The following is a 51,209-nucleotide window of genomic DNA, read 5'->3' on the forward strand; positions in this document are numbered from 1 at the left end:
TTGCAACTGGGCGCTGAAGATCACGTGCTGATCCTGACCCAGCACCACATCGTGTCGGATGCCTGGTCGATGCGGGTCATGATCGATGAGCTGATGCAGTTATACCGCGGCTTCAGTCAAGGCCAACCGGCGGCGTTGGCGGCACTGCCGATCCAGTATGCCGATTACGCACAGTGGCAGCGTCAGTGGCTGGCGGCGGGTGAGCAGCAACGTCAGCTCAGCTACTGGACAGAACAGTTGGGCGGCGAGCAACCGGTCCTTGAACTGCCAACCGACCATCCACGTCCGGTTCAGCAAAGCTATCGTGGGGCCCGGCTGCCGATCACCCTCGAGCCGTCCCTGGCCGAGAGTCTCAAGCGCCTGGCGCAGCAGCAAAACACCACACTGTTCATGCTGCTGCTGGCCGGCTTCCAGACCTTGTTGCACCGCTACAGCGGGCAGCAGGATATTCGTGTCGGGGTACCGATTGCCAACCGCAATCGCCTGGAAACCGAAGGGATGCTGGGTTTCTTCGTCAACACCCAGGTACTCCGGGCCGACATTGAGGGGCACCTGCGCTTTGACCAATTGCTTCATCAGGTCAAGCAGCGGGTACTGGGAGCACAGGCCCATCAGGACCTGCCGTTCGAGCAACTGGTGGAGCTGCTTGCACCTGCACGCAACCTGAGCCATACGCCGTTGTTCCAGGCCATGTTCAACCATGCCAGTGATGCTCGTCGCGAGGCGATTGAACTGCCGGGGTTGAGCCTGGAGCAATTGACCTGGGATTCGGGCAGCGTGCAGTTCGACCTCTCCCTGGATACGTTCGAGTACAGCGAAGGCATCAGTGCCGCACTGTCCTATGCCTCTGACTTGTTTGAGCCAGCCACCGTCGCACGCCTGGGCGAACACTGGCTGAACCTGCTGCGCGCGATTGTGGCCAACCCCACCCAGCGCATCGCCGAATTACCGATGCTCGATGCGGTGCAGCGCCGGATGATGGTTGAGGACTGGAACCGCACGTTCGCCCACTACCCGAACCACCAGCCGGTGCACCACTTGATCGAAGCCCAGGTGGAGCGGGCCCCGCATGCCGTGGCGTTGGTGTTCGAGGGGCAGTCGTTGACCTATGCCCAGCTCAACGCGCGGGCCAACCGATTGGCTCATGCCTTGATCGCGCGTGGCGTAGGCCCCGATGTGCTGGTGGGCATTGCACTGCACCGCAGCCTGGAAATGGTGGTGGGCCTGTTGGCGATCCTGAAGGCCGGCGGCGCCTATGTACCGCTGGACCCGGAATACCCGCCGGAACGCCTGTCCTACATGATCGACGACAGCGGCATCGAATGGTTGCTGACCCAGCAAGCGCTGGTCGCAACCTTGCCGCTGCCGGAACGGGTGCGCACGCTGATACTCGATGGTGACGATGCCTGGCTGGCCGGTGAGGCGCAAGGCAACCCCGAGTCGCGGGCCGTCGCGCAAAACCTCGCCTATGTGATTTACACCTCCGGATCCACTGGCAAACCCAAAGGGGCTGGCAACAGCCACGGTGCCCTGACCAACCGGTTGTGCTGGATGCAACAGGCCTACGGGTTGCACGCCGACGACCGCGTGCTGCAAAAAACGCCGTTCAGCTTCGATGTGTCCGTCTGGGAGTTTTTCTGGCCGCTTATGACCGGCATCCGCTTGGTCGTGGCGTCGCCTGGGGATCATCGCGATCCACAGAAGCTGGTCCAATTGATCGAGCGCGAGGGCATTACTACCCTGCATTTCGTCCCGTCGATGCTGCAAGCGTTCGTGCTGGATGCCAATGTCAGCCGCTGCACCAGCCTCACCCGTATCGTTTGCAGTGGCGAAGCGTTGCCGATCGATGCGCAGCAGCAGGTCTTCGCCAAGCTGCCGGGCGCGGGGCTGTTCAATCTCTACGGCCCTACCGAAGCCGCAATTGACGTCACCCACTGGACCTGTCGTGACGAGGGCCGTGACGCAGTGCCCATCGGCGAGCCGATTGCGAACTTGATGACCTACATTCTCGACGCCGAGCTCAACCCGGTGCCCTGCGGCGTCAATGGCGAACTGTACCTCAGCGGCCAGGGACTGGCGCGTGGGTACCACCGTCGCCCGGAGCTGACGGCCGAACGATTCGTGGCAAGCCCGTTTGTCGCGGGTGCACGGCTGTACCGCACGGGCGACTTGGCCCGTTACCGCGTTGACGGGGTGATTGATTACATTGGCCGTATCGACCATCAGGTGAAAATCCGCGGTTTTCGTATCGAGCTGGGTGAAATCGAGGCCCGTTTGCTGGAGCACGGGGCCGTGCGCGAAGCCGTGGTGGTGGCGCAGGACAGCCGCAACGGCAAAGCCCTGAGTGGCTACGTCGTTACCCAGCCTGGCGCCGCCAGCGACTGGCCGGCACTGCGCGAGGCGCTGACAGCGCATCTGCGCCAGACCCTGCCGGAACACATGGTGCCGACGCACCTGACGCCGCTGGAAAAAATGCCCCTGAGCCCCAACGGCAAACTCGACCGCAAGGCTCTCCCGGTGCCAGACATGGCTGAGGTACAGCAGGACTTCGTGGCTCCCGCCAATGCAGTCGAAAGTGTCCTGGTCGAGATCTGGCAAGCCGTGCTCGGCGTGGCCCGGGTGGGCACTGCCGATAACTTCTTCGCCTTGGGCGGTGACTCGATCAATTCGATTCAAGTGGTCAGCCGTGCACGTCAGCTGGGAATCGGCCTGGCCCCCAAGGACCTGTTCCTGCACCAGAACATCCAGGCGCTGGCCCGGGCTGCGAGCGCCGATCAAGCCGCAACGATCGATCAGGGGCCGGTCAGCGGTGACAGCCATCTGGTACCGATGCAGCACTGGTTCTTCGCCAATGACATGGCGCACCGTGACCACTGGAACCAGTCGCTGATGCTGACCCCGCGCGAGCCATTGGACGGCGCATGTCTGCAGCAGGCCCTTGAGCACGTGGTGGCCCATCATGACGCCTTGCGCTTGCGCTTCGTGCAATCGGGCGATGGTACCTGGCAGGCCAGCCATGAGGCCGTCGGCGCGCAACCGGTAGGCCTCTGGCAGCGCCAGGCAGAGAACGCCGATGAGATCATCGCCATTGCCAACCAGGCGCAACGCAGCCTCGACCTGCAACACGGCCCGCTGCTGCGTTGCAGCCTGATCGCAGTGCAGGACGGCAGTTCGCGCCTGCATCTGGCGATTCACCATCTGGTGATGGACGGTGTGTCGTGGCGCGTGCTGCTGGAAGACTTGCAAACGGCCTACCGGCAGCTGGCGGTAAACCAGCCTGTGGTGTTGCCACCCAAGTCCACCGCGTTCAAGGCGTGGGCCGAGCAGTTGCAGGGCTACGCCCACAGCGAAGGGCTGGCTCGGGAGTTGAGTTACTGGACCGGGCAACAGGCCCATGCGTTGCCGGAACTGCCACGGGCGCGGCCTGAGGGCAGCCAGGCTTCGGTGCATGGCCATTCGGTCAACACGCGTCTGGATACAGAACAGACTCGGCGCCTGCTCAAGCAGGCACCGTCGGCCTATCGCACCCAGGTCAACGACCTTTTGCTCAGTGCCCTGGCGCAGGTGATTTGCCAGTGGACTGCGCAACCTGCGTGCCTGGTGCAACTGGAAGGCCATGGCCGTGAGGAACTGTTCGGCGACGTCGACCTGAGCCGCACGTTGGGCTGGTTCACCAGCCTGTTCCCGGTGGTATTGACCCCATCGGTGCACGCGGCAGACACCATCAAGGGCATCAAGGAACAGCTGCGCGCGGTGCCGAACAAGGGCCTGGGTTATGGCGTGCTGCGTTACCTCGGTGCAGAGGATGTCCGCTCGCGTCTGGCGAAACTCGCGCAGGCCCGGATTACCTTCAACTACCTCGGCCAGTTCGACCAGAGCTTTGATGAGCAGGCGTTATTCGCGCCGAGCGAGGAGGGCAGCGGGGCTGGGCACGCTGATGACGTGGCGCTGGGCAACTGGCTGACCATCGATGGCCGGGTGTACAACGGCCAGTTGTCCCTGGACTGGACCTTCAGCCGCGAAGTTTTTGATGAGGCCACCGTCCAGCAATTGGCCGATGCCTACGGCGTCGCGTTGCAGGCACTGATCGAGCATTGCTGCGGCGAAGAGCATCAGGGCCTGACGCCGTCTGACTTCCCGCTGGCCCGTTTGACCCAGGCGCACCTTGACGGCTTGCCGGTGCCCGTGGCGCAGGTGCAAGACGTCTATGCGTTGTCACCGATGCAAGAAGGCATGCTGTTCCACACCCTGGCCGACGACAGCAGCGGTTTGTACATCAACCAGATCAGCCTGCCGGTACACGGGCTGGATACCGAACGCTTCGCCGCAGCCTGGCAATCGGTGATTGAGCGTGAGGACATTCTGCGGACCAGCTTTCACTGGCAGGATGGCTTGAGCGCCCCGGTGCAAATTGTCCACCGCCAGGCCGAATTGCCGCTGCTGATCGAAGACTGGCGCGGCCGGGACATCAGCGAACAGGCGATCGGCGAGCGCGCAACGGCTGATTACCTGCAAGGGTTCGATCTGGCCCGTGCGCCGTTGCAGCGTGTGCTGTTGCTGCGGCTTGAGGACGACCGCTACCAGATGATCTGGACCTGCCATCACATCCTGATGGACGGCTGGAGCAGTTCGCGACTGTTTGGCGAGGTAATGCAGTTTTATGCCCAGGGCCACGTGCCGACACGCAACGGTCGTTACCGCGAGTTCATCGAATGGCTGCAACGCCAGGATCAACGGGCGCTGGAGGGCTTCTGGAGAAGCCGTCTTGCAACGCTGGAGCAGGCCACTTCGCTGAACCAGGCGATGTTCCCGCGGCATGTCGAGGATTTGCCCGGGCACCAAGCGCTTTACTCACGTTGGGATGCGGTGCAAACCGCACGCCTGCAACAGGCTTGCCGCGCCTTGCAAATCACCCCCAACACGCTGATCCAGGGCGCGTGGCTGTTGTTGCTGCAACGCTTTACCGGGCAGAACACTGTGGTGTTCGGTGCCACCGTGGCTGGCCGTCCTGCGGGGTTGGCCAATGCCGACAACATCCTGGGGCTGTTCATCAATACGCTACCGGTGATCCAGACCCTGGAACCCGCGCAGCCGCTGGATCAGTGGCTGCAAGCGTTGCAGGCCTGCAACATGGACATCCGTGAGCACGCACACGCGCCGCTGGCGGATATCCAGCGCTGGTCGGGGCTGGGTGGGCAAGGGCTGTTCGACAGCATCATCGTGTTTGAAAACTACCCGATCGATGAGCGCCTGGGTGAGCAACAGGACACCGGCCTGAGTTTCGGCGAGTCGCGTAACCATGACGTGACCAACTTTGCGATGGACCTGGCGGTCAATCTCGGCGAACAGTTGTCGATCGAATATCTGTTCCTGCGCAATGCCTTCAGTGTCGAGGCGGTAGAGCAGATTCGCCGCTGCATGGAAGACACCCTCGAGGCCATGATCGTTACGCCGACGGCGCGCCTGGGCAACCTTCAGCGCCTTGGGGCCGAGCAGTGGCGAGCCTTTGAGCAGTGGAGTGCGGCGCCGAATGCCAGCTATCACGCGCAGCTCTTGCCGGAACTGATCGCACGCCATGCCGATTCGCGTGGCGAGGCGACGGCACTGGTGTGTGGGGGCGATTCGCTGAGCTACGGTGAGCTGGAACGTCGAGCCAATGGCCTGGCCCATCGCTTGATCGAGCTGGGGGCTGGGCCGGAAGTGGTGGTCGGGGTGGCCCTGGAGCGCTCCGTCGAGATGATCGTGGCGTTACTGGCGGTGATGAAAAGCGGCGCGGCTTATGTGCCGTTGGACATCGACTATCCGCCCGAACGCCTGGCGTTCATGATGCAAGACTCGGCGATGGCGCTGTTGCTGACCCATAGCCAGGTGCAGGCGCGCCTTCCGGCGGTGGAAGGCCTGGCGCAGCTGGCCATCGACACGTTTGACCGCGCCGGCTACAGCGACACGCCGCCCGCCAGCAGTTTGCTGGGCGCCAATCTGGCCTACTTGATTTATACCTCGGGCTCCACCGGTCGGCCGAAAGGCGTGGCAGTGGCGCATGGGCCGATGAGCATGCATTGCCAGGCCATCGCCGGGCTGTATGACATGGATGAGCGCACCCGCGAGCTGCATTTCATGTCATTTGCCTTCGACGGCGCTCATGAGCGCTGGCTCAGTACGCTATTGAGCGGGGGCACGCTGGTGATCCGCGATGCCAGCCTGTGGACACCGGAGCAGACCTTCGACGCCTTGCATCAACACGGCATCACGATTGCCTGTTTCCCGCCGGCCTACCTCAAGCAGTTGGCCGAGTACGCGGCCCATAGCCAACAGGAACCACCCGCGGTACGGGTGTATTGCTTCGGTGGCGATGCGGTGCCGGACCAGACCTTCGAACAAGTGAAAGCGGCACTGCGTCCACAGTTCTTTACCAACGGCTATGGCCCCACCGAAACCGTGGTCACGCCGATGCTCTGGAAGGTCCCGGTCGACACCCGGTGCGAGGCCGCCTATGCGCCGATCGGGCGTGCTGTCGGCGAGCGCGCGCTGTACGTGCTGGACGAAGACCTCAACCCGCTGCCGCCGGGGATTGCCGGTGAGCTCTACATCGGCGGACAGGGCATTGCCCGCGGCTATTACCGTCGTCCGGACCTGAGTGCCGAGCGCTTTGTGCCGGACCCGTTCGGGTCGCCGGGCGATCGCCTCTACCGCAGCGGCGACCTGGTACGCCAGCGTGTTGATGGTGTGCTTGATTACGTCGGGCGTATTGACCACCAGATCAAGGTCCGGGGCTTTCGCATTGAACTGGGGGAAATCGAGGCGAGCCTGCGGCAACTGGACGATGTCAGTGACGCGTTGGTGATCGCCCGTGACAGTGCGTCGGGCAAGCAACTGATCGGTTATGTGGTGACGCCCGATGGCATGGCCATCGGTGATCGCCTCAAGGCGGACTTGCGCGCGCAATTGCCGGATTACATGGTGCCCACCCAGGTCATCTGCATGGCGGCGCTGCCTGTCACGCCCAACGGCAAGCTGGATCGCCAGGCCTTGCCGGAGCCTGAATTCAAGGGCGGCGAGTATGTTCCCGGCCGTACTCGTGACGAGCAACTGCTGGCACAGGTCTGGGCTGATGTGTTGCAAGTGGAGCGCGTGGGCATCACCGACAACTTCTTCGAGTTGGGCGGTGACTCGATCCTCAGCCTGCAAGTCGTCTCGCGGGTACGCAACCACCCTGAACTGAAGATGGACCTCAAGCTGCGGGACCTGATGCGCGGGCAGACCATCGAGGCGATTTTCGAGCAGCGTTCAAGCACCGTCGCCACGCTGATCGAGGATGTTTCGCAGGTGGCCGCCGAGGGCCAGTTCAACCTGATTCCGATCCAGCAGTGGCTGTTCGACCAGCGTATGAGCGAGCCGCACCATTACAACCAGGCATTGATGCTGCGTGCACGCCAGGCGCTGAATCTGCCGGCGCTGGAGCTGGCATTGCGCTGCATGTTGAAGCAGCACGACGCCCTGCGCCTGCGCTTTCGTGAGGTGGGCGCACGCTATTACCAGCATTACCAGCCGCTGGAGGACATGCAGGCGCAATGGGCCACTGAGCCCTTGTTATGGCAACACACCGTGGCCGATGAAGCGGAGCTTGAGCTGTACGCCGAACAGGTACAGCGCAGCCTGGACCTGCAAGACGGGCCGGTGTGGCGTACCGCTCATGTGACGTTGGGCGATGGCCAGGTGCGGGTATTGATGGTGATCCATCATTTGGTGATCGACACCGTTTCCTGGCGTTTGCTGCTGCAGGATTTGCAGGTCGCTTATGAGGCTTACCGCAATGGCCAGGCGCCGGCCCTGCCGATTCGTACCAGCAGCTACCGGGCCTGGGCCGAGGGGCTGCAAGCGTACGCGGCGAATTATCCGGCGCAGGAGCAAGCCTGGTGGCTTGAGCAGATCGACCAGCCGGGCAGTGAGCTACCGTGCGATAACCCGCGTGGCAAGAACCAGGTGCAGTACCAGTCGGTCGCGCTGATGGGCCTGTCGCAGGAACATACCCAGCAGTTGCTCAAGCAAGTGCCTGCGGTCTACCAGACGCAGATCAACGATGTGTTGCTCGCCGCGCTGAGCCGGGTGTTGTGCCGCTGGAGCGGGCAGCCTTCGGTATTGATCCAGCTCGAAGGCCATGGCCGCGAAGACCTGGTCAAGGACATCGACCTGAGCCGCAGCCTGGGCTGGTTCACCAGCATGTTCCCGGTGCGCCTGGCACCCGGTGCCGGGGCTGATATCGGGAGCTCGGTGCGTGCGGTGCAGCGGCAATTGGCGGCCGTACCGAACAAGGGCCTGGGCTACGGCATCCTGCGTCACATGAGCGGTGTGTCGATGGCCGATACCTTGCGCCTGGCACCCCAGGCGCGTGTCACCTTCAACTACCTGGGGCAGTTCGACCAGAGCTTCGATGACAAGGCGATGCTGGTGCCGGCTCAGGAGAGCTATGGCAGTTGCTACAGCCCGCAGGCGGCCCTGGGCAATTGGCTGGAAGTGGTGGGGCAGGTGTATGACGGACGCCTGGCGATGCGCTGTATTTTCAGCACGCGCCGCTACCGTGCCGAAACCGTCGAACAGTTGATGCGAGAGTACCAGGCCGAACTGGAGGCGCTGATCGAGCATTGCGTGGCACAAGCGGCTTAAGGATTGAGGCCGATCCATCGTTATACAAAGAGGGGCCCTTGTGGCTCCTCTTTCGTCTGTGGCTTTTTCATAAGGAAACCTGCGATGTCCTTGCATCCGGAACTCAATGCCTTCCTCGACCTGGCGCAAGAAAGCCAGGCGGACGGTCCTGGGCCGTTTCACCTGTCAACGCCCGCCCAAGCTCGTGAGGCGTTCGAGCGCACCACCGCGCAACTGCGCTGGCAGGCGCCTGCGCAGGTGCGCTGCAGCCACATCGAATTCACGGCACGCGATGGCGCGACGCTGGCGTTGCGTGTGTACCGTCCCGCTGACGTTTCGGCGCAGAGCCTGCCGGTGCTGGTGTACTTCCATGGCGGTGGCTACGTGGTCGGCAGCCTGGAATCCCATGACGGGGTGTGCCGCGAATTCTGCGCCAGAACTCCGTGTGCGGTGGTTTCAGTGGGTTATCGACTGGCGCCGGAGCACAGGTTCCCGACGCCGCTGAACGATGGCGCCGATGCCCTGGCCTGGCTGGCCGATAACGCTGCAGCCGAAGGCCTGGACCTCACCCGCGTGGCTTTCGGTGGCGACAGTGTGGGGGCCACGCTGGCGACGGTGCTGGCGTTGCAGTCGGTGCTCGAGCCCGCGACGCTGGCAATTAAACCCTGCTGGCAACTGCTGTGCTATCCGGTGACGGACGCTTCTACCAATAGCCCGTCGACCGAGCTGTTCGGCGAGGGCTATCTGCTGGAGACCGAGACACTGGAATGGTTCTACCGGCATTACGCCCGGGAGGCGGCGGATCGTCTTGACTGGCGCTTCTCGCCATTGCTGGCGCCGGGGTACCCGGGCATGCCACCGGCGCTGATTGCGTTGGCCGGTCATGACCCGCTGCTGGATGAAGGGCGTGCCTATGCCCGACGGTTGCAGGAACAGGGGGTAGCGGTGGAAGTGATCGAGTACGCCGGGTTGATTCACGATTTCCTGCGCCTGCAGAGCGTGGTGCCGGATATCGACGAGGTGTACGGTCAATTGACCCTGGCATTGCGAGCCGCGCTGGCAGCTTGAGAACAGGCACAAAAAAACCGGGCCAGGCCCGGTTTTTTTGTGGGTGTTGCCTAGAAGTTGTACGTCACGTCAACCGAGGCGACGCGTTCCTGGCCGTAGTAGCAGCCGAACGAGTAGTTGCAGTGGGACACGTACTCGCGGTTGAACACGTTCTGCACGTTCAGGCTGGTCTCCACGCCACGCAGGCTTGGCGATACCTTGCTCAGGTCGTAGCTGACGGTGGTGTCATAGACCACAAAGCCCGGGACCTCGAACGAGTTGGCAGCATCACCGGGTTTGGGGCCGGTGTAGCGGGCGCCGGCACCGAAGGTCAGGCCATTGAGCACCGCCTGGGTGAAGTGGTAGTCAACCCACAGCGATGCCGAAACCGGTGCCTGTTGCTCGGTGCGGTTACCGGTGTTGCCGTAGTTGTTCTTGATGTAGAACGCGTCGAGGTAGGACGCAGCAGCCAGTACGTCGACGTTGGCAATCGACGATTTGACTTCCAGTTCGACACCGCGGGAGCGAACCTGGCCTTGCTGGACCGAGTACTGGGTGTACTCGTTATCCTGGCTCAACACGTTTTTCTGCTTGATCTGGTACACGGAAGCCGTGATCAGCGTCTTCTCGAACGGCTGGTACTTCACACCCACTTCGTACTGTTCGCCTTCGGTCGGCGCGAAGGCCTTGCCGCCACGTTCGGGCGCGGTAGTGCCAACGGTCGGCAGGAAGGATTCGGAGTAGCTGACGTACGGCGCCAGCCCGAAGTCGGTGACATAGGTCAGGCCGACACGGCCGGTGAACTTGTTGTCACGCTGTTCGGTGATGGAGTTTGCAATCAGGTCCTTGTTTTCAACTTCGGCCCAGTCCTGACGGCCACCAATGGTCAGGATCCACTTGTCCAGTTTGATCTGGTCCTGCAGGTAGACGCCGGTCTGGCGCACGGTGTTGTCCCACTTGGTGGTTTTTTCCGGGGTCACGCTGCTGGTGTCGTAGTTGTTGTTTTCGCCGTAGAGGTTGATCGGCAGTACGTTGTAGGCGTTGTAGCCGGTGTATTTGCGGTTGAAGTTGCGATAGTCCAGGCCGACCAGGGTGGTGTGCTCCAGCGCGCCGGTGTTGAATTTGTATTCCAGGTTGTTATCGATGGTGTAGGCGGTGTTGTGCTGGCGCCAGTCGAGTTTGACACGGTTGGCCCGGGTCTGGTCGACCGCGCCGGTGACTGCATCGGTGACGAAGCTGCGCAGGTAGAAGCCTTTGTAGTCGTCGCGTACGTCGGTGTAGCGGGCGGTGGAGCGACCTTTCAGGTTTTCGCTGAAGCTGTGGGTCAAGTCGTAGCCCAGGATGAACTGGTCACGTTTGTAGTCGTTGTATTTCGAGTCGCCGGAGAAGAAGTTGCGGTCGATGCGTTTGCCGTTGGGGCCGCGCTCGAGAGAGCCGATCATTGGCAACGCCTGATAGTCTTCCAGGCCTCGGTCCCGCTGGATCTGCGCCAGTACGGTCAGGGATGTGTCGTCGTTCGGGGCCCAGGTCAGGCTGGGTGCCAGCAGCATGCGTTCGCTGTGGGTATGATCGACCTGCTGGTTGCCTTTCTTCGCGACGCCGACGATGCGATAGCTGAACTCTTTCTGATCGTCGAGCGGGCCGCTGGTGTCGAATGCGCCGTTGACCCGGTTGTAGCTGCCGGCACCGATCTTGACCTCGCTGCGTTGTTCGGTGGTCGGTCGCTTGGAGACCATGTTGATCAGGCCGCCCGGCTGGTTCTGGCCAAAGAGCACCGACGATGGGCCCTTGAGCACTTCGATGCGCTCCAGGGTATACGGATCGATTTGCGGGGCGCCGCCGAGGCTGCCGGCATAGGGCAAGTAAGCGCCGTCCAGGTACAGCTGGGTAGGGGCGAAGCCACGGCTGGTGATTTCGTCGGCGATCGCATTGCGGTCGGTGAAGCCGCCGGTGTTCAGGCCTGGCGTGTAGCGCAAGGCCTGGGTCAGGTTGAGTGCGCCCTGGGTTTCGATCTGTTTAGCGGTGACCACGTTGACGGTTTGCGGGATTTCCAGGAGGGGCGTATCGGTCTTGGTGCCGGTGGCGCTGCGGGTGGCAACGTAGCCGTCCACGGGGCCGTAGGCCGATTCGACAGCCTGGCCACTGATGGTGGTGGCACCCAGCTCCAGTGAATCACCCGTTGCCCGGGCACGTACGGTGACGGTGTTGGCTTGAACGGTGAACACAGCGCCGGTCCCCACCAGCATCTGCGACAACGCCTGTTCAGGCGACAACCGGCCGCTCACCGGCTGGCTGTGCTGGCCCTTTACATCATCGGCGCTGTACAGCACTTGCATGTTCGACTGGGTGCCCAGCGCCTGCAGGGCGCTTGCCAGTGATTGTGCCGGGATATTGAAGTTGATCTCCTGGGCCTGAACCTGCGCACTGAACGGCAACGCCAGCGCCATGCTGAACGCGGTGGCGCTGAAGCCCGGCTGCAGCATACGGCGCATGAACAAGGCTTTGGTAAAACGTGGAATCCCCGCAATTGCTGACATTGTGCTCACTCTTACTGGTTTTAATGGTTGCGTAGTTGTTAGCGATTCTTAATTAGACGCACGAGGCCGAAAAAACCAGAATGAGAATCTAACTTATTCATGCCGGTTGCAGTTCGGTGGCTACTTTCCCGGCTTCCATGCGCACCAGTTGGTCGGCAATGTCGAAGTAACGATCGTCGTGGGAAATCACGATGATGGTTTTGCCCAGGCGCTTGAGATCCGGCAGCAGCTCGGTGTAGAAAATCCGCCGGAAGGTCGGGTCCTGGTCTGCGGCCCATTCGTCAAACACCAGCACCGGGCGTTCCTCCAGCCATGCATTGACCAGCGCCAGGCGCTTGCGCTGGCCGGTGGACAGGTCGGTGGTGGTGAACGAACCGTCACGCACGCTGACCTTGTGGCCGATTTCCAGGCGCTGCAGGTATTGGTTGGCATCTTCGGGAATATGGGTATCGCCCTGCACCACGTCGTCGAACAGGTAGTAGTCAGCGAAGATCGTGGTGAACAACTGGCGATAGTCGTCACGTGTCACTGCCGTCACGGGCTGCCCGTTGAGGCGGATTTCCCCCTGCTGCGGGGCGTACAGGCCTAGCAGCAGCTTGATCAGGGTGGTCTTGCCGCAACCGTTTTCGCCGACAATGAAGATGATGTCGCCTTGCTCGATCTTCAGGTTGACCGGGCCCAGGCGAAACGGTGCGCTGCCTTCGGTGGCGGGGAAACTGTAGGACACGTCCGTCAATTCCAGGCTCTGCACCGGCGTACTCTGGTTGCCTTGGTCGCTGAGCAGCAGGTGGGGTTCGGGCGAGGAAAACTGCTCCGACAGCGCGGCGATACGGCGGAATGCGATCTGCGCGCGGCTGACGATTGGCAGGGTGCCGATCAGATGCTCCAGCGGCCCTTTCATGTACAGCAGCACCAGCACAAAGCCGCTCATCACTGATTTGTCGGCACTCGGCCACAGTGATTGCAGGGCGAGTGCCAGCCCGATGACCACGAAAAACAGCATGGAGCCGAGGGTCTTGGCGACGACGAAAATATTCACCGAACGAATTTGTGTGTCGCAGATTTTGTCGGCGGTACTTTCTATCCCCGACACAAACATGCGGTGCCTGCGCGGACGATGGATGCGCAACTCCTTGGCGCCCTCGGCGATGGAATTGTAGTGTTTCTGCAGTTCGTCTTCGGCGTCGCGGGCCTCCATGAAGCCTTTGATTCCCCGGCCCCGGGCGATGTACTGGACGACCGTGCCGATGATGATCGCGACCACCATGATCAAGAACATCGGCCATGACAGCATCGCCAGGTAACCCATGCAGCCAAGTGTGACGGTCAGCGAAATGGCCAGCGGGGCGAAGGCGAACGCGAAATCGCTGATGGTGTCGACGTCGTGGGTGAGCACCGGGATCAGGCGGTGGCTGCGGTAGCGCTCAATCTGTTCGATGGGCGCCGACAGGACTTTTTCCCCAAGCTCCTTGCGCAGCCGGGCGATGATCTTTTGCCCCACATAATTGGTGCCGATATCGGAAAAGATCGAACTGACCAGTGCCAGCAGGCAGAGGCCGGCAAAGGCGCCGACCACGGTGTTGGTCAGGCCGTTGTCGGCGTGCAGCACGGTATTGATGGTCGCCAGCAATACCGTGACGCTGAGGCCGCCGACCATGCCGAGCAGAATGGAGCCGACAACGATCATCCGAAAGGGTTTGAGCAGGGTGAACAATTCATTGATCACCCCACGTGTTGGTTTGCTCATGGAGGTTCCCTGCTTGAAGATCGGCCGGGCCCGGCTTCGGTCGCGGGCTCGGCCTGGGTGGCATAGAGGGCGGTGGTGCGCCGCAATGCGTTGCATGACGGGTCACACACACCTGTAAAACGACTGGGGGGAGGGTTAATTTAGAGGGCTGGCTGCCTTACAGGTCCCGCACGACGCGAAAGCCGATCCAGTCGCCGCGGTTGTCCGGTACCAACGCATTGCGGTTGCCGGAGCGGGAGAACACGGGGGCTTCACCCCAGTCGTTGCCGCGGATGCGTCTGAACTGGCATTTACCGGTCAGCCAGGCGCTGCCGTCGCTTGGGGCGCCGACGTAATCATCGTTGTAGCAATCGGCTGTCCACTCGTAGACGTTGCCGTGCATGTCGTACATGCCGAACGCGTTGGGCGGGTAGCTGCCCACCGGGGACGAGTAGCTGTAGCCATCCGCCGGGCCGTAGGTGTTGGCATGCTGGGCAATGCTGTAGCCCTTGCCCTCGTCGAACGGGAAGGGGAACGGGCCGGTGGAGCCGGCGCGGGCGGCGTATTCACGTTGGGCTTCACTGACCATCTGGTAGTGATGGCCGGTTTTCTTCGATAGCCAGGCGACGTAGTTCTGCACATCCTCGAAGTCCATGCACACGGCAGGTTGGCGCGGCCCTTGGGGGTAGCGTGGCTTGCTGGCGACGCACTCGCGGCCGGGTCGTTCATCGCCATTGGCAATCTTGACCCCGGACTGGCGTACATAGCTGTCCCACTCGCCGGCGGTGACCTGGAAGCGGCTCATGGCGAAGGGCCTGGCAAAGGTGACCGGGTGCATCGGGCCTTCATCAGGCTCGCGGCCCACTTCGTCTTCCGGGGTGCCCATGGTGAACGTACCGGCGGGCAACACGACCATTTCCGGGCAGTCCTTGCAGTCCTTGAACACTTTACCGGGTGTCGGCGTGGCCGCCTGGGCCAGCCCCGGTAGCAGGGCACTGCACAGTGTTGTCAGAATCACTGCGGCCAGCGGTTTCAGGTGCGGGTGATGGTTCATGGGAGCATCTCGCTGAAATGGAAAAGAGGCGTCACAACCGTTGTCTCAGCAACGTCATGAAGCGCTGGATCTCGGCCGATGTGTTGAGCAGGCCCGGGGAAGTGCGAATCACCGGGCCGGCGTCCCGATATACCGAGTCGATCACTACCCGGTTTTTCATCATGTGGGCGGCCACGTCGCGGCTGTCCTGGCCGTTGACCCGGAAGAAGGTGAAGCCTGCCGACAACTCGCTGCTGCGGGGTGTCACCAGCTCTATCTTCGAGTGCGCCAGCAGTTGGGTCTTCAGTTCGTCGTTGAGCTGATGAATGCGTGCCTGTACCTGCGGCTTGCCCAACTGCAAGTGCAGTTTGAAGGCTTCATCCGCAGCCCAGCGATGTTCAAAGGCGTGGTAGCCGCCGGGTGTCATGGTGGTGGCGAAGTTGGTGTCTTCGGAGAAGGTCGGCACCATCGGTGTCACGTCGGTGTTCTGCTCCGAGCGGGCGCAAATGATCCCGGTGCCCCGCGGGCCGAACATCCACTTGTGGGTGCCGGCAATGAAAAAGTCGCAATGCATGTCCGGGAAGTCGAGGTTCTCGACGCCAAAGCCATGCACACCATCGACCACGTAGAGGATGCGGTCCTTGTCGTCACGGTTGCGGTTGTGTTCATCCACCAGCTTGCCGATCGCGCCGATCGGCAGCTTGACGCCGCTGCCGGATTGCACCCAGGTCATGCCGAGCACACGGGTATTGGGGCGGATATTGCGCTCGATAGAACCGAGCACTTCATCGACGGACACCGAATGGGCGCTCTCGAACAATTTGATCTTGCGTACCTGGGTGCCTTCCTTGCGTACCCGGAAATCGAGGCTGTAGGCGGTGGCGTAATGTTCGTGAACAGTGGTGAGGATTTCCTGGTCGGGGCGTACCTGGATCCCGCCGTAAATCATCGCCAGGCCTTCGGAGGTGCTGCCGGTCAGGGCTATCTGGCCGGGCCTGGCATTCAGGTAGCGGCCGGCCCATTCGCGCACCTGGCCTTCACGCTTCCATGTCTCTTGCAGGTCCCAATCCATGGCCAGGCCGGGGTTGCGGTCGATCTGCGCGCGGTAGCGCTCGATGGCCTCACGCACCGGCTTGGGGTGCGAGGCCACCAGGAAATTCGAAAAGTGCAGGTAGTCCGGGTCCTGGGTAAACAGTTGGCGAAAGCCTGCCCAAGGGTCGCCAGGTGGTGCCGCATTGCCTGCCAGTGCCTGGGGGATGATGGCAGTGCCCAGCGGCAGGCTCGCGGCGAGAAGCCCGGCCTGCTTGAGAAACGTACGGCGGTCGGTCATGAATTCACTTCATTCATTGAGGGTGGTTCAGCGGTTGGCCAATGGCTTGGCAGCTTTTTGTACCTGGTCCCAGACCCGCAGGAAGTTGCCTCCCCAGAGCTTGGCGATATCGGCTTCGGAGTAGCCGCGCTGGATCAGTTCCGCAGTCACGTTGCGCACTTCGCCGACGTTCTCCCAGCCCTTGAGGCCGCCGCCGTCGTTGAAGTCCGAGGCGATGCCGACGTGGTCGATGCCAACCTTGCGCACGGTGTAATCGATGGCATCGCCCAAGTCCTTGAGGGTGGCCTTGGGTTCTTCTTCGAGGATGGCGTACAGCGCACTGGCGTATTGGCCAAACTTTTGTTCTGGCCAGGCCGAGATGATCGGGTCGCCGGGCATCAGGGCTACGGCCAGGTTGGGCAGTGGCGGCAGGTCGAAGCGCGCGCGCAACGCGTTGAGTTTGTCCTGGGTGGGCTGGCTGAGGGGGCGCAGGTAAGCTGGGAAGCCCACCACCTGAACGACACCGCCGCTGTTCTTGATCAGTTGCAGTTCCTTGTCGCTGAGGTTGCGTGGTATGTCCACCGACGCCCGTGGCGCCGAGTGGGAGGCCACCATCGGTGTGCGGCTCAGTTGCGCAACTTGCTCCAGGGCCTTGGTGGACATCTGCGAGACATCAATGATTACCCCCAGGTCATTGAGGCGATGCACGGCTTGCTTGCCGATATCCGAGAGGCCGTCGAGGGCATCGGGTGAGTCATTGAAAAACGGCAGTGGGCGTGACGAGTCCGACCAGGCGTTGTTGCCGATGTAGCTGAAGCCGAACATGCGCATGCCGCGCGCGGTCCACAGGTTCAACTGATTAAGGTCATCACCCAGCGGGTAGGCGTTGAGCATGCTGATAAAGATCGCAAACTTGCCTTCGCCATGCAGACGCCGGAAATCATCCGGGGTGTAGGCAATGCCCACTTGGTTGGGGAAGTCGCGAACCATGCCGGAGATGATCTTGTAGCGAGTCTCCTGCTGGTGGCGGGCTTCTTCGACAAAACCCGCGGTGGGCTTGTGGGGCGCATTGGGGCCGTTCCACATTTCCGGCCAGCCGAAAATCGTCAGGGCTGCACCCGACAGGCGCCCCCGGCTGGCCTTGGCCAGGTCGAACTGGCCGCTGCCGTCCTTGTCGGCTTCGTTGCCGGCGGTACCAAAGTTGAGCGGCACGGTGATGTGACTGTCGAACGACAGCAGGCGGTCCTGCATCTCATTGGCCTGCTTGATTACCGCCAACGGGTACCCGGCATTGCCCCTGAACCAATGGTCCCAAGCCAGGAACCCGGCCCCGGCGCCAATGGCCAGGACCAGCGGCAGGCCGAAGTACAACGCCTTTTTCGAACGTGGTTTTGTCATTGCCATCTCAGTCAGTTGAGGCCTTTGCTATCTGGGATGAACGAGCGATGGCCGGGAAAATTTAAGCCTGGGAGGCGCGGTGCTAAATTTCCCCTGTCAGCGAACGTTCTAGCTTGGATAAAGCCTGCTTGATGGCTGACACAGGTAAAGCAATGACGATTTCTCGACGAGGGTTCATCGCCGGCCTGGCGCTGACTGGCGCTGCAGTGCCTGCGGCCTTTTATGCCCATCGCGAGCTGACGCGTGAAGAGTTTCCGATTACCCCGGGCGAAGCCACGGTGGATCTGGCAGACACCGCCGGCCAGCATTTGGCGGACAGCCTGCGTGGCGTTTGGCATGTGCAGTTGGCAGGCCGCGATGCCGGCCTGAAAGGCCTGCCCCTGGAGGGCCTGGAATTGCTCCTCGACGTTGCCCCGCGTGGGCGTGGCCTGCGGGGCTACCTCGACACTGGCGAACAACTGCGTGCCGACGGCGAGCCGCGCTATCGTGTGTTGGGTGACCTGACTCCCGGAGACGGGGCGCATCTGTACTGGCGCCTGATCGACCGCGATGCCGTGGACGGGGCTCCAGCCTACGAGTTCAAAATGACCCTTGATGAAGTCTGGGCCGAATTCGGTAACGCCGGCAGCGGCACCCTGAGTGGGCAGATCCTCAGCCTGGACCGCCCATTGGCCCTGCTCGAACGGGACAATCATTTTGTCGCCACCAAGCGGCTGTTTCCCGAGGCGCGTGAGCGCATCGGTCTCAACCCGGTTCTATTGGCCTGGTTGATTGCTCCCGAACATCGCCTGTTTCACCAGCTCTGGCACGCTTCCCGTGACCAGTGGCACAAACTCTCCGAAGACAAGCGTAATGCCTTGCGGGGGATCGGCTGGCAGCCTGGTCCGCGTGACCGGGAGCGCGATGCACGGGGGCCGCGCAAGGATCGCAACGGTTCGGGCATCGACTTCTTTTTCATGCATCGGCACATGCTGGGCGCCGCACGTTCGATGCAGGACTTGCCATCGTGGACGTACTTCCCTCAGCCACAGCCGGGGCTGGAGCGTGATCGCCAGGGGTTTGTGCGTTATTTCGACAATCATGACGGTTTCGCGTTGCCGCCTACCTGGATGGCGGCGAATGACAGTGCGTATACCCAGTGGGTCAGCGATATCAAGGCGGCCGAGACTTACCACAGTAACTTTGAGGTCTGGGAGTCGCAGTACCGCGACCCGCGCTACCTGGCGAAACTCACATTGGGGCAGTTCGGCTCTGAGGTGGAGCTGGGCCTGCACGATTGGCTGCATATGCGCTGGGCCTCGGTGCCGCGGGACCCGTCCAACGGCGCGCCGGTGCCTTTTGCACGGGACCCGGCTGACTTTGCCGCGCGTTGGTACGTGGCAGAGAATGACTTCCTTGGAGATCCGTTTTCTTCTCACGTGAATCCGGTGTTCTGGCGTTTTCATGGTTGGATCGATGACCGCATCGAGGATTGGTTTCGTGCCCACGAGCGTTTTCATCCGGGTGAAGTGAGCCGGCTGGAAGTCAACGGCGTGCCCTGGTTTGCGCCGGGGCGCTGGGTGGAGGTGGATGACCCGTGGCTGGGGCCGGACACCCATGGTTGCAGCACCACGCCGGGGTTGCAGATGGGCAAGTCGATGGAGATGGACCCGGAAACCATGAAGCTGGCGCTGCGGATTACCTTCGGGGCGGATGAGGACAAGCTGGCCGAGCTGTTTCGCAAGGTGCCGAAGCGTCCCTGGTATGCGCGGCATTTGAAGGTCAAGGAGCGGGTGCTCTAAAGGGCGCCGCTCAACGGTGGGAGCCGGGCAAGCCCGGCTTTCATTCAGTTGATCGTGCTTGCTGGCACCTGCCAGCCGCCCCCCAGCGCCTTATACAGCGCAATGCTTGCGTTCAGCCGTGATCGGCGCAATTGCACATTCAAATCCTGCGCCGCGTATAACGTACGCTGCGTCTCCAGCACCGTCAGCAGATCCTCCGCTCCGGCTTCGTATCGGCTCTGGGCAATCTCAAAGGCAGTCTGCGCCTCCCTCAGTTCCTCGCTCTGCCACTGACGCTGCGCATCCAGCCCGCGAATGCTGCTCAGGGCTTTTTCCACATCGGCAAAGCCATTGATGATCGCTCCCCGGTACGTCTGCAGCAGCTCATCCTGACGCGCCCGGGCCTTGTCCCGCTCGGCGCTCAGGCGGCCATTGTTGAAGATCGGTGCGACCAGGCCGGAAGTGAGGTTGTAGAACGGGCTGCGCACTACGTCGGCGAGCTTGTTGGCACCCGAGCCAAGGTCGGCACTGAGGGTGAGGGTGGGCAACATGGCTGCCCGGGCGACGGTGACGTCTGCCTGGGCTGCTGCCAGCCGGGCCTCGGCACTGGCGATGTCGGGACGGCGGCTGAGCAGTTGGCTGGGAACACCGGCGGCGATGCCCGGCCAGTTCAATTGGGCGAAGGGTTGCGGGGCCAGGTGCAGGTCCTGCACCGGTGTGCCCAGCAGTGCCGCGAGGCTGATCAAGGCCTCGTCGGCCTGTTGCTGTGCCAGCGGCAGTTGGCGTTGTTGTGCGGCCACGAGGCTTTTTTGCTGGGCCAGTTCCAGGGCGGTGGCGGAGCCTGCATCGTGGCGAGTCTGCACCAGCTTCAACACGTTTTGGGCGTTGTCCAGGTTGAGTTGGGCGATGCGCAGTTGCTCACGCAATGACAGCCACTGGGTATAGCTGGTCGCAACACCGCTGAGCAGGGTCAGTTCCACGGTGGCCTGGTCGAACTCGCTGGCGCGCACCTCTTCCACGGCGCTGTCCCGGGCGGCGCGCTTGCCACCCCAGAAATCAATTTCGTAAGTGGCGCTCAGGCGCGCATCGAAGTAATCCACGGCCTTGTTGCTGCTGGTGGCATCCAGCTGGCTGTAGCCCTTGCCCCGCAGCAGCTTCTGGCGGTTTGCATTGAACGCGCCGGTGAGTTCAGGCAGCAACGGTGCGCCGGCTATCACTGCGCTGGCCTGGGCCTGGCGCACCCGGGCCATGGCGCTGGCCAGGTCGTAACTGCCGCTGCGGGCCTGTTCGATCAGTTGGTTGAGCTGGGGGCTGTCGAAACTTGTCCACCATTGCTGGTTGGCCCGCAGCGCCGTTGCGTCGTTTGCACTGTGCCAGGTGGGCGGTGTTTGCATGCCTGCGCCCGGACGCGGTGCGGGGCTGCTGCAGGCGGCCAGCAGCAGGCTGGCGGCGAGGAGGGTCAGGGACACTTTCATAGGGCGATCATTCACTGGTAAGGGCCTTGACCGGGTCAAGTCGAGCGGCTTTGCGGGCCGGCATGAAACCGAAGATAACGCCGGTGACCAGGGCGCAGAAGAAGGCCCCCACGGCGGCCGGAATCGAGAACGCGACGGCCACGTTGCTGAGGATGAGCACGCCGCCCACCAGCAGGGCCAGGCCGATGCCGGTGACGCCGCCGACCACAGAGAGCATCACCGCTTCAGTGAGGAACTGGCGCAGGATGTCCCGCTGCCGCGCCCCGGTGGCCATGCGAATGCCGATTTCCCGGGTGCGTTCACGTACGGTCATCAGCATGATATTCATCACCCCGATACCTCCCACCAGCAGCGAAATCGCGGCAATCGAGCCGAGCATCAGTGACAAGGTGTTCTGGGTGCGTGCCTCGGCCTGGATCATCGCGGCATTGTTGGTCAGTTCAAAGTCGTGCTTGCCGTTGTGCAGGCGCAGCAACAACTGATTGATAGCCTGTTCGGCGTCGTGCACGTTGCGCGCGTCGGCGGCGGCAATCACTACGTATTCGGGGTTATAGCTGCCGAACAGACGCACGCTGGCGGCAGAGTAGGGGATGGCGATACGGTCGTCGCTGTCTTTGTCGCCGGAGCTGGCGCCTTTTTCGGCGAGCACACCGACCACCTGGAATGGAACGTTTTCGATCAGGATGTATTGCCCGATCGGGTCGGTCACATCCTTGAACAGCTTGTCGCGTACCCGTTTGCCGATCACTGCCACCGTGGCTCCGGCGCGCTCGTCGGCCTCGGTGAAGTAACTCCCCTCGACCACTGGCCAGTTGAAAATGGCCGGGAAATTGGTGTCATTGCCCCCGACATACGCCATATGGTCGACGTTGCCAAAGCGCACCCCGGCCTCTGCGCCGTTCACCGGCATGATGCGCTTGACCTGAGGCAGGGCCGCCAGGGCGGCCACGTCGTTGAGCGTGATCACGCCGGGTGGTGTGCGCGGGTTGGGCGCCGACCCGCTGACGTAGAGGATATTGGAGCCGAAAGCGCCCATCTGCGCCATCACCTGGCGCTTGCTGCCTTCGCCCACCGCCAGCATCACCACCACCGACGCCACGCCGATGATGATCCCTAGCAGCGTCAGCGCCGTGCGAAAACGGTTGATCCACATCACCCGCCACGCGGCTTGCACGGCATCCAGCAGCTCGGCTTTCCAGGCGCCGTTGTGCTCGGCGCCATCGGCCAGGCGCTGGCGCAGGTCCACGGCTTGCAACGCGCCGGAGATGGCCACGGGGGGCGTCTCGCTGGTCTCGGCAGAGTCGCTGATGATCAGCCCGTCGCGGATCTCGATGATGCGATTGGCCCGCGCCGCGACTTCGCGGTCGTGGGTGATCAGGATGACCACGTGGCCCTGGCTGGCCAGTTCGTCCAGCAGGGTCATGACCTCGGCGCCGCTGTGGCTGTCGAGGGCGCCGGTGGGTTCGTCGGCGAGGATGATATGCCCGCCGTTCATCAACGCCCGGGCAATCGACACCCGCTGTTGCTGGCCGCCGGAAAGCTGGTGCGGGCGGTTGCCGGTGCGCTCGGCCAGGCCCAGGCGCGTGAGCAGGGCCTTGGCGCGGGCATGGCGTTCGGCGGCGCTGATGCCGGCATAGATCGCCGGCATCTCGACGTTTTCCTGGGCCGAGCCGGATGGGATCAGGTGATAGCCCTGGAACACGAAACCGAAGGCCTCGCGGCGCAGCCAGGCGAGTTCGTCGCTGTCGAGCCGGGCGACGTTTTCCCCGGCGAACAGGTAGTCGCCCTCGGTGGGGCGGTCGAGGCAGCCGAGGATATTCATCAGCGTGGATTTGCCGGAGCCGGAGGCGCCGACAATCGCCACGAATTCCCCGGCATGGATCGCCAGGTCGATGCCGCGCAGCACATCAACCTGCGGCGTGTCGCCGCCGCCGTAGGATTTGCGGATGCCCTTGAGTTCGATCAGTGGGGTCGACATTCAACCTCCGCTGCCATCGGCCGGGCCGATCAGCAGGTGATCGCCTTCGTTCAGGCCTTCCAGCACTTGGACTCGCAGGCGGTCGCTGAGGCCCAGGCGGATTTCGCGTTGCTCGATGCTGCCGTTTTTCGCCACCACGCGGGCGATCTGTTTGTCGCCGCCGAGGCTGCCTTGCAGGGCGGCGACCGGCGCGGTCAGGGTGTCCCTGGCCTGGCCGGCGACGAAGAATACCTGGGTGGTCATTTCCGCCATCAAGGCGTTATCGGTGTTGTCGACGTCCAGCAGCACCGTGTAAAGCACCACTCGCCCGGTGCCGCTTTTGCTGGCGCTGCTCGGGCTGCCACCGCCCTGGCTGGTTTCGTTGAGCGGCTTGGGCGGGATCGGCAAAATCTGCCGCACGGTGCTGGTCCAGCGTCGGCTGCCGCCGCTCAGGGTGGTGAAGTAGGCGGTCATGCCGGGTTTGACATGGCCGATGTCGGCTTCCGAGACTTCGGCCCATACGGTCATCGGCGAAAGCTTGGCGATCCGCAGGATCAGCGGGGTTTGCTGCTGGGCGTTGAGGGTCTGGCCTTCCCGGGCGTCCACCGCGACCACGGTGCCGCTCATTGGCGCATAAATGCGCGTGTAGCCCAACTCTGCCTCGTCACTGCGCAGGCTGGCCCTGGCCTGGCGAATCTGCGCCAGGAACATGTCGACCCGCGCCTGGGTGGCGCTCAGCTCGGCCCTGGCAGTTTGCACGTCTTCCTCGCGGGTGGCGTTACCGGCTTCCAGGCGTTGCTGGCGCTGGTACTTCTGGCGAGCCAGTTCGTGCTGGGCCCGTTGCTCCTGCAACTGGGCCTGCAGGTTCTCGATGGCATAGCGGCTGGCGTCGAGCTTGGCTTTTTGCGTGGAGGGGTCGATCTCTACCAGCAATTGGCCTTCCTTGACCTGGGCACCGGCCTCGACATGAATCTTCTGGATCTGTCCGGACGCCTGGGCGCCCACGTCGACGTAGCGCCGGGGTTGCAGGGTGCCCAGGGCGGTGACGCTGCTTTCGATATCGCCCCGGGTCACGGTGACGGTCGTCAGCTTGTCCCGGCCCGGCGGCAGGACCTGCCAGGCAGCTAAAGCGATGACGGGGATCAGGCACGCGACCACAAGCAGGGCGCGTCGGGCAGGTCGAGGACGTTTCATGCAGAGTTCCAGCCAGGAAAGATCGGCCCGCAGGAGCGGGAAGCTGACAGGTAGACGAGGAAATTGTCCGGGGATTTAGGCCGTTACATATGCCGTTACAGGTGTGTCAGGCAAAATAATTGGCCGGTGTTGCAAGTCTTGTTTAAAACTAGATGAGAATTACTATAAATTACACGCACCTCAAACTGCCATCATCGAATCGGCCGTTATCTTCGTATTCAAAGGACCTAATGCCGCCTACAGGCGGTCGGGAGTCATGTTGGAAAACTACTATCGCGAGCTGGTGTGTTTCCTCAACGCCAAGCTGGGCAACCGTCAGGTGGCCGAAGATGTGGTGCATGACGCTTATGTGCGGGTGCTGGGGCGTGCCAGCGAGGTCCCGATCGAGCAGCCCCGGGCGTTTCTCTATCGCACGGCGCTGAACCTGGTGATCGACGGTCATCGGCGCAACGCCCTGCGCCAGGATGAACCCCTGGAAGTACTCGACAGCGAGGAGCGTTTTTCGCTGTCTTCGCCCCATCACTGCCTGGACCACGGCCAGCGCCTGGAAATGCTTGAGCGCGCGCTGGCCGAGCTGCCGGCGCTCTGCCGTGACAGTTTCCTGTTGCGCAAGCTCGACGGCCTGTCCCACCTGCAAATCGCCGAGCGCCTGGGTATTTCCCGCGCGCTGGTGGAAAAACACATCGTCAATGCCATGAAGCATTGCCGGGCGCGCATGCGTGAGTGGGATGCGCACTGATTCCAGCGTTAGCTAAATTTTATTTCATTGTCCTCGTCTCCTATCAACACACGACCTGTTGCTGTGCCTTCAGGTCTCTGAGGCTTTCCCGCCCCACTGCCACGGGGCTTATCCAGAGGACACTGGAATGACACAGGCAATTGCATCGCCCGCCGTTCACGACCTGATCGGTATCGGGTTCGGCCCTTCGAACCTGGCGCTGGCCATCGCCCTGCAGGAACGCGAGAAAGCCCAGGGCAAACTGGACGTGCTGTTCCTCGACAAACAGGCCGACTACCGCTGGCACGGCAACACCCTGGTCACCCAGAGTGAATTGCAGATTTCCTTCCTCAAGGACCTGGTGACCCTGCGCAATCCCACCAGCCCTTATTCCTTCGTCAATTACCTGAAGGCCCACGGGCGCCTGGTGGATTTCATCAACCTGGGTACCTTCTATCCGTGCCGCATGGAGTACAACGACTACCTGCGCTGGGTCTCCGGGCAGTTCCAGGCGCAAAGCCGCTACGGCGAGGAAGTGCTGGCCATCGAGCCGATCCTGCATCAGCAGCAGGTAGAGGCGCTGCGGGTGATTTCCCGGGACGCCCAGGGTGAACAGCACGTGCGCACCACCCGCTCGGTGGTGGTCAGCGCCGGTGGTACGCCGCGTATTCCGGCGTCGTTCAAGGCGCTCAAGGATGACGGTCGGGTGTTCCATCACTCCCAGTACCTGGAACGCATGGCCCAGCAACCGTGTGTCGACGGCAAGCCGATGCGCATCGCGATCATCGGTGGTGGCCAGAGCGCAGCCGAGGCGTTTATCGACCTCAACGACAGCTTCCCGTCGGTGCAGGTCGACATGATCCTGCGCGGCTCGGCCCTCAAGCCTGCGGATGACAGCCCGTTCGTCAACGAAGTGTTCTCGCCGGAGTTCACCGACCTGGTGTTCCAGCAGAACGGCAGCGAGCGCGAGCGCCTGGTCAACGAGTACCACAACACCAACTATTCGGTGGTGGACCTGGACCTGATCGAGCGCATCTACGGGATCTTCTACCGCCAGAAAGTCTCCGGCATTGCCCGTCACGCGTTCCGTACCCTGACCACCGTGGAAAAAGCCACGGCCGGGCCGTTGGGTGTGGAGTTGGCGCTGCGCAACAACGCCACCGGCGAAACCAGCCTCAACCATTACGATGCCGTCGTACTGGCCACCGGTTACGAGCGCCAGATGCATCGTCAGTTGCTCGCACCGTTGGCCGACTATATGGGCGACTTTGAAGTCAGCCGCGACTACCGCATCGTCACCGACGAGCGCTGCAAGGCCGGCATCTACATGCAGGGCTTCAGCCAGGCCAGCCATGGCCTGAGCGATACCTTGCTGTCGATCCTGCCGATCCGTGCCGACGAGATTGCTGCGTCGCTGTACGAACACGACCGCAGCCGCGGCAAGAGCCGTTCGGTGCAGGACGTGTTGCTGGCCACCGCCAGCTGACAGGCTGCACTTGAACCGCGGGGGCGGCTGCTGATACTGTACAAAAAACCAGTATCGGTAGAAGCCCCATGCAGTTGATCGAAAAACTCAGCATCCTCGCCGACGCCGCCAAGTACGACGCGTCCTGCGCCAGCAGCGGCGCGCCCCAGCGCAGCTCGGAAGGCAAGGCGGGGCTGGGCTCCACCGATGGCATGGGCATCTGCCACAGCTACACGCCCGACGGTCGCTGCGTGTCGTTGCTCAAGGTGCTGCTGACCAACTTCTGCCTCTACGATTGCCAATACTGCGTCAACCGCCGCTCCAGCGACGTGCCCCGTGCACGCTTCAGCCCGGAGGAGGTGGTGACCCTGACCCTCGACTTTTACCGGCGCAACTGCGTCAGCGGGCTGTTTCTCAGCTCCGGCATCATCCGTTCGGCCGACTACACCATGGAGCAGCTGGTGCGGGTCGCCAAACTCCTGCGCGAAGAGCATGACTTTCGCGGCTACATCCACCTCAAGACCATTCCCGAAGCCGACCCGGCACTGATTGCCGAGGCGGGGCGGTATGCCGATCGCCTCAGCGTGAATATCGAGTTGCCAACGGACAAGAGCCTGCAAACCCTGGCGCCCGAGAAGCAGATCGTCTCGATCAAGCAGGCCATGCAAACCATCTATACCGGTGAGCAGACGGTGCTCAACGAACCCCGCGCGCCGCGTTTCGCGCCGGCCGGGCAGAGCACGCAGATGATCGTCGGCGCCGATGACACCGACGACAGCACCATCCTCCACAGCGCCGAGGCGTTGTACGGCAATTTCAAACTGCGCCGGGTGTATTACTCGGCGTTCAGCCCGATCCCCAACAGCCCGAAAAGCGTGCCCCTGGCCGCGCCGCCGCTGATGCGCGAGCACCGCTTGTACCAGGCGGATTTCCTGTTGCGCAGCTACGGGTTCAGCGCCAATGAACTGTTTGAAGGGCCGGGCGACCTGGCCCTGGATATCGACCCCAAGCTGGCCTGGGCGCTGGAGCACCGCGAGGTGTTCCCGCTGGACTTGAACCGGGCCGAGCCGACGCTTATTGCGCGCATTCCCGGAATTGGCCTGCGCACCACCCAGCGGCTGGTGGACCTGCGTCGCCAGCGCAAGATCCGCTTCGAAGACCTGGCGCGCATGCGGTGTGTGCTGACCAAGGCCAAGCCGTTTTTCATCACCAGCGACTACCACCCGCAGCAAGCGGAAAGCACCAGCGTGCTGCTGCGCGAACAACTGCGCGACCGCCCGCAGCCGCAGCAAATGGGGCTGTGGGGATGATCAGCCTGGAATGCGACAACCTGTTCAGCACCTGGCGCGAGCAGGCGCGCTGGTTGCTCAGCCATCAGATCGACCCCAGCCACGTGAGTTGGGGCGTGGCCGAGGTGGCGGACCTGTTTGCCACCGACGAGCAGTACCCGGCCGAGTGCGGGCCGTTCCAGGCGCGGATTCCCAAGGCGCTGCTGGAGCTGCTGGAGTCTGCCGCGTGTTATCACGGTGAACAGCGCTGGAGCCTGTTGTATGAGGTGCTGTGGCGCGTCAGCCATGGGGACCGCACGGCGATGATGTCGGGGGACAAGCTGGGCAGCGAATTGCAGCGGCGGATCAAGCAGGTGCAGCGCGAGGCCCATCACCTGCATGCGTTTGTGCGGTTTATCGCATTGCCGGCAGAGGCGGGGCCGCAGTTGCCGGAGTACGTGGCGTGGCATGAGCCGGCCCACGATATCTTGAAGGTGGCCAGCCAGCATTTTGTCGGGCGCATGGGGCGTCATCGCTGGATGATCGCCACGCCCCTGGATGGGGTTTATTACGACGGGGAGCAGTTGATTCACCAGCGGCAATGCCCAGTGGAATGGCAGGCTTTGGCGCAGAATGTCGAGGATCCCCACAGTGCGATGTGGTTGACGTACTACAGCCATATCTTTAACCCGGCGCGGTTGAATCCGAAGGTGATGGAAGGGCATTTGCCGAGCCGGTTCTGGAAGAATCTGCCGGAGGGCAAGTTGATTCCGGGGCTGATCAGCGAGGCGCGTACGGGCAAGCAGCGGGATGGGCAGGCGAAGATGATTGGGGCGCGTCCAGGCAAGCGAATTTCAAGCGGGCACGGTTAAATGTGGGAGCGGGCTTGCTCGCGAATGCGGTGTGTCAGCAGCACATCCAGCGACTGATACACCGCATTCGCGAGCAAGCCCGCTCCCACATTTGATCTCTATTGCCTGTAGGGGCGGGTTCAGGCCAGTTCGGTGGCGGTGTTTTTTACGACCGCCAGCTCGGGATGCGCCACCAATTTATCGATGTGCAATTCATCATTGTTCAGCCAGGTTTCCGTCAGCACGCGGTAGTGCTCCATGTCCCGGCAGCGCATGCGCAGGCTGTAGTCGAACGGCCCGCTGATCAACTGGCACTCGAACACTTGCGGGCAGGCTTTGACACATGCCTCGAACGCCTTCTGCGCCGAGCGCCCGCTCTGGTTGGAGAGGGCCACCAGCACCAGCAGTGACAGCCCCGGCGAGACCATCTGCACGTCGATGATCGCCCCATAACCCCGGATGACCCCGCGTCGTTCCAGCTTGCGTACCCGTTCCAGGCACGGCCTGGGCGTCAGGTGCACCAGCGACGAGAGTTTTTCGTAGGTGATGCGTCCCTGGTGCCGTAACACGTCGATGATGGCTTCATCGATGCGGTCCAGCACAGGTGAGGCGTTCGGTCCGGTGGCCTTGGTATCCATGGTGTGTGGTGTTCACTTCAATCGGTTGGAAAGAAATTGCTGCAAGCGTTCGCTGTTCGGCTGGTCGAGGATATCCGCTGCGCCTTGTTCCTCGACGCGGCCCTGATGCAGGAACAGCACTTGGCTGGACACCTGGCGGGCAAAGCCCATTTCGTGGGTGACCATGAGCATGGTACGACCTTCCTCCGCCAACGTCTGTATGACTTTGAGCACTTCTCCTACAAGTTCAGGGTCGAGGGCCGAAGTGGGTTCGTCGAACAGAATGATCTCCGGTTCCATCGCCAGGGCCCGGGCGATGGCCACGCGCTGTTGCTGGCCGCCGGAGAGGAATGCCGGGTATTGGTCCGCCACCCGGCCCGGCAGGCCGACCTTGTCGAGGTACAGGCGTGCGCGTTTTTCCGCCTCGGCGGCGCTCACCCCCAGCACCCGGCGCGGCGCCATGGTGATGTTTTCCAGCACGGTCATGTGGCTCCACAGGTTGAAGTGCTGGAACACCATGGCCAGGCGGGTGCGCAGGTTCTGCAATTGCGCCTGGTGCGGCGCGCGCGTGCCAGCGCGGCCTTGCTGCATTTCGATGCTGATGCCATCGAGGGTGATAACCCCGGCGTCCGGCTGTTCGAGGAAGTTGATGCATCGCAGCATCGTGCTCTTGCCGGAGCCGCTGGCGCCGATCAGGCTGATCACGTCGCCGTTGCGCGCGTTCAGTGAAACGCCCTTGAGCACCTCATGCTCGCCATAGCGTTTGTGCAGGCCTTCGACCTGGAGTTTGACGTTGGCGTTTTCGGCCACGGCGACCGGCTGGGTAGCGGGGCGTACATCGGTGGGATAAGCGGCCAGGGCCTGCGCGGACTGATTCATGGGTTAGCCTCGGGTAGGAACAAGAAAACGCATCCAGCGACGTTCGGCCAGTCGAAACAGGCCCACCAGTGCAAAGGACAGCAGCATGTACAACAGGGCAGCGATGCCGAAGGCCTGGAACGTCAGGAACGTCTCGGCGTTGGCGTCGCGGGCCACCTTGAGGATGTCGGCAATGGTGGCGGTGAACGCCAGGGACGTGGCGTGCAGCATCAGGATCATTTCATTGCTGTAGGCCGGCAGTGCGCGACGCAGTGCGGCGGGCACTACCACAAACAGGTTCAGGCGCCAGCCATGCAGGCCGTAGGCCTTGGCGGCTTCGATCTCGCCGTGGGGGATGTTGCGAATCGCCCCGGCAAAGATTTCCACGGTGTAGGCGCACGTGTTCAGTACAAACGCCAGCAGCGTGCAGTTCAGTGCATTGCGAAAAAACTGGTTGAGCAGGGCGTTGTCCTGCACCACGTCCAGGCCGTAGAGGCCGGTGTAGCAAATCAGCAACTGGATATACAGCGGCGTGCCGCGAAACAGGTAGGTGTAGACCTCCACTGGCCAGCGAATCCAGAAGTGTTCCGACACCCGCGCGATCGCCAGCGGGATCGACAGGATGAAGCCCAGCACCACCGAGATAATGAACAGCCACAGGGTCATCGCCACCCCGGAAAAGCCGTTACCGTCGGTGAACAGGTAGGCCAGGCCGTATTGCTGGATCAGTTCGATCATCGCACCATCCCCTTGATGCCCACGTTGTAGCGCCGTTCCAGGCGTTTGAAGATGCGGTTGGAGAGGGTGGTGATCACCAGGTACACCAGGCCCGCGAGGATCAGGAAATACAGCGGGTCATTGGTGGTCTTGCCGGCGTTTTGTGCGGCCTTGACCAGGTCTGACAGGCCGATGATCGACACCAGCGCGGTGGACTTGAGCAACACCAGCCAGTTGTTGCCCAGGCCCGGCAGGGCAAAGCGCATCAGTTGCGGGAACAGCACCAGGCGAAAGCGCTGCCAGCGGCTCAGGCCGTAGGCGGTGGCGGCTTCGAGTTGGCCGGCGGGCACGCTGAGAATCGCCCCGCGAAAGTTTTCGGTGAAATACGCACCGTAGATAAACCCGAGGGTGATGACACCGGCGGTGAACGGGTCGATTTCGAAGTAGGCCCAGCCGAGCATTTCACTCAGGTCGTTCAGCCACAGTTGCAGGCTGTAGAAAATCAGCAGGATCAGCACCAGGTCCGGCACGCTGCGAATCAGCGTGGTGTAGAGCGTGGCCGGAACCCGCAGCAGCTTGACGCTGGAGAGCTTGGCGGCGGCGGCGATCAGTCCCAGGGACAGGCTCAGCAGCAGCGCCAGGAACGCCAGCTTGACCGTCATCCAGGCACCCTGGGCCAGCAGCGGGCCGAAGCCTTGCAGGTTGAGGAGTTCATTCATGGGAAGTATCTCGATGGGGCGCAGAGTTTTACGGTGGGAGCGAGATTGTGTGGGAGCGGGCTTGCTCGCGAAGACAGAGTTTCAGTCAATACATGTGTGACTGACCCACCGCTTTCGCGAGCAAGCCCGCTCCCACACAAGCTCGCTCCCACAGGAGGCGTCACTCGTTGTAGATATCCTGATCGCCGAAGTATTTCTTCTGGATCTGTGTGTAGGTGCCATCGGCCTGGACGGCGGCGATGCCTTTGTTGATCAGCTCCACCAGGTCCTTGTCGTTCTTGCGCAGGCCCATGGCGATGTCGAGCGGCAGGGTCGGGTCCTTGAAGGCCGGGCCGGTCTTGAAGTCGGCACCTTCAGGCTTGGACAGGAAGTTGAGCTGGGCTTCGAGTTTGTCGGTGAGGGTGGCGTCGAGGCGACCGTTTTGCAGGTCGGCGTAGTTCTGTTCCTGGGACTGGTACGCCTTGATCTGCGCGCCGAGCTTGGCCAGGTGCGCACGGGCGTAGGCTTCCTGCAGCGAGCCTTGCAGCACGCCGACCTGTTTGCCTTTCAGGGATTCGGGGGTGTCGCCGAAGTCGGCGCTTTTGCGGGTGATCACCGAGGTCGGGCTGAGGAACAGCCGGTCGCTGAAGTCGATGACTTTCTGGCGGGCCGGGGTCACGGCCATGGAGGACATGATGGCGTCGAACTTGCGGGCGCGCAGGGCCGGGATCATGCCGTCGAATTCGTTGTGGACCCACACGCATTTGACTTCCAGCTTGGCGCAGATGGCGTTGCCCAGGTCGATGTCGAAACCTTGCAGGCTGCCGTCGGCGGCGACGGATTCAAACGGTGGGTATTCGGGGAAAACCCCAAAGCGGATTTCTTTCCATTCCTGAGCCTGGGCAGCGGTTGCGGCCAATGGCAGGAGCAGCGCAGCGAAAAGTGATCGGAGCGGAGTCATGTGTATTCCCTATATTTTGTAATTGATGTAAGGGCAGTAGAAAACGGGACGCTAAGGTGAAGAGGCTTTTTGTGGCGAGGGAGCTTGCTCCCGCTGGGCTGCGCAGCGGCCCCAAAATCCCGGGAGCGCTACGCACTCCAGCGGGAGCAAGCTCCCTCGCCACATTGGGCTGCCTCACTAAATTGGGCTGTTTGTTGTCAGAGAGAATGCTTCAAGATGGTGCGTTTTTTGTGTCGTTTACCCCTGCCGCGGCGGGCGGAATGTGCTGTTAAAACGCGGGTCACAGCGGAAACGGCTGCGGCACCCGCTGAATCGGCTTGTTGACCGGGTTTTTCCGGCCTGCCTTTCACGCAAAGCGGCAGGCCAGAGCGGTCTCAGGCGCGCTTTTTCTGCTGTGCCACCGGTGCTTGGGCCAGGCGGGCAAACAGGTCCTTGGGGTCGGCAAGGTCCGGCACCAGTTCCAGTTCGCTGCCCACGTCCAGCGCCGTGGCCACGTCCAGTACGTAACGCAGGGCGGAGTAGTCTTCGATGGCAAAACCTACCGAGTCGAACAGGGTGACCTGGCGCGCGTTTTCGCGGCCTGGCGCCTGGCCGTTGATCACTTGCCACAGCTCGGTGACTGGCGAATCCTCCGGCATGTGCTGGATCTCGCCTTCGATGCGGCTTTGTGGCTCGTACTCGACAATCACGCGGGCCCGTTCGACGATTCGTCGGTCCAGTTCGGTCTTGCCGGGGCAGTCGCCACCGACGGCATTCAGGTGCATGCCCGGTTCGATCATCTCGTCCGTGAGGATGGTGGCGTAGGCCTTGTCGGCGGTGACGGTGGTGACGATGTCGGCGCCTTTCACGGCTTCGGCAACGCTGCCTGCCAGGATCACCTTGATCGCCGGGAAGGCTTTGAGGTTGGCGGCCAGTTTGGCGGTGGCCTTGGCGTCGATGTCGAACAGGCGGATTTCAGTGATGCCCAGCATCGCGTGGAAGGCCAGGGCCTGGAACTCACTCTGGGAGCCGTTGCCGATCAGCGCCATGCTGCGGCTGTTGTCCCGGGCCAGGTAGCGCGCCACCAGGGCCGAGGTGGCGGCCGTGCGGATCGCGGTGGTCAGGGTCATTTCCGCCAGCAGTACCGGTTTGCCGGTGTCCACATCGCCCAGGGCGCCGAAGGCCATGACGGTGAGCATGCCGCTCTGAGTGTTTTTCGGGTGGCCGTTCACGTATTTGAAGGCGTACAGCGACGCGTCGGACACCGGCATCAGCTCGATCACGCCCTCGGGGGAATGGTTGGCCAGGCGTGCGCATTTTTCAAAGTCCTGCCAGCGCAGGTAGTCGGCGCGGATGTACTCGGCCATCTCGGTAATGCAGGTTTGCAGGCCTTTTTGCGAAACCAGGTAGCTCAAGTCGTTGACGTCGATATAGCGGGTCATGGGAAGACTCCTTATTGAAATGAGGGGCGGGTGGGCAGATGCACTTCCGCCAACATGCAGCGGGCACTGCCGCCGCCGATGCGTTCGATGTTGTCGATGTTCACCACCACCGGCCGGGTGTGGCGCTCCACGTGCTGGCGCTGGGCGGGCTTGAGCGAGCCCCAGGCGCTGGCCGACATCACCAGCAGCGGCTGGCCGTCGCGGTCGTGGACTTCGAGCATGTTGCCGGCGAAGGCTTCCAACTGGTCGAAGTCCAGGGCGACGATGTCTTTGCCGGTGTCGCGCAGGGAGCGTTCAAGGGCCTGGCGCTCGCGGTCATCGGGCAAGGCTTGCAGGCACACCACGGAGAGGTCGCGGCCGACACTCATCATTACGTTGCTGTGGTAGATCGGCGCGTGGTGACGGTCGACGGCGTGGAATACGCAGACCTGGTAGTCCAGGCGTTCGGCGAACTGGCGCAGGGCATCCTGATGGGTCCGTCCGGAATGGCAGGCGTAGCTGATGCGGTGCTGGCGGTCGAGGACCATGCTGCCGGTGCCTTCGAGGAACATGTTCTGCTGTTCGAGGTGGCTGAAGTCGATGGTGTTGTGGATCGCGAAGCGTTGCTCCAGCACTTGCAGCACGCCTTTGTCGCGTTCCAGTCGTCGGTTCCGGCCTTCCATCGGGTACAGCACCAGGCTGCCATCGGCGTGGCTGCTCCACCAGTTGTTGGGGAAGATCGAATCCGGGGTATGGGGAGCGGGGGTGTCTTGTACCACCAGCACTTCCACGCCGTGGTGGCGCAGGGTGTCGACGTAGCCGTCGAACTCTTCCAGCGCTTTCTGCTGTGCCGCCAACGGGTCGAGGGGCGCACGCTGGAAGCGGTTGTTGATCGCGGTGTCCGGGTTGAAGGCGAAGTGCGCCGGGCGGATCATCAGGACAGTGTTGGTGGTTTGCATGGGGGCACGGGTCCATGGGTTGGGCAGTGAGGCTATTTTGTGCGGTGTGAAGGAAGAATCCCGGCTGAAGTGAGGGGGTGGCTCAGCCGGGAAAGCTGAAAAGTGGGGTGGGGCAGCCGAATCGGCTGTGGAGGTGAGTGGAGATCAAAATGTGGGATTGCTCGCGAAAGCGGTGGGTCAGTTAATAAATTCGGTGGCTGATACACCGCCTTCGCGAGCAAGCCCGCTCCCACATTGGTATTGTGTTGCCTGAGGTTTTTTGTCTGGATGGAGAAACCATGCCCACTGAAGTTCGTCTCGCCCAAACTACCGATGCCGAGGGCATCAGCCAGGTCATCCTGGCGGCCCTGCATGACAGCAACGCCCGGGATTATCCGGCGGATGTGATTGCGCGGGTGGCGAGCAACTTTACTCCCGAGGCTGTCGTTGCGTTGCTCGCGCGTCGAACGGTGCTGGTGGCCATTCAGGATGAGGTGATCGTTGCCACGGCGGCACTTGACGCCAATGTGGTGCGCTCGGTATTCGTCAATCCGGCGCTGCAAGGGCAGGGCATCGGGCGCTTGCTGATGATTGAAATCGAGCTGCGCGCCCGGGAAGCCGGGGTGACCTTGTTGCATGTGCCGTCTTCGCTGACGGCCGAGCCGTTCTACACCAAGCTCGGTTTCCACACGGTGCGCGATGTCTACCATGGCAATGAACGCACGCTGGTGATGGAGAAGGCGTTGTCATCCCGCCATCCCATCGGCGTCTATCGCGATCGGGCCCATCGGGCGCAGGTGGTGGCGTTGTGGCAGGCGGCGTTTGGTTATGACGCGGCGCATAACCTGCCGAGCCTGGCGATCGACAAGAAGCTGGCGGTCAACGATGGGTTGTTCTTCGTGGCCACCGACAAGAAGGCGGTGATCGGTACCATCCTCGCAGGCTACGACGGGCATCGTGGCTGGTTGTATTCAGTGGCGGTGCACAACGACTATCGCCGCCAGGGCCTGGGCGCCTCGTTGGTGCGGCATGCGGAGCAGGCGTTGACGGCGCTGGGTTGCATGAAGATCAACCTGCAGATCACCAGTGGCAATGACGCGGTGATGGGGTTTTATGAGGCGCTGGGTTATGGCGCGGAGCCGCGGATCAGCATGGGCAAGAAGATCCTGGAAAACATCCCGATGGATAAGGCCTGAACGTCGGTTTTCCAAACACTGAAATCAAAATGTGGGAGCGGGCTTGCTCGCGAATGCGGTGGATCAGCCAATAAATCTGTCGACTGACACTCCGCTTTCGCGAGCAAGCCCGCTCCCACAGTTTGGTTTTGCAGTGTTGCTTATACCTTGACGATCCAGCCCTCAGGCGCTTCGACGTCGCCGGACTGTACGCCAGTCAGCTCTTTGTAGAGCTTCTGGGTGACCGGGCCGACTTCTTTTTCGCTGTAGAACACGTGCAGCTTGTCTTTGTACTCGATGCCGCCGATCGGGGTGATCACGGCGGCGGTGCCGCAGGCGCCGGCTTCCTTGAAGTCCGACAGCTTGTCGATCAGCACGTCGCCTTCAACCACTTCCAGGCCCAGGCGCGATTTTGCCAGCTCGATCAGCGACAGGCGGGTGATGCCTGGCAACACCGACGGCGAGTTCGGGGTGACGAACTTGTTGTCGTGGGTGATCCCGAAGAAGTTGGCCGAGCCGACCTCTTCGATCTTCGAGTGGGTGGCCGGGTCGAGGTAGATGCAGTCGGCGAAGTTGGCTTTTTTCGCCAGGGAACCGGGCATCAGGCTGGCGGCGTAGTTGCCACCGACCTTGGCTGCGCCGGTGCCGTTGGGAGCCGCACGGTCGTAGCCGGAGATCAGGAAGTTGTGCGGGGTCAGGCCGCCCTTGAAGTAGGCGCCGACCGGGATGCAGAAGATCGAGAAGATGAATTCCGGCGCGGTGCGCACGCCGATGTTGTCACCGGTGCCGATCACGAACGGGCGCAGGTACAGCGCGCCGCCGGTGCCGTACGGCGGGATGAACCGCTCGTTGGCGCGGACCACTTCCTTGCAGGCTTCGATGAAGGCGTCGGTCGGCACTTGTGGCATCAGCAGGCGGCCACAGCTGCGCTGCATGCGCGCGGCATTCTGGTCGGGGCGGAACAGGTTGATCGAACCGTCCTTGCAGCGGTAGGCCTTGAGGCCTTCAAAGCATTGCTGGCCGTAGTGCAGGGCGGTGGAGCCCTCGCTGATGTGCAGCACGTTGTCGTCGGTCAGGGTGCCTTTTTGCCACTCGCCGTCTTTCCAGGTCTGGAGGAAACGCTTGTCGGTCTTGATGTAGTCAAAACCCAGCTTGTCCCAATTGATGCTTTCGTTACCCATGACACCCTCTATCTTTTGTCAACCGCCTGGTCGAAGGCAGGCTTATGGTTTATTTCTGGATGGGCGCAACAATACTTCATTCTTGGCTTGTGTGGGAGCGGGCTTGCTCGCGAATGCGGCGTGTCATTCGATGCATTCGGTACTGATCCACCGCTTTCGCGAGCAAGCCCGCTCCCACATTTGAACTTCGCCATTTTATAGGTGCAATGCATGCCCCAGGGCCCGCAGGGCTGCTTCCTGTACCGCTTCGCCGAGGGTCGGGTGGGCGTGGATGGTGCCCGCCACGTCTTCCAGGCGTGAACCCATTTCCAGGCTCAGGCCGAAGGCCGTGGACAGTTCCGAGACGCCAACGCCTACCGCCTGCCAGCCGACGATCAGGTGATTGTCGCGGCGCGCCACTACCCGCACGAAGCCGGTTTTCGACTCCAGGGTCATGGCCCGGCCATTGGCGGCGAACGGGAAGCTCGACACGATGCAGTCCAGCCCGGCCGCCCTGGCTTCGTCCGGGGTCTTGCCGACCACTACCAGTTCCGGGTCGGTGAAGCACACCGCCGGGATCGCGGCCGGGTTGAATTCGCGGGATTTACCGCTGATCAGTTCGGCGACCATTTCGCCCTGGGCCATGGCCCGGTGGGCGAGCATCGGTTCACCGCTGAGGTCGCCGATGGCCCACACATTGCGCATGCTGGTCTGGCAGCGGCTGTCGATCTTGATCGCCGAGCCGTTCATGTCCAGGTTCAAGGCTTCGAGGTTCCAGCCCTGGGTGTTGGGTTTGCGACCAACGGCAACCAGCACCTGGTCGGTTTCCAGCGACAGCGTCTCGCCGCTGGGGTCGCGCACTTGCAGGGTATTGTTCTCGAAACCGGTGACGCTGTGTTTGAGGAACACCTTCACCCCCAGTTGCTTCAGGGATTCGGCCACCGGTTGGGTCAGTTCGGCGTCGTAGGCCGGCAAAATCCGGTCCTGGGCCTCAACCACGCTGACCTCGGCACCGAGCTTGCGATAGGCAATCCCCAATTCCAGGCCAATGTAGCCGCCGCCCACCACGATCAAGCGTTTCGGGATGCGTTTCGGCGCCAGGGCTTCGGTGGAGGAGATGATCGGCCCGCCAATCGGCAGCATCGGCAGGTTGACACTTTTCGAGCCGGTGGCCAGCAACAGGTGTTCACACTGGATGCGCTGGTCGCCGACAACGACGGTCTTGCCGTCCACGACCTTGGCCCAGCCCTGGATGACCTGGACCTTGTGTTTTTTCAGCAGCGCGGCTACGCCGGTGGTCAGGCGGTCGACGATGCCGTCTTTCCATTCAACGCTTTTGCCGATGTCCAGGGTCGGCACATCGACTTCGATACCCAACGGCGAACCCTGGCTGTGGTGCACGGTTTGCTGGAACTGTTCGGCGACATGGATCAGCGCCTTGGACGGAATGCAGCCGATGTTCAGGCAGGTGCCGCCCAGCGATTGGCCTTCCACCAGGATGGTCGGGATGCCCAGCTGGCCGGCGCGAATCGCTGCCACGTAACCGCCAGGCCCGCCGCCGATGATCAGCAGCGTGGTGTGCAATGTTTGAGACATGGGTTACTCCAGGAACAGGCTGGCGGGTTGTTCGAGCAGGCCACGGATGGCCTGGATGAATTGCGCCGCGTCCATGCCATCGACCACCCGGTGATCGAAGGAGCTGGAGAGGTTCATCATCTTGCGGATCACAATCTGGCCCTTGATCACCATCGGCCGCTCGACAATGCGGTTGACCCCGACGATGGCCACTTCCGGCAGGTTCAGCACCGGGGTGCTGACAATCCCGCCCAACGCACCGAGGCTGGTCAGGGTGATGCTCGAGCCCGACAGCTCATCGCGACTGGCCTTGCCATTGCGCGCCGCATTCGCCAAGCGATTGATTTCTTGCGCCGTGCCCCACAGGTCGCGGGCTTCGGCGTGACGCACCACCGGCACCATCAGGCCGACATCGCTCTGGGTGGCGACACCCACATGCACCGCGCCGAGGCGGGTGATGACCTGGGCTTCGTCGTCATAACGCGCGTTGATCTGCGGATAGTCGCGCAATGCGACGACCATGGCCCGCACCAGGAACGGCAGCAGGGTCAGCTTGCCGCGGGTAGCGCCGTGTTTCTCGTTGAGGTGCACGCGCAACTCATCGAGGGCCGTGACGTCGATCTCTTCCACATAGCTGAAATGCGCGGCGCGCCGGGTGGCGTCCTGCATGCGCTGGGCGATCTTGCGGCGCATGCCGATCACCGGGATTTGCTGCTCGTCGTTGCGTTCGGCGTACGGGTTGGAGGCCCCGGAATTTTTCGCCGGACCCTGGAGCAAGTAAGCGTCCAGATCTTCATGCAGAATCCGGCCGGCCGGGCCGGAGCCCTGGACCAGTCGTAGCTGGATGCCAGCATCCAGCGCATGTTTGCGCACGGCCGGGGAGGCCAGCGGGCGGTCATCGGCCTCGCGGGCCACGGGCGCTTGCGCAGCCGCCACCGCAGGTTTGGCTGCCGGCTTGGGTTCAACCACCGGCGCGGCCCGGGCTTCGACTTTCGGTGCAGGAGCCGGTGCCGGCGCGACCTCTTCAACCACCGCCGACAACGCCGACTCCCTGGTATTGCCTGCGCCTTCCACCTCGATACTGATCAAAACACTGCCCACCGCCATGACTTCCCCCGGCTCGCCGCCGAGGGAAATCACCTTGCCGTGCACCGGCGACGGAATGTCCACCATGGCCTTGTCGGTCATCACGTCCGCCAGCACCTGGTCTTCTACCACCAGGTCGCCGACCTTGACGTGCCATACCGACAATTCAACTTCTGCGATGCCTTCGCCAATGTCCGGCATCTTGATAACGTGCGTGCCCATTCAGACCTCCATAACCCGATGCAAAGCCGCGCCCACTCGGGTCGGGCCAGGGAAATACGCCCACTCTTGCGCGTGGGGATACGGGGTATCCCAACCGGTGACGCGCTCGATCGGCGCTTCCAGGTAGTGGAAGCAATGCTCCTGCACCAGCGCCACCAGCTCGGCGCCGAACCCGCAGGTACGGGTGGCTTCGTGAACGATCACGCAGCGACGGGTTTTCTTCACGGAATTGACGATGGTTTCCAGGTCCAGCGGCCACAGGCTGCGCAGGTCGATGACTTCGGCGTCGATGCCGGTTTCTTCGGCGGCGACTTGCGACACATACACCGTGGTGCCGTAGGTGAGGATCGTCACGTCCTTGCCCGGGCGGGCGATGGCGGCCACATCCAGCGGCACGGTGTAGTAACCGTCCGGCACCTGCGCTTGCGGGTGTTTCGACCACGGGGTTACCGGGCGGTCGTGGTGGCCGTCGAACGGGCCGTTATACAGGCGCTTGGGTTCGAGGAAGATCACCGGGTCATCGTTTTCGATGGAGGCGATCAGCAGGCCCTTGGCGTCGTACGGATTGGACGGCATCACCGTGCGCAGGCCGCAGACCTGGGTGAACACCGCTTCAATACTCTGGCTGTGGGTCTGGCCGCCGTAGATGCCGCCGCCGCAGGGCATGCGCATGGTCAGCGGTGCAGTGAACTGGCCGGCCGAGCGATAACGCAGGCGGGCGGCTTCGGAAATGATCTGGTCGGTGGCAGGGTACACGTAGTCGGCGAACTGAATCTCGGCCACCGGCCGCAGGCCATAGGCGCCCATGCCGACCGCCACGCCGACGATCCCGCTTTCGGAGATCGGTGCGTCGAACACCCGCGAGGTGCCGTACTTGTTCTGCAAGCCTTCGGTGCAACGGAACACGCCGCCGAAGTAACCGACGTCCTGGCCGAACACCACCACATTGTCGTCTCGCTCAAGCATCACATCCATGGCCGAGCGCAAGGCCTGGATCATGGTCATGGTCGTGGTGGTCATGGCGGTTTCCAGCTCGATATTGTTGTTGTGATCGTTCATGTCAGATCCCCAACTCTTGACGCTGGCGCTTCAAGTGCTCCGGCATCTCTTTATAAACGTCTTCGAACATGGTCGCGGCGCTTGGAATCTGGCCACCGGCCAGGGTGCCGTACTGTTCGGCTTCTTTCTGGGCCTTGAGCACTTCGGCTTCAAGTTCGGCACTGACCGCCGCGTGTTCCTCTTCGGACCACTGACCAATCTTGATCAGGTGCTGCTTGAGGCGGGCGATTGGGTCGCCCAGCGGGAAGTGGCTCCAGTCGTCGGCGGGACGGTATTTGGACGGGTCATCGGAGGTGGAGTGCGGGCCGGCACGGTAGGTCACCCATTCGATCAGGGTCGGGCCCAGGTTGCGGCGGGCACGTTCGGCGGCCCAGGCGGAGGCGGCGTACACCGCGACAAAGTCGTTGCCGTCCACCCGCAGGGAGGCGATGCCGCAACCCACGCCGCGTCCGGCAAAGGTTGTGGCTTCACCGCCGGCAATGGCCTGGAAGGTGGAGATCGCCCACTGGTTATTCACTACGTTAAGAATCACGGGTGCCCGGTACACGTGGGCGAAGGTGAGGGCGGTGTGGAAGTCGGACTCAGCGGTGGCGCCGTCGCCGATCCAGGCCGAGGCAATCTTGGTATCGCCCTTGATGGCCGAGGCCATGCCCCAGCCCACGCCTTGTACGAATTGGGTGGCGAGGTTGCCGGAAATCGTGAAGAAGCCGGCATCTTTTACCGAGTACATGATCGGCAACTGGCGGCCCTTGAGCGGGTCGCGCTCGTTGGACAGCAGTTGGCAGATCAGGTCTACCAGCGGCACTTCCCGGGCCATCAGGATGCTTTGCTGGCGGTAGGTGGGGAAGCACATGTCGTCGATGTTCAAGGCCAGGGCCTGGGCGCTGCCGATGGCTTCTTCGCCGAGGCTCTGCATGTAGAACGACATCTTCTTCTGACGCTGGGCGACCACCATGCGGTTGTCGAAGATCCGCGTCTTGAGCATGGCGCGCATGCCCTTGCGCAGAATCTCGACTGGCACGCTTTCAGCCCATGGGCCGAGGGCCTGGCCCTGATCGTCGAGCACGCGAATCAGGCCCTTGGCCAGGTCGGCGGTGTCGGCGGGTTCTACGTCGATTGGGGGTTTGCGCACCAGGCCAGCGTCAGTCAGGCGCAGGTAGGTAAAGTCGGTCTTGCAGCCTGGGCGGCCCGAGGGTTCGGGAACGTGCAGGCGCAGTGGTTCGTACTGCTGAGTCATGGCTTTCTACGCTCTATCTTGTGAATTTCTTGTAGTGGGCGCGGTAGCTGACAGTCCTTCTTCGGGTAGAAGAAATCTTGTCCTACAACAATCATAGGCTCGGCTCAGGAGAATATTTATCTCTGTTTCATTGCGTTGGAGATCATTTGGGGATAAAAAAACTGCATAAACATAATAAACAGGTGGTTTTGTCTCATGCGCAAACTGGACCGTATCGATATCGGCATTCTGAACGCCCTTCAGGAGAACGCTCGCATCACCAACGCCGACCTGGCCCGTTCGGTCAACCTGTCGCCCACGCCGTGTTTCAACCGGGTCAAGGCCATGGAAGAACTGGGGCTGATTCGCGACCAGGTGACGCTGCTGGACGCCGACCTGCTGGGGCTGCACGTCAATGTGTTCATCCACGTCAGCCTGGAAAAGCAGAACGAATTGGCATTGCAGCAATTCGAAGGGGCGATTTCGGATCGCCCCGAAGTGATGGAGTGCTACCTGATGGCCGGCGACCCCGATTATCTGATTCGGGTGCTGGTGCCCACCATCCAGTCCCTGGAGCGTTTCATGATGGACTTCCTGACCAAAGTCCCGGGTGTCGCCAACATCCGCTCCAGCTTTGCCCTCAAGCAAGTGCGCTACAAGACCGCGCTGCCGCTACCGGCTAACGGCATCAACCTCGGCTAACGAACGACACAAAACAAATGTGGGAGCGGGCTTGCTCGCGAATGGGGAGTGTCAGTCACCGAAAATATAGACTGATACACCGCATTCGTGAGCAAGCCCGCTCCCACATTTTGTAGTGCATTTCAAAGCTGGTTGAGGGGAATCTTCAAATAAACCACCCCATTTCCTTCCGCCGGCGGCATCACCCCGGCCCGCACATTCACCTGAATCGCCGGCAACAACAGCGTCGGCATGCCCAACCCGGCATCCCGCGTGGTGCGCATCTCGACAAACGCCGCCTCATCCACCCCGTCATGCACATGAATATTCCCCGCCCGCTGTTCAGCCACCGTGGTCAGGCACTTGGCTGCGCGTCCTTCGGGCGGATAGTCATGGCACACATAAAGGCGGGTTTCAGGCGCGAAGGCCAACAGCTTGCGCATCGACCCATACAACTGGCGCGCATCCCCACCAGGGAAATCGCAGCGCGCCGTGCCCACGTCCGGCATGAACAGCGTGTCGCCCACCAGAATCAACTGGTCATCAATCAGGTAAGCCATATCCGCCGGCGTATGCCCCGGCACATGCAGCGCCTGGGCCTTCAGGTTGCCGATGTGAAACACCTCATCCGGCGCAAACAGATGGTCGAACTGCGACCCATCCACCCGAAACTCCGGCTCCAGGTTGAACAGGTTCTTGAACACTCCCTGCACCTTGCTGATGGACTGGCCAATCGCGATCTTGCCCCCCAGCTGGCGACGCAAATAAGGCGCAGCCGACAGATGATCCGCATGGGCGTGGGTTTCCAGCAACCACTGCACCTGCAAGCCATGCTCGCGCACAAACGCGATCACCTTGTCCGCCTGGCCGGTGCCGGTGCGTCCGGAGGCCGGGTCGTAGTTGAGCACCGAATCAACGATGGCGCATGGGCCACCGTCCGTTTCATAGACGACGTAGGTGTAGGTCGACGACGTCTCGTCCAGAAAGGATTGAATCAACGCTGACATGACGGGTTTCCCAGATAGCTAATGGCGACTTACATTCAGTTAGGTTTCCACATAACCTTGTGAGCTTAAGTGAATTAAAGGACCCGAGGCAAAGGATGGCATCGTGGTGGCAAACAGCTAGGGCGTGGTGCCATACGGCAACGACCCTTGCGTGCATTAACTGAAAAAGGCCATAGACCATGAACGACCAACACTGGGGACCTACCATCAGTGGCGATATCGTTGTCATCGGTGGCGGCTCGGCAGGCATCGGCCTGCTGGCCAGCCTGCTAAAGCGCGACCCGCACCTGAACATCATCCTGATCGAACCCAGCGACCACCACTACTACCAGCCGGCCTGGACCCTGGTGGGCGGCGGCGCCTATGACGTCAAAAAGACCGTGCGCCCCATGGCCGACGTGCTGCCCAACGGCGTCACCTGGATCCAGGCCGCGGTCAGCGAATTACTGCCCGACGAGCACACCCTGGTGCTCGACAGCGCCCAGCGCGTCAGCTGGAAAAACCTCATCGTGTGCCCAGGCCTGCGCCTGGCCTGGGAAAAGATCGAAGGCCTGCAAGAGACCCTCGGCCAGCATGGCGTAACGTCCAATTACAGCTATGAACACGCCGCCTACACCTGGCAACTGGTGCAGCAACTCAAGCATGGCAAGGCGATCTTTACCCAACCGGCCATGCCGATCAAATGTGCCGGCGCTCCGCAAAAAGCCATGTACCTGTCGTGCGATCACTGGCTCCGCCAGGGTGACCTGAAAAACATCAAGGTCGAATTCAACCTGGCCGGCGCTGCCTTGTTCGGCGTGCCGACCTTCGTGCCGCCGCTGATGAAGTACGTTGAAAAGTACTCGGCGCAGCTGGCATTCAACTCCAACCTGGTCAAGGTCGACGGCCCCGCGCGCAAGGCCTGGTTCGAAATCAAGGACGCCGAAGGCAATGTGCGCGTCGAAGAGAAAACCTTCGACCTGCTGCACGTCGTCCCGCCACAGGTCTCGCCGGACTTCATTCGCCACAGCCCCCTGGCCGATGCCGCCGGCTGGTGCGAAGTGAATCCCCAGAGCCTGCAACACCTGCGCTACCCGCACATCTTCGGCCTGGGCGATGTGTGTTCCACCACCAACGCCAAGACCGCCGCGGCGGTGCGCAAGCAAATCGTGGTGGTGGCGGAAAACCTGCTGGCCCTGCGCAAACAGGCACCGTTGCCCCTCAAGTACGACGGCTATGGCTCCTGCCCGCTGACCGTGGAGAAGGGCAAGGTGGTACTGGCCGAGTTCGGCTATGGCGGCAAGCTGCTGCCGACGTTCCCCCTCGACCCGACTGTGGCGCGGCGTTCGGCGTGGTTCCTCAAGGCGAGTTTCCTGCCGTGGTTCTACTGGAACGGCATGCTCAAGGGCCGCGAGTGGCTGACCCGTCTGGCCAAGGTGGATTGAGGCAACCCTATGCTGCTGGCAAGTTTTCTGGGCGTGTTGATGGGGTTGGTCATGGGCCTGACCGGCGCCGGGGGCGGCATTCTTGGTGTCCCGGCCCTGGTATTGGGGCTGGGGTTGACCATGACCCAGGCCGCGCCCGTGTCGTTGTTCGCGGTGGGCGCGGCCGCTGCCGTGGGGGCTGTCGACGGTTTGCGCCATGGCCTGGTGCGCTACCGTGCGGCGCTGCTGATTGCGCTGCTCGGCGCGCTGTTTTCGCCGCTGGGGGTGTTCTTCGCCCACCAGATGTCGGAGAAAGTCCTGATGGGCCTGTTCAGTGCGCTGATGGTGCTGGTGGCCTGGCGCATGCTGCAACGGGAGAAGCTTGAGGCCGGGCCGAGCGACCACGGCACCGCGTCGTGGGGCCAGAAGAACTGCATGCTCGACCAGCAGACCGGGCGCTTTTCCTGGACCGCCAAATGCACCGCCACCCTGGCAGCACTCGGCGCAGTGACCGGTGCGGTCTCGGGGTTGCTCGGCGTGGGCGGCGGCTTCCTGATCGTACCGGCGTTCAAGCAACTGACCGATGTGCAGATGCGCGGCATCGTCGCCACCTCGCTGATGGTGATCAGCCTGATCTCGTTGATCGGCGTGATCGGCGCGTTTCATGCCGGGGTCAGTATCGAGCCGATGGGCTGGGTGTTTATCGGTTCGAGCATTGTCGGCATGTTGGCGGGGCGGCGCCTGTGCTCGGTGATCAAGGCGCGCACCTTGCAGGTGGGTTTTGCCACCCTGTGTGTGCTGGTGGCGGCGGGCATGCTGTTTCGGGCCCTCATGCAGGTGCCTTGAAATGCGGTCAGCATCCCGCCCCTACGGGTATCAGCGCCGCAGGTAGGCACCGAAGTCGATGTCCCCGGCGCTGAGAATCGCCTGCACCCGATTGTGCACGTTCAACTTGCGCAGGATTGCCGAGACATGGGCCTTCACCGTGGTCTCGGCAATCTCCAGGCTATAGGCGATCTGCTTGTTCGAGTCACCCTTGGTCATCCGCTCCAGCACCAGCAATTGCTTGCGGGTCAGGGCCTGCAGCAGCTCCGGCGCAAGCCCCAGGCAATCATTCATGCGCCGTTGCCCGCCGATTTTCTGGCTGCGAATAATCTCCGGCGGCAAATACACATTGCCGTTGAGAATCTGTTGGATTGCCTCGGTCATCTGCAGCCTGGGCGAGGACTTGGTGATAAACCCCACCGCGCCATAGGTGATGGCTTGCAGCACGACCTGCTTGTCCTGCTCGGCAGACACGATCACCACCGGAATCGTCGGCGACTCGTTGCGCAGGTTGATCAGGCCATTGAGGCCGTGCATGCCCGGCATGTTCAGGTCCAGCAGGATCAGATCCAGGTCGTCGTGCTCCTGGCTCATGGCCAGGGCGCTGTCCAGGTCGCCGGTTTCCATCACTTCGCTGCCCGGGAACCCGTCGCTGATGACGTTGTGGATCGCCTCGCGGAACAGTGGGTGATCGTCGGCTATCAGAATTTTGTACATGGACGTTCGCCTTATTATTTTTGCTTATTCAAGCAGGTCCGATCCATAGGGTCATGCGCCCATTACATGCCAGTCTCGATGCCTTGGGAATGCGACGATAGAGAGGGGAATCAGTACCAAAGTAGTAGATCGTGCCGTACGTCGCGGTTTCAGCGCCACCCATTGGTCTGATTGCATTCAGTGTCGGATGGGTTAGTGTGGAGCGCATCTTCCAGAATAATAAAAACAGGCTTACCAATGAGCCCGAACCTGAGTCTCCTGCGTAAATTCGTTTCCCCTGAAATCATCTTTGGCGCCGGCTGCCGGCACAACGTAGGCAACTACGCCAAGACCTTTGGCGCGCGCAAGGTGTTGGTGGTGAGTGATCCCGGCGTGGTTGCTGTCGGCTGGGTGGCCGATGTCGAGGCCAGCCTGCAAGCGATCGGCATCGACTACTGCCTGTACACCGCCGTTTCGCCCAACCCCCGGGTTGAAGAGGTGATGCTCGGCGCCGAGGTCTACCGTGAAAACCATTGCGACGTGATCGTCGCCGTCGGTGGCGGCAGCCCGATGGACTGCGGCAAGGCCATCGGCATCGTGGTCGCCCATGGCTGCAGCATCCTCGACTTCGAAGGTGTCGACACCATCCGCGTGCCGAGCCCGCCGCTGATCCTGATCCCGACTACCGCGGGCTCCTCGGCGGATGTCTCGCAGTTCGTGATCATTTCCAACCAGCAGGAGCGCATGAAGTTCTCCATCGTCAGCAAGGCGGTGGTGCCCGATGTTTCACTGATCGACCCGGAAACCACGGCGAGCATGGACCCGTTTCTCTCGGCCTGTACCGGCATCGATGCGCTGGTGCATGCCATCGAGGCCTTCGTGTCCACCGGCCACGGCCCGCTGACCGATCCCCACGCGCTGGAAGCCATGCGCCTGATCAATGGCAACCTGGTGCAGATGATCGCCAACCCCGGCGACATCGCCCTGCGGGAGAAAATCATGCTGGGCAGCATGCAGGCCGGGCTGGCGTTTTCCAACGCGATCCTCGGCGCGGTGCATGCCATGTCCCACAGCCTTGGCGGCTTTCTCGACCTGCCCCATGGCCTGTGCAACGCGGTGCTGGTGGAACATGTGGTGGCGTTCAACTACAGCGCGGCACCGGAGCGTTTCAAGGTGATTGCCGAGACCTTCGGCATTGATTGCCGGGGCCTCAACCACCGGCAAATCTGCGGCCGGCTGGTGGACCATTTGATCGCGTTGAAGCATGCGATCGGCTTCCATGAAACCCTCGGCCTGCATGGGATTCGAGTGGCGGACATTCCCTTTCTGTCGCAGCACGCCATGCACGACCCGTGCATCCTTACCAACCCGCGTGAGTCCAGCCAGCGTGACGTCGAGGTCGTCTATGGCGAAGCTCTCTGACGATCAGCAACGGGCACTCGCGGGGCTCCTGGGGCTGGGCAACCACTCGGCGCGCAAGAGTCATTACCCCGAACTGACCGCGCGCCTCGACGAGCTGGAAGCCGAGCGCAATCGCTACATCCGCCTCAACGACGAATTGGAACAGCGGGTCGCGGCGCGTACCGACGAGTTGCTGGAAGCCAACCGCAACCTGCAACAGCAAATCGCCCAGCGCGAGAAGATCGAGCAGGACCTGCGCGATGCCCGGGATGCCGCCCAGGCCGCCAACCGCAGCAAGGACAAATACCTTGCCGCCGCCAGTCATGACCTGCTGCAACCCCTCAACGCCGCACGCTTGCTGATTTCCACCCTGCGCGAGCGCAACTTGCCCAGCGTCGAACACGTGTTGGTGGAGCGCACCCATCAGGCCCTGGAAGGCGCCGAGGATTTGCTCACCGACTTGCTGGACATTTCCCGACTCGATCAAGCGGCGGTCAAGCCGGACATCGCCCTGTACCGTCTCGACGAACTGTTCGCACCGCTGGTCTCGGAATTCCAGTCGGTGGCCGCGGCGTCCGGGCTGAACCTGCGGGCGCGTACAGGCCATTACGCAATCAACACCGACCTGCGGCTGGTGACGCGGATCCTGCGCAATTTCCTCAGCAACGCCTGCCGCTACACGAGCGCGGGCTCCATCCTGCTGGGCGCCCGCCGCCGGGGTGAGCGGTTGCGCCTGGAGGTTTGGGACACCGGGCGCGGAATTGCGGCGGACCGCCTGGACGCCATCTTCCTGGAGTTCAATCAACTGGACGTGGGCCGCGCCGCCGACCGCAAGGGCGTGGGACTGGGGTTGGCGATTGTCGAGCGTATCGCCGAGGTCCTCGGTTATCCGGTGGCGGTGCGTTCGTGGCCGGGGCGCGGTTCGATGTTCAGCATCGAAGTCCCCATCAGCGAGGACATGCCGCTGCCTATCAGTGTGGTGGCCGCGCAACCGAGCACCGGCAACCCGTTGCCGGGGAGGCGGCTGCTGGTGCTGGACAACGAAGTCGGCATCCTCGACAGCATGAGCGCGCTGCTTGGGCAGTGGGGCTGCGAGGTGGTCACTGCGACCGATCAAGCCGGCGCACTGGTTGCGTTGCAGGGCCGGGCACCGGAGCTGATTCTCGCGGACTATCACCTGGACCATGGCGTGGTGGGCTGTGAGGTCGTGCACCAGTTGCGCGAGCATTTTGGCTGCAGGATTCCGGCAGTGATTATCACCGCCGACCGCACCGACCAATGCCGCCGTGCATTGCAGCGCCTGGACGTGCCATTGCTGAACAAGCCGGTCAAGCCCGGCAAGTTGCGGGCGGTGTTGACCCAGTTATTGGCCTAGCCACTTGATACCCGTCAACACCGGGCGTGACGCTTTGCCTCATGCTGTGGGCCAGATTTCACGGCCGACGGAGAACCCCATGAGTGCCCCCGCAACAACAGCTGCTTCATTCAAGTTGCCCCTGGGCCTGGTGGTCGGCGTACTGGTGATGGTCGGCGTGCTGCTGTTGCCGCTGCCGGCCGACTTGCCGGTGGCCGGGCACCGGATGCTGGCGATCCTCGCGTTTGCGGTGGTGGTATGGATCACCGAAGCGGTCTCCTACGAGGCCAGCGCGATCATGATCACCTCGTTGATGGCGTTTTTGCTCGGCACTGCGCCGTCGCTGCAAGACCCGACGCACCTGATCGGTTCCAGCCCGGCGATCAGCATGGCGTTGACGGGGTTTTCCAACCCGGCGCTGGCGCTGGTGGCCGGCGCGTTGTTTATCGCCGCAGCCATGACCCATACCGGGCTGGACCGGCGCATCGCGTTGGTCACCCTGACCCGCGTGGGTACCAGCACCCGGGGCATTCTCGTCGGGGCAGTCGCCGTGACCATCCTCTTGAGCCTGGTGGTGCCCAGCGCCACGGCCCGCAGTGCGTGTGTGGTGCCGATCATGATGGGGGTGATTGCCGCGTTTGGCGTGGACAAGCGTTCGAATATTGCGGCCGGGATCATGATCGTCGTGGCCCAGGGTACGAGCATCTGGAACGTCGGTATCCAGACGGCGGCGGCGCAGAACCTGCTGACGGTTGGCTTTATGGACAAGATGCTGGGGCAGCGGGTGTCGTGGATCGACTGGTTGATCGCCGGGGCGCCGTGGGCGCTGATCATGTCGGCGGTGTTGTTGTTTTTGGTGTTGAAGCTGCTGCCGCCGGAGAGTGACAGCATTCCCGGAGGCAAGGAGGCGGTGGCGCAATCGCTGGTGGACATCGGGCCGATGACGGGGCCGCAGAAGCGCTTGCTGACGGTGTCGGTGTTGCTGTTGTTGGCCTGGGCCACGGAAGGGCGGTTGCACAGCTTTGATACGACCTCGACGACGTATGCCGGGCTGGTGTTCTTGCTGATGCCGGGGATTGGGGTGATGACCTGGAAGGATGTGCAGTCGCGGATTCCGTGGGGCACGGTGATTGTGTTTGGGGTTGGCATCAGCCTGGGTACGGCGTTGCTGACCACCCAGGCGGGGCAGTGGCTGGGGTCGCAGGTGGTGGCGCATACCGGGTTGGACCAGGTGGGGCCGCTGGGGGTGTTTGCGATTCTGGGGGTGTTTTTGATCGTGATTCATTTGGGGTTTGCCAGTGCCACGGCGTTGACCTCGGCGTTGTTGCCGATTTTGATTGCGGTGTTGCAGACGTTGCCCGGGGAGTTCAGTCGGCTGGGGATGACGATGCTCCTGGGGTTTGTAATGAGCTACGGGTTTATCCTGCCCATCAATGCGCCGCAGAATATGGTGTGTTTGGGGACCGGCACGTTTACGGCGCGGCAGTTTGCCAAGGTCGGGATTTTGGTGACGTTGATTGGGTATGGGTTGATGTTGGTGTTTGCGGCTACGTATTGGAGTTGGTTGGGGTGGATTTGAGGTGGGGGGCATATCCGTTATTTCGGTAACGGCCGCTTATGGTTCCGCTCTTACAGCGGCCCGCTTCGCACTGCCTGCGTTCGGCCTCGGGCTCATTGGGGCAGTCAGATCAAGGTCAAAAGCAAAAGCACAGCGGCCTACCGGCCGGCTTGAGTGTTAAAAACAGAGGCAAGATCCAGGGCGAAAGCAGAGCTGCTTTT

The 51,209-nt window shown here is 62.3% G+C and carries 36 protein-coding genes; 14 read left to right on the plus strand and 22 right to left on the minus strand.

Features of this window, described 5'->3' with window-relative positions; all coding sequences use genetic code 11:
• Together HX869_RS27725 and HX869_RS27730 are read left to right on the plus strand one after the other, a co-directional pair.
• A partial coding sequence (locus HX869_RS27725) for a non-ribosomal peptide synthetase (RefSeq protein ID WP_178903965.1) occupies positions 1-8,664 on the plus strand: 8,664 nt, incomplete at its 5' end.
• Between the two features lie 84 nt (positions 8,665-8,748).
• Positions 8,749-9,711: an alpha/beta hydrolase gene (locus HX869_RS27730; protein WP_178903966.1), complete on the plus strand. Its 963-nt coding sequence runs from the start codon at positions 8,749-8,751 to the stop codon at positions 9,709-9,711.
• A 50-nt stretch (positions 9,712-9,761) separates the two neighbouring features.
• On the opposite strand, the gene HX869_RS27735 is transcribed toward HX869_RS27730, so the two are convergent.
• From HX869_RS27735 to pvdM, 5 genes are all read right to left on the minus strand, one after another.
• Positions 9,762-12,227, minus strand: coding sequence for a TonB-dependent siderophore receptor (locus HX869_RS27735; protein ID WP_008434507.1), 2,466 nt, complete (start codon positions 12,225-12,227; stop codon positions 9,762-9,764).
• A 97-nt stretch (positions 12,228-12,324) separates the two neighbouring features.
• Entirely contained in the window at positions 12,325-13,974 is a 1,650-nt protein-coding gene (locus HX869_RS27740; RefSeq protein WP_178903967.1) for a cyclic peptide export ABC transporter, read from the minus strand.
• Between the two features lie 157 nt (positions 13,975-14,131).
• Entirely contained in the window at positions 14,132-15,007 is an 876-nt protein-coding gene (locus tag HX869_RS27745; protein WP_003208550.1) for a formylglycine-generating enzyme family protein, read from the minus strand.
• 31 nt (positions 15,008-15,038) lie between these two features.
• Positions 15,039-16,316, minus strand: coding sequence for an aminotransferase class V-fold PLP-dependent enzyme (locus tag HX869_RS27750; RefSeq protein ID WP_178903968.1), 1,278 nt, complete (start codon positions 16,314-16,316; stop codon positions 15,039-15,041).
• A 27-nt stretch (positions 16,317-16,343) separates the two neighbouring features.
• A complete protein-coding gene (gene pvdM / locus HX869_RS27755) occupies positions 16,344-17,693 on the minus strand; it encodes a pyoverdine-tailoring dipeptidase-like protein PvdM (protein ID WP_008434503.1) in 1,350 nt (449 codons plus the stop codon).
• A 152-nt stretch (positions 17,694-17,845) separates the two neighbouring features.
• Between pvdM and HX869_RS27760 the strand changes: the two genes are divergently transcribed.
• Entirely contained in the window at positions 17,846-19,474 is a 1,629-nt protein-coding gene (locus HX869_RS27760; RefSeq protein WP_102605427.1) for a PvdJ/PvdD/PvdP-like protein, read from the plus strand.
• 44 nt (positions 19,475-19,518) lie between these two features.
• Here HX869_RS27760 and HX869_RS27765 read toward each other — a convergent pair whose 3' ends face one another.
• From HX869_RS27765 to HX869_RS27775, 3 genes are read right to left on the minus strand one after another with little or no spacing between them, the layout of a single operon-like run.
• Positions 19,519-20,928 carry an efflux transporter outer membrane subunit gene (locus HX869_RS27765; RefSeq protein WP_178903969.1) on the minus strand — a complete coding sequence of 470 codons (1,410 nt, stop codon included), beginning with the start codon at positions 20,926-20,928 and terminating at the stop codon, positions 19,519-19,521.
• A 7-nt stretch (positions 20,929-20,935) separates the two neighbouring features.
• On the minus strand, positions 20,936-22,906 hold the full coding sequence (locus HX869_RS27770) for a MacB family efflux pump subunit (RefSeq protein WP_177041538.1): 1,971 nt from the start codon (positions 22,904-22,906) through the stop codon (positions 20,936-20,938).
• Entirely contained in the window at positions 22,907-24,079 is a 1,173-nt protein-coding gene (locus tag HX869_RS27775) for an efflux RND transporter periplasmic adaptor subunit (protein WP_178903970.1), read from the minus strand.
• A 256-nt stretch (positions 24,080-24,335) separates the two neighbouring features.
• Here HX869_RS27775 and HX869_RS27780 point away from each other — a divergent pair, with 256 nt between their 5' ends.
• The 4 genes from HX869_RS27780 to HX869_RS27795 all read left to right on the plus strand — a co-directional run bounded on the left by HX869_RS27780 (position 24,336) and on the right by HX869_RS27795 (position 28,402).
• The gene (locus HX869_RS27780) at positions 24,336-24,818 is read left to right on the plus strand and encodes a sigma-70 family RNA polymerase sigma factor (RefSeq protein ID WP_032899291.1); all 483 of its coding nucleotides are present in this window, start codon (positions 24,336-24,338) and stop codon (positions 24,816-24,818) included.
• A 127-nt stretch (positions 24,819-24,945) separates the two neighbouring features.
• Positions 24,946-26,283, plus strand: a complete 1,338-nt coding sequence (locus tag HX869_RS27785; RefSeq protein ID WP_003208565.1) for a lysine N(6)-hydroxylase/L-ornithine N(5)-oxygenase family protein — start codon at positions 24,946-24,948, stop codon at positions 26,281-26,283.
• Between the two features lie 68 nt (positions 26,284-26,351).
• Positions 26,352-27,572 carry a putative DNA modification/repair radical SAM protein gene (locus tag HX869_RS27790; protein ID WP_177021070.1) on the plus strand — a complete coding sequence of 407 codons (1,221 nt, stop codon included), beginning with the start codon at positions 26,352-26,354 and terminating at the stop codon, positions 27,570-27,572.
• Positions 27,569-28,402: a TIGR03915 family putative DNA repair protein gene (locus HX869_RS27795; protein ID WP_003208569.1), complete on the plus strand. Its 834-nt coding sequence runs from the start codon at positions 27,569-27,571 to the stop codon at positions 28,400-28,402. Before HX869_RS27790 ends, HX869_RS27795 begins: the two co-directional genes overlap by 4 nt.
• A gap of 119 nt (positions 28,403-28,521) precedes the next feature.
• Here HX869_RS27795 and HX869_RS27800 read toward each other — a convergent pair whose 3' ends face one another.
• The 7 genes from HX869_RS27800 to ctlX form a co-directional block, all read right to left on the minus strand.
• Positions 28,522-29,019 carry an Lrp/AsnC family transcriptional regulator gene (locus HX869_RS27800; RefSeq protein ID WP_003208571.1) on the minus strand — a complete coding sequence of 166 codons (498 nt, stop codon included), beginning with the start codon at positions 29,017-29,019 and terminating at the stop codon, positions 28,522-28,524.
• A 12-nt stretch (positions 29,020-29,031) separates the two neighbouring features.
• Positions 29,032-29,877: an ABC transporter ATP-binding protein gene (locus tag HX869_RS27805; RefSeq protein WP_256344069.1), complete on the minus strand. Its 846-nt coding sequence runs from the start codon at positions 29,875-29,877 to the stop codon at positions 29,032-29,034.
• A gap of 3 nt (positions 29,878-29,880) precedes the next feature.
• Positions 29,881-30,594, minus strand: coding sequence for an ABC transporter permease (locus HX869_RS27810; protein ID WP_003208574.1), 714 nt, complete (start codon positions 30,592-30,594; stop codon positions 29,881-29,883).
• Complete coding sequence (locus tag HX869_RS27815; RefSeq protein WP_178903971.1) at positions 30,591-31,292, minus strand: ABC transporter permease; 702 nt, start codon at positions 31,290-31,292, stop codon at positions 30,591-30,593. The genes HX869_RS27810 and HX869_RS27815 overlap by 4 nt, the downstream gene beginning before the upstream one ends.
• A gap of 160 nt (positions 31,293-31,452) precedes the next feature.
• Complete coding sequence (locus tag HX869_RS27820) at positions 31,453-32,232, minus strand: ABC transporter substrate-binding protein (RefSeq protein ID WP_003212870.1); 780 nt, start codon at positions 32,230-32,232, stop codon at positions 31,453-31,455.
• Positions 32,233-32,606: 374 nt separating this feature from the next.
• Positions 32,607-33,653, minus strand: a complete 1,047-nt coding sequence (locus tag HX869_RS27825) for an ornithine cyclodeaminase (protein WP_087694492.1) — start codon at positions 33,651-33,653, stop codon at positions 32,607-32,609.
• An 11-nt stretch (positions 33,654-33,664) separates the two neighbouring features.
• The gene (gene ctlX, locus HX869_RS27830; protein WP_177054189.1) at positions 33,665-34,591 is read right to left on the minus strand and encodes a citrulline utilization hydrolase CtlX; all 927 of its coding nucleotides are present in this window, start codon (positions 34,589-34,591) and stop codon (positions 33,665-33,667) included.
• A 278-nt stretch (positions 34,592-34,869) separates the two neighbouring features.
• Here ctlX and HX869_RS27835 point away from each other — a divergent pair, with 278 nt between their 5' ends.
• A complete protein-coding gene (locus HX869_RS27835; RefSeq protein ID WP_008434482.1) occupies positions 34,870-35,766 on the plus strand; it encodes a GNAT family acetyltransferase in 897 nt (298 codons plus the stop codon).
• A 140-nt stretch (positions 35,767-35,906) separates the two neighbouring features.
• On the opposite strand, the gene HX869_RS27840 is transcribed toward HX869_RS27835, so the two are convergent.
• From HX869_RS27840 to HX869_RS27860, 5 genes are all read right to left on the minus strand, one after another.
• Positions 35,907-36,926: a branched-chain amino acid aminotransferase gene (locus HX869_RS27840; protein WP_003212864.1), complete on the minus strand. Its 1,020-nt coding sequence runs from the start codon at positions 36,924-36,926 to the stop codon at positions 35,907-35,909.
• A 195-nt stretch (positions 36,927-37,121) separates the two neighbouring features.
• Positions 37,122-38,501 carry a dihydrolipoyl dehydrogenase gene (lpdA, locus tag HX869_RS27845; protein WP_177047871.1) on the minus strand — a complete coding sequence of 460 codons (1,380 nt, stop codon included), beginning with the start codon at positions 38,499-38,501 and terminating at the stop codon, positions 37,122-37,124.
• Between the two features lie 3 nt (positions 38,502-38,504).
• A complete protein-coding gene (locus HX869_RS27850) occupies positions 38,505-39,788 on the minus strand; it encodes a dihydrolipoamide acetyltransferase family protein (protein WP_102369558.1) in 1,284 nt (427 codons plus the stop codon).
• Positions 39,789-40,847 (minus strand): alpha-ketoacid dehydrogenase subunit beta, encoded by a 1,059-nt coding sequence (locus tag HX869_RS27855; protein WP_003212859.1) that lies wholly within the window; start codon positions 40,845-40,847, stop codon positions 39,789-39,791.
• 1 nt (position 40,848) lies between these two features.
• Complete coding sequence (locus HX869_RS27860) at positions 40,849-42,084, minus strand: 3-methyl-2-oxobutanoate dehydrogenase (2-methylpropanoyl-transferring) subunit alpha (RefSeq protein ID WP_178903972.1); 1,236 nt, start codon at positions 42,082-42,084, stop codon at positions 40,849-40,851.
• A 195-nt stretch (positions 42,085-42,279) separates the two neighbouring features.
• On the opposite strand from HX869_RS27860, the gene bkdR reads away from it, so the two are divergent.
• Entirely contained in the window at positions 42,280-42,765 is a 486-nt protein-coding gene (gene bkdR / locus HX869_RS27865; protein ID WP_003212855.1) for a Bkd operon transcriptional regulator BkdR, read from the plus strand.
• 122 nt (positions 42,766-42,887) lie between these two features.
• Here bkdR and HX869_RS27870 read toward each other — a convergent pair whose 3' ends face one another.
• Positions 42,888-43,751: an MBL fold metallo-hydrolase gene (locus HX869_RS27870; protein ID WP_178903973.1), complete on the minus strand. Its 864-nt coding sequence runs from the start codon at positions 43,749-43,751 to the stop codon at positions 42,888-42,890.
• Positions 43,752-43,930: 179 nt separating this feature from the next.
• Between HX869_RS27870 and HX869_RS27875 the strand changes: the two genes are divergently transcribed.
• Together HX869_RS27875 and HX869_RS27880 are read left to right on the plus strand one after the other, a co-directional pair.
• Positions 43,931-45,175 carry an FAD/NAD(P)-binding oxidoreductase gene (locus HX869_RS27875; RefSeq protein WP_178903974.1) on the plus strand — a complete coding sequence of 415 codons (1,245 nt, stop codon included), beginning with the start codon at positions 43,931-43,933 and terminating at the stop codon, positions 45,173-45,175.
• A 9-nt stretch (positions 45,176-45,184) separates the two neighbouring features.
• The gene (locus HX869_RS27880) at positions 45,185-46,000 is read left to right on the plus strand and encodes a sulfite exporter TauE/SafE family protein (protein ID WP_102369555.1); all 816 of its coding nucleotides are present in this window, start codon (positions 45,185-45,187) and stop codon (positions 45,998-46,000) included.
• A gap of 30 nt (positions 46,001-46,030) precedes the next feature.
• Here HX869_RS27880 and HX869_RS27885 read toward each other — a convergent pair whose 3' ends face one another.
• The gene (locus tag HX869_RS27885) at positions 46,031-46,696 is read right to left on the minus strand and encodes a response regulator transcription factor (RefSeq protein ID WP_178903975.1); all 666 of its coding nucleotides are present in this window, start codon (positions 46,694-46,696) and stop codon (positions 46,031-46,033) included.
• A 237-nt stretch (positions 46,697-46,933) separates the two neighbouring features.
• On the opposite strand from HX869_RS27885, the gene ercA reads away from it, so the two are divergent.
• From ercA to HX869_RS27900, 3 genes are all read left to right on the plus strand, one after another.
• A complete protein-coding gene (gene ercA, locus HX869_RS27890) occupies positions 46,934-48,097 on the plus strand; it encodes an alcohol dehydrogenase-like regulatory protein ErcA (RefSeq protein WP_003207798.1) in 1,164 nt (387 codons plus the stop codon).
• On the plus strand, positions 48,081-49,451 hold the full coding sequence (locus tag HX869_RS27895) for a hybrid sensor histidine kinase/response regulator (RefSeq protein ID WP_003207799.1): 1,371 nt from the start codon (positions 48,081-48,083) through the stop codon (positions 49,449-49,451). The genes ercA and HX869_RS27895 overlap by 17 nt, the downstream gene beginning before the upstream one ends.
• 79 nt (positions 49,452-49,530) lie before the next feature.
• Entirely contained in the window at positions 49,531-51,009 is a 1,479-nt protein-coding gene (locus HX869_RS27900) for a DASS family sodium-coupled anion symporter (RefSeq protein ID WP_008434472.1), read from the plus strand.
• Positions 51,010-51,209 lie beyond the last annotated feature (200 nt).

The sequence above is a fragment of the Pseudomonas sp. P7779 genome, assembly GCF_013386315.1.
GTDB lineage: Bacteria > Pseudomonadota > Gammaproteobacteria > Pseudomonadales > Pseudomonadaceae > Aquipseudomonas.

Bases quoted from the DNA above. Each gene is read 5' to 3' on its own strand.
- HX869_RS27730 (WP_178903966.1), top strand. From the start codon at position 8,749: ATGTCCTTGCATCCGGAACTCAATGCCTTCCTCGACCTGGCGCAAGAA.
- HX869_RS27735 (WP_008434507.1), bottom strand. From the start codon at position 12,227: ATGTCAGCAATTGCGGGGATTCCACGTTTTACCAAAGCCTTGTTCATG.
- HX869_RS27740 (WP_178903967.1), bottom strand. From the start codon at position 13,974: ATGAGCAAACCAACACGTGGGGTGATCAATGAATTGTTCACCCTGCTC.
- HX869_RS27745 (WP_003208550.1), bottom strand. From the start codon at position 15,007: ATGAACCATCACCCGCACCTGAAACCGCTGGCCGCAGTGATTCTGACA.
- HX869_RS27750 (WP_178903968.1), bottom strand. From the start codon at position 16,316: ATGACCGACCGCCGTACGTTTCTCAAGCAGGCCGGGCTTCTCGCCGCG.
- pvdM (WP_008434503.1), bottom strand. From the start codon at position 17,693: ATGACAAAACCACGTTCGAAAAAGGCGTTGTACTTCGGCCTGCCGCTG.
- HX869_RS27760 (WP_102605427.1), top strand. From the start codon at position 17,846: ATGACGATTTCTCGACGAGGGTTCATCGCCGGCCTGGCGCTGACTGGC.
- HX869_RS27765 (WP_178903969.1), bottom strand. From the start codon at position 20,928: ATGAAAGTGTCCCTGACCCTCCTCGCCGCCAGCCTGCTGCTGGCCGCC.
- HX869_RS27770 (WP_177041538.1), bottom strand. From the start codon at position 22,906: ATGTCGACCCCACTGATCGAACTCAAGGGCATCCGCAAATCCTACGGC.
- HX869_RS27775 (WP_178903970.1), bottom strand. From the start codon at position 24,079: ATGAAACGTCCTCGACCTGCCCGACGCGCCCTGCTTGTGGTCGCGTGC.
- HX869_RS27780 (WP_032899291.1), top strand. From the start codon at position 24,336: ATGTTGGAAAACTACTATCGCGAGCTGGTGTGTTTCCTCAACGCCAAG.
- HX869_RS27785 (WP_003208565.1), top strand. From the start codon at position 24,946: ATGACACAGGCAATTGCATCGCCCGCCGTTCACGACCTGATCGGTATC.
- HX869_RS27790 (WP_177021070.1), top strand. From the start codon at position 26,352: ATGCAGTTGATCGAAAAACTCAGCATCCTCGCCGACGCCGCCAAGTAC.
- HX869_RS27795 (WP_003208569.1), top strand. From the start codon at position 27,569: ATGATCAGCCTGGAATGCGACAACCTGTTCAGCACCTGGCGCGAGCAG.
- HX869_RS27800 (WP_003208571.1), bottom strand. From the start codon at position 29,019: ATGGATACCAAGGCCACCGGACCGAACGCCTCACCTGTGCTGGACCGC.
- HX869_RS27805 (WP_256344069.1), bottom strand. From the start codon at position 29,877: ATGAATCAGTCCGCGCAGGCCCTGGCCGCTTATCCCACCGATGTACGC.
- HX869_RS27810 (WP_003208574.1), bottom strand. From the start codon at position 30,594: ATGATCGAACTGATCCAGCAATACGGCCTGGCCTACCTGTTCACCGAC.
- HX869_RS27815 (WP_178903971.1), bottom strand. From the start codon at position 31,292: ATGAATGAACTCCTCAACCTGCAAGGCTTCGGCCCGCTGCTGGCCCAG.
- HX869_RS27820 (WP_003212870.1), bottom strand. From the start codon at position 32,232: ATGACTCCGCTCCGATCACTTTTCGCTGCGCTGCTCCTGCCATTGGCC.
- HX869_RS27825 (WP_087694492.1), bottom strand. From the start codon at position 33,653: ATGACCCGCTATATCGACGTCAACGACTTGAGCTACCTGGTTTCGCAA.
- ctlX (WP_177054189.1), bottom strand. From the start codon at position 34,591: ATGCAAACCACCAACACTGTCCTGATGATCCGCCCGGCGCACTTCGCC.
- HX869_RS27835 (WP_008434482.1), top strand. From the start codon at position 34,870: ATGCCCACTGAAGTTCGTCTCGCCCAAACTACCGATGCCGAGGGCATC.
- HX869_RS27840 (WP_003212864.1), bottom strand. From the start codon at position 36,926: ATGGGTAACGAAAGCATCAATTGGGACAAGCTGGGTTTTGACTACATC.
- lpdA (WP_177047871.1), bottom strand. From the start codon at position 38,501: ATGTCTCAAACATTGCACACCACGCTGCTGATCATCGGCGGCGGGCCT.
- HX869_RS27850 (WP_102369558.1), bottom strand. From the start codon at position 39,788: ATGGGCACGCACGTTATCAAGATGCCGGACATTGGCGAAGGCATCGCA.
- HX869_RS27855 (WP_003212859.1), bottom strand. From the start codon at position 40,847: ATGAACGATCACAACAACAATATCGAGCTGGAAACCGCCATGACCACC.
- HX869_RS27860 (WP_178903972.1), bottom strand. From the start codon at position 42,084: ATGACTCAGCAGTACGAACCACTGCGCCTGCACGTTCCCGAACCCTCG.
- bkdR (WP_003212855.1), top strand. From the start codon at position 42,280: ATGCGCAAACTGGACCGTATCGATATCGGCATTCTGAACGCCCTTCAG.
- HX869_RS27870 (WP_178903973.1), bottom strand. From the start codon at position 43,751: ATGTCAGCGTTGATTCAATCCTTTCTGGACGAGACGTCGTCGACCTAC.
- HX869_RS27875 (WP_178903974.1), top strand. From the start codon at position 43,931: ATGAACGACCAACACTGGGGACCTACCATCAGTGGCGATATCGTTGTC.
- HX869_RS27880 (WP_102369555.1), top strand. From the start codon at position 45,185: ATGCTGCTGGCAAGTTTTCTGGGCGTGTTGATGGGGTTGGTCATGGGC.
- HX869_RS27885 (WP_178903975.1), bottom strand. From the start codon at position 46,696: ATGTACAAAATTCTGATAGCCGACGATCACCCACTGTTCCGCGAGGCG.
- ercA (WP_003207798.1), top strand. From the start codon at position 46,934: ATGAGCCCGAACCTGAGTCTCCTGCGTAAATTCGTTTCCCCTGAAATC.
- HX869_RS27895 (WP_003207799.1), top strand. From the start codon at position 48,081: ATGGCGAAGCTCTCTGACGATCAGCAACGGGCACTCGCGGGGCTCCTG.
- HX869_RS27900 (WP_008434472.1), top strand. From the start codon at position 49,531: ATGAGTGCCCCCGCAACAACAGCTGCTTCATTCAAGTTGCCCCTGGGC.